The sequence below is a fragment of the Billgrantia bachuensis genome (genome assembly GCF_011742165.1).
Taxonomy (GTDB): domain Bacteria; phylum Pseudomonadota; class Gammaproteobacteria; order Pseudomonadales; family Halomonadaceae; genus Halomonas; species Halomonas bachuensis.
In genome coordinates, this window is the sequence record NZ_JAAQTO010000024.1 from 1 (window position 1) to 56,002 (window position 56,002).

The window sequence follows — 56,002 nt, forward strand, 5'->3', positions numbered from 1 at the left end:
CAGGTACGACCTTTGCCGAAGACGACACCAGGACACCGACAGAAGCACGACATGAGCAGACAGACGATCTACGGCAAGCTGGGGCAGGATTGGTGGCGCGGCGCGGTGATCTACCAGATCTACCCGCGCAGCTTCATGGACAGCAACGGCGACGGTATCGGCGACCTGCCGGGGGTGATCGAAAAGCTCGACTACATCGCCTCGCTGGGGGTCGATGCCATCTGGCTGTCGCCCTTCTTCACCTCGCCGATGAAGGATTTCGGCTACGACGTGGCCGACTATCGCGGCGTCGACCCCATGTTCGGCACACTCGACGACTTCGACCGCCTGGTGGAGGCCGCCCACGCTCGCGGGCTCAAGGTCACCATCGACCAGGTACTCTCCCACACCTCCGACCAGCACCCCTGGTTCGCCGAGAGCCGAGCCAGCCGCGACAACCCCAAAGCCGACTGGTATGTGTGGGCCGACGCCAAGCCCGATGGCTCGCCGCCCACCAACTGGCAGTCGGTATTCGGTGGCAGCTCCTGGCAGTGGGACACTCGCCGCTGCCAGTACTACCTGCACAACTTCCTCGTCAGCCAGCCGGACCTCAACTTCCGCAATCCCGAGGTGGTCGAAGCCATCCTTGGCGAAGTGCGCTTCTGGCTCGAACGCGGTGTCGACGGCTTCCGCCTGGACGCGGTGAATTTCTGCACCCATGGTGAACTCGAGGACAACCCACCGCGAACCCAGGCGGTCGAGAGTTTCCTCGGGGTGCGGCCGGATAACCCCTACGGCTTCCAGCAGCATCTCCATGACAAGACCCAGCCGGAGAACGTGGCCTTCCTGGAGAAATTGCGCGCCCTGCTCGACGAATATCCCGGCACCACCAGCGTCGGCGAAGTGGGCGACGACGACTCGCTCAATGTGATGGCGGCCTATACCCAAGGCGGCAACCGCCTGCACATGGCCTACTCCTTCGATCTGCTGGGTGAGCGCCACGACCCCGAGTTCCTGCACCGGACCATGACCGCCATGGAGGAGCGCATCGGCGACGGCTGGCCATGCTGGGCGCTGGGTAACCACGACGTTCCCCGGGTCGCCACGCGCTGGCACGCCGAAGGCGATCTGGCCAAGCTGCGTCTCTATATGGCCTTTCTGCTGACCCAGCGCGGCAGCATTTGTCTCTACCAGGGCGAAGAGTTGGGTTTACCCGAAGCCGAGCTGACCCTGGAGCAACTGGTCGACCCGGCCGGCCTTACCTTCTGGCCGGCCTACAAGGGTCGCGACGGCTGCCGGACGCCGCATCCATGGTGCGGCGACACGCGCCACGGCGACTTCTCCCACGGCGAACCCTGGCTGCCGGTACCCGACGAGCACCTGGACCTGGCCATGAAACAGCAGGATGGCGCTCCCGATTCGCTGCTCAACGCCTACCGCGCCTTCCTCGCCTTCCGTCGCGAGCACGTGGCACTGGTGAAGGGCGAGATTCGCTACCATCCGGTGCGCGACGGCGTACTCTGCCTGGAGCGCCACCACCCGACCCAGCGGCCCAGCGAGCGGCTGCTGGTGGCTCTCAACTTCAGCGATGCCCACCGCGAACTTTTGGCACCACGCGAAGCGAGCCCACTCGATGACGCTCCCGCCCAGGTCAACGGCACCTGGAGCGCTAGCAAGGTCCAACTGCCGCCCCACGGGATCGCCATCGCCCGCTGCCCGGCGCAGGAGGAGATCACATGGGACGTCTGACGCTTGCCGGAATAGGCAAGGACTACGAGGGGGTCGCCGCCGGGTGCAGCATGCCGCCGGAATGCTGCACCTCGGCGGGAAGCGAAGCGGACGGCAGCGCGGAGATGCCGTCCGACGAGTTCAATCCGGTCTAGTCGGTTTCGTTCTCGTGGCCGTGTCGGGCCAGCCAGTCCTGAAGAAAGGCGATCTCCTCCTCCTGGGTTTCGATGACTTCGCGGGCCAAGTCGCGGACCGCCGGATCCTCGCCATGTTCCAAGACCACGCGGGCCATATCGAGGGCACCCTGGTGATGGGCAACCATGCCCTTGGCGAAATCGACATCTGCATTGCCACTAAACTCGGTGAGCATGTCGCGATGCATGCGCTCGGCGATTTCACGATAGGCCTGCACCGCCGGGTTATCAGCGTGCTCGTCCTCCTGGGGCTCCTCGACATGCTCGTCATGTCCCTCCGGGTCCTCATCAGCGCCCGCTATCTCCCCCTGGGCTTCGTCCCCGTTGGCCTCCTCCTCGGTGCCGTTGGCCTCCACATCCTGCTGTGCTTCAACCTGTTGCTCGCGCTCCTGTGCCTGGGCCTGCTCGATCCGTTCCTGCGCCTGGGCCTCCTCTTCCGCTGCCATGACGGGGGCGGTCAGCAGGGCGCCGCCGGACAGGACGATGGCGAGTGTCGAGAGGGGGCGTATTAGCAGGGTGTGCGACATGGTGCTCTCCTTTACCATGGGGTCGTACGACTACGATAGAACCCAGTGCCACGCAGGTCATCGTACCGGCGCGGGACATAACTCATCACGAGACTACCATGGACTGGAACCCCGCCTTGATCTGGCTGGCCGTTGCCCTGCTGCTGGGCCTGGCCGAACTCTCTTCCGGCGCCCTGGTGCTGCTGGCGTTGGGCATTGCCGCCGCACTCACCTCGGCCCTGGCGGCGCTGGGCCTCACCCTGCCCTGGCAATTGCTCGCCATGGGCGTGTTCTCCGGTATCCTGCTGCCGCTTGCGGTCAAGGTCATCCGCCCCTGGTTCTCGCCCAGCGGGGTCGCCTACGGCACCACGGGCACCGGCGTGGAGCAGGGGCGCAGCTACACCACCCTGAAACGCGACTTCGACGGCGCCAGCGGCATCAAGATCAATGGCGACTTCTATCGCCTGCGTGTGGAAGAAACCGGTGCCACCGAACTGCCGGAAGGCACCCTGGTGACCTTCGAACGCTTCGATGGCACCACCGCCATCGTCAGCCACATCCAGCCGCACTGAACCGAACAAGACCACACTTGGCGCTGCAGCACGGCGCCTAATATCTACGTCACTACATATAAGGGAACGCGAACATGGATCTGCCCATCAACCCGGGGCTACTGCTGGCCCTGATCGTCGTCGTCATCGGCATCCTGATCATCGCCAAGGGATTGGTGATCGTGCGCCAGTCGGAAGTCATGGTGATCGAGCGTCTGGGCTCGTTCAACCGGCTGCTGGAGAGCGGCATCAACATCATCATTCCTTTCATCGAGCAGCCACGCGCCATCACCATGGTGCGTTACCAGAAGCGCGGCGAGGAGTATTTCCCGGTGACGACCAACGAGGCGCGCATCGACCGCCGCGAGACGGTCATGGACTTTCCCGGCCAGCCGGTGGTGACCACCGATAACGTCACTGTGACCATCAACGGGGCGCTCTATTACCAGATCATCGACCCGCGCCGCGCCGTCTACGAGATCGAGAACATGAGCCAGGCGGTGGAAGTGCTGGCCAAGACCACGCTGCGCTCGGTGGTGGGCAAGATGGAGCTCGACAAGCTGTTCGAGTCGCGCGCCGAGGTCAACAACGAGATCCAGGCCGCCATGGAGGAGCCGGCCTCCAAGTGGGGCGTGAAGATCTCGCGGGTGGAGGTTCAGGACATCGCCATGCCCGAGGAAGTGGAGACCGCCATGCGCCTGCAGATGGCCGCCGAGCGCAAGCGTCGCGCCACCGTGACCGAGGCCGAGGGCGAGAAGGCTGCTGCCATCGCCAAGGCCCAGGGTCAGCGCGAATCGGCGATCCTCAATGCCCAGGGCGACAAGGAGTCGGCCATTCTGCGCGCCCAGGGCGAGCAAGAATCGATCAAGCTGGTGCTCAACGCCATCGGCGACAGCGACGAGCACAAGCGCACCGTAGTCGGCTACCTGCTGGGCCAGAGCTACATCAAGGTCCTGCCGAACATGGCCCAGGACGGCGAACGCGTGTTCGTGCCCTACGAATCCTCCGCCCTGCTCGGCTCCATGGGCATGTTCCGCGAGATGGCCGGCTCGCCGGAAGACACCGTGGCGAAGCACCTGCGCGAGAGCGACCGACAGAGCGGTGTGCGCGGCGGCCTCCTCGGCGGTGCGGGCAGCGCCGGCTAGCCACTCGCACCGAATCGTGCCAGCTGCATCTCACGCAGCCGGCTGAGAGTGCGGCGAAAGGCGAACGCCAGGTAGCCATGGGCGTAGAGTTCGTTCATGGCTACCTCGGCTTCCACATACAGCGGTACGCGGCGGTCATAGCATTCATCGACCAGCGCGATGAAGCGGCGCACGCCGTCGTCGCGCCGTGAGAGCGGCGGCAGCTCGCGCTCCCCGGCCTCGATGCGCTCGGCACCGTCCTCGGTACCATGGGCGATGCCTCGCACCGCACTCGCATCGCTCAAGCGCGGCACCTCGCTCAGCAGGATCTGCCCGAAGCCGTCGACCAAGGCAATGAAATCCAATGCCGCCAAGGGCTGCTCGCACAGCTCGGCATAGCGGCACCACACCACGCTTTCGCTTCGTCGTTCCACCGCTATCCGGCGGTGCCCCAGCTCGATGGGCGCTTGGTTTGCCGCCTCACCCTCGCTCAGCCAGTCGAAGACTTCGTCCAGTGCGCTGGGCCGGCCGGGCTCGGCCACCCAATAGCGCTGGCACGCCTGGCCGGGGTGCAGTCGGTGATCGAAGCCGCCGTCGAGTTCCACGACGTCCATGTGGCGCTCAATGGCGTTGATGGCGGGCGCGAAGCGCTCACGGTTGAGACCGTCGGCGTAGAGCTGACGCGGCGCCTGGTTGGAGGTACACACCAGCACCATGCCCTGCTCGAACAGCGACTGCAGCAGGCGGCCGAGCAGCATGGCATCGGCAATGTCGCTGACGAACAGCTCGTCGAGGCACAGCACGCGGACTTCTGTGGCCAGTTCCCGCGCCAGCGCTGTCAGCGGATCGGGGGTACCGCCAAGCTGGAACTGGCGCTGGTGCACCCAGCGCATGAAGTGGTGAAAGTGCAGGCGACGGGAGGGCACGTCGAGATGCCGATGGAAACCATCCATCAGCCAGGTCTTGCCGCGCCCCACCGGGCCCCAGAGATAGACGCCGGGAATGAAGCGGCGCTTGGTCGCGACAGCTTCGTCGTGCAGCGCATGGAAGCATTCATCGAGCCGGGCGGCGGCAACTCGCTGGGCCTCGTCGGGGGCGAAACCATGGCGCTCCACCGCTTCGCGGTAGAAGTCGAGCGGCGCGGCTGCCGTCATTCTGCGAGCCGGCGCTGCATGATGGTGACCTCCTCGCCGCGGTAGCTCAGCTCTTCATGATCGTGCCAGCCTAGCCGGCGATAGAGCGCCTGCTGGTCGGGCGTGAACAGGTAGAACTGGGTCGTGCCGCAAGCGCTGGCCTCCTCCTCGACCCGCCGGATCAGCGTCGAGGCGATGCCTTGGCCACGCCACTCCGGCAGCACGAAGACCGAGGCCAGCCAGGGCGTGAGCTCGTGGCGGGAGTCCATGTCCCGGGCCATCAACGCCGCCGTTCCCACCGGCTGGTCGCCTTCCATCGCCACGAAGACCGACGGCACGCCAGCGATGCCGCACTCGCGGCGAAAGGCCTCGCACCAGGACTCGGCGGTATAGCCGGGATTGAGGTGGCCCCACTCGGCGTAGGTCCAGCTCGCCACGGTAGGGACATGGTCCGAGTCGGGACTCAGTCGAACGATATTGATTGGATCCAGCTTGGACATGCTCTCTCCTTGGTGCCGGCAGATATGGCTGCCGCTTCGCTTTGGCAGATCTCACAGGGATTCTATCCTGAGACGACATGGACCGCAGAACACCAAGCGACTACCGGAACGCAGGCAAGGAGAGCGATATGGCAGTGTCATTGAAGAAACTCGCAGACCAGATCCTGGTCATTACCGGTGCCACCAGCGGTATCGGCCTGGCAACCACGCGTCTGGCCGCCGAGCGCGGTGCCCGCCTGGTCGTCGTCGCTCGCGACGAGAACGCGCTGGAAGCGCTGGTCGATGAGCTCGATCAGCGCGGTGCGGCAGCCGTCGCCGTGGCAGCCGACGTCGGCGATCCCGAGCAAGTTCGTGACGTGGTCGAGACGGCAATTCACCAGTTCGGCGGCTTCGACACCTGGGTCAACAACGCCGGGGTTTCGCTGTTCGGCTATATGACCGACCAACCGCTCGAAGACCAACGCCGCCTGTTCGACACCGACTACTGGGGCGTCGTCCACGGCTCGCTGGAGGCAGCCCGCCACTTGGGCATGCGCACCGAACGGCACGGTGGCGCCATCATCAACCTGGGCTCCGTGGTCTCGGATCGCGCCATCCCGCTGCAGGGCATGTACTCGGCCGCAAAGCACGCGGTCAAGGGCTTCACCGATGCGCTGCGCATGGAGCTCGAGGAGCTGGGAGCACCAGTTTCGGTCACGCTGGTCAAGCCGGCCAGCATCGCCACTCCCTTCCCGCACCACGCGGGCAACCACATGGACGTCGAACCGACCCTGCCACCGCCCCTCTATGAGCCGAACGTCGTGGCCGAAGCCATCCTGCACTGCGCCGAGCACCCACGGCGCGACATTCGCGTCGGCGGCGCCAGCAAGGGCATCGCCATGCTCGGCCACCTGGCGCCGAGGCTGGCCGACCGCATCATGCGGCGCAGCATGATTCCCAAGCAACGATCGGATCAGCCGCCTCAGCATATCGGTGGGCTGCATCGGCCGGCACCGGGTGTCTGGCAGCGGGCCGACTTCGACCAGTCGGTTGCCGGCAGGAGCCGCTATACCCAGGCGTCCCTGCATCCGGCGCTGACGGCCTCGGCCATCGCTGGCGCCGTGCTCGGTATCGCAGCGCTGACCGGCACGGCGCGACGAAAGCGCTATTGAGTCTCTCAGCGACTCCGTGACGCGTCTCTCGTTGTATTTGGGGCTATCGCAAAGGGCTATCGCCAAAGACCTGTCGCAAGGGACTATCCCAACTGGAACGGATAGACCGAGCCGATTTCAAGAAGGCGCGTCAGCTCGTCCAATGCGGTAAGTGTCTCGTCGGCCAGCTGCGGGTCGGCGAGATCGTCCGGTGCCAGCCGGTCGCGGTAGTGGCGCTCGACCCAGGCGGTCAGCTCGTCGTGCAGGGCATCGGTGAGCAGCACCCGGCCGGTCAGCGCGGCGCGCTCCTGGCGTGAGAGCGCCACCCGCAGGCGCAGGCAGGCGGGGCCGCCGCCGTTGCGCATGCTCTGTTTGACGTCCTTGACGACCACCTCATTGATGGGGTTGTGCCCGGCCAGCAGGTGATCCTGAATGCTGCGCCATACCGCTTCGCGCTCCTGGCATTCGCCCGGCACCACCAGCGTCATGCTGCCGTCGGGATTGCTCAGCAGCTGTGAGTTGAACAGATACGAGGCCACGGCATCCTCGAGGCTTACCGCCTCAAGGGGTACGCGAACCGGAATCAGCGGCGAGGTCATTTTGCTGCGCAACTCGTCGAGCGCGGCCTGCTCGTCGCGGAAGGCCATCGCGTGATAGAGCAGCACCGGCCCGTTGCCCACCGCGATCACATCGTTGTGGAACACCCCGGCGTCGATGGCATCGGGATGCTGCTGGGCGAATACCGTCTGGGCCGCCGTGAGACCGTGCTGACGGGCCACTGCCTGGCTCGCTTCCAGCGTCTGGCGTGCGGGAAAGCGCTTGGGCTCATGGGACGGGTCCCCGCCGAAAGCCTGGCGACCGTATACGAACAGATGCACGCCGGCATCGCCGTGTTCGCCGCACAGCCGGGTGTGGTTGGCCGCCCCCTCGTCGGAGAAGGCCGGGGTGGCCGGCAGCACCGGATGGTGGGCGAAGTGCGCCTCGTTGCGGAAGATGGCCGCCAAAACACGGCCGGTGGTTTCCGGCTCCAGGTAACGATGGAAGCTCGACTGCAGATTGGCCGGGGTGAAGTGCACCCGGCCGTCCGGCGCGTCGCGGCTCGGTGTCACCGTGCCGGCATTGGCCGTCCACATGCTCGAAGCCGAGCACACCGCGCGCAGCACCTGGGGCGCTTCGCTGGCCGCCCGTGCCAGTACCTCGCGGTTGCTGCCAGTGAAGCCGAGCGAGCGCAGCGCGCCGAGATCCGGCCGTTGCTGCGGCGGCAGCACGCCTTGGGCGTAGCCGGCATCCAGCAGCGCCTTCATCTTGGTCAGGCCTTGCAGTGCCGCCTCGCGGGGGTTGGAGACCAGCCCGCCGTGGCTCATCGAGGCCACGTTGCCGTGGGCCAGGCCCGAGTAATTGTGGGTCGGGCCCACCAGGCCGTCGAAGTTGACTTCCCGGTAGTCGGCGGCGTTCGTCGTTTCGCTCATAGCACGACTCCAGGCGGCAGGTTGTCGGGCAGCGTGAGGCTCTCGGCCTCCATCGAGGCCACCGGATAGGCGCAGTAGTCCGCCGCGTAATAGGCACTGGGACGATGGTTGCCGCTGATGCCCACGCCGCCGAAGGGGGCGTCACCGGAAGCGCCGGTGGTCTGGCGGTTCCAGTTGACGATGCCGGCGCGGATGCGCAGCAGGAAGTCATCCCAGTCGCCGCGTTCGCCGCCGATCAGGCCGGCGGCGAGGCCGTAGCGAGTATCGTTGGCCAGCTCGAGGGCGTGGTCCCAGTCACGGTAGCGGTGGACCTTGAGCAGTGGGCCGAAGTGCTCCTCGTCGGGCACCGGCAGGCCGCTGACGTCGATCAGCGCCGGCGAGAGCAGGCTGGTGCCCGGCTCCAGGCACTCCATGCGCGCCAGCACCACGCCGCCCAGCGCCTCCAGGTCGTCCTGGGCCTTGAGCAGGCCCTGGGCCGCCTCCGGGCTGACCAGGCCACCGTAGAACGGCGCCGGCTCCGCGAACTGCCCCGCCACCCGCAAGCGGGCGATGGCATCGACCAGTGCATCGAGCAAATGATCGCCGACCTGACCCTCGGGCACGATCAGCCGGCGCGCACAGGTGCAGCGCTGGCCGCCGGAGAGGAATGCCGATTGCAGGATGGTCAGCACCGCGGCGTCCTGGTCGTGCACGTCCTTGATCACCAGCGGGTTGTTGCCGCCCAGCTCCAGCGCCAGGATCTTCTCCATCTGGTCGGCGAACTGACGGTTGAGCAGGCCCCCGACCCGGGCGCTGCCGGTAAACAGCAACCCGTCGATGCCGGGATGCGACGACAGCGCCTGGCCCACCGGGGCGGCGCCCTGCACCAGGTTGATCACGCCCGCGGGCAGGCCCGCCTCGTGCCAGCACTGCAGGGTCAGGTCGGCGCTCAGCGGAGTCTGCTCGCTGGGCTTGAAGACCACGGTATTGCCGGCCAGCAGCGCCGGCACCATGTGGCCGTTGGGCAAGTGGCCGGGGAAGTTGTAGGGGCCGAACACCGCCATTACGCCATGCGGGCGGTGGCGCAGCACGGCGGTGGTGTCGCCGACCTCGCGGCTGCGCTCGCCGGTGCGCTCCTGGTAGGCGCGGACCGAGATGGCTACCTTGCCGATCATAGCGCCTACTTCGGTGCGTGCTTCCCACAGCGGCTTGCCGGTTTCGCTGGCGATGGCACGGGCCAGGTCCTCGCGGTGCGCCTCGAGCTTCTCGCGAAAGCGCTCCACCACGTTCAGGCGCTCGGCGAAGGCGAGCCGGGCCCAGCCCGGGAAGGCACCGCGGGCAGCCTCGACCGCCGCCGCCACCTGGCTGTCACTGGCCGCCGCACCCTGCCACAGGGTCTCGCCGGAGACCGGGTCGCACTTGGTGAATGTCGTTGCCTCGCCCGGCTGCCAGCGGCCGCCGATCATCAGCTGTTGCATCGCTTTCATGGAGTCTCCTCGGTATCCAGTACGCGCAGGGAGTCGCCGGCCACCACGCCCAGGCGCTGCGCCTCCGCTTCGCTCAGGGTGAGGGTGCCCTCCTCGTCGGGGCCGTGGGCCACCCAGGCGGAACGGAAATCGGCCATTACGGTACTCGCCGCCAGCCAGCGTGGGCGAGCGGATGGCGCTTCGCTGCCGCTGCGGATCTCGACCCGGCAACGGCGCGACTTGCGCACCGCGCGCACGTCGTCGATATAGGCTTCCACCGTCGGCCCGCCATCGAAAATGTCGATGAAGCCTTCCCAGCGCAGGCCCTCCTTCTTGAGCATGGCCAGCGCCGGGCGGGTGTGGTGGTGCACCTGGCCGATGCAGGCTCGTGCCTCGTCGGAGAGGAACGGCGTATAGATCGGGAACTTGGGCATCAACTCGCCGATAAAGCTCTTCTGGCCCAGCCCGGTGAGGCGATCGGCCTCGTCGAAATCCAACGGAAAGAAGTGGCTGCCCAGGCACTCCCAGAACGGGCTCTTGCCACGCTCGTCGAAAACGCCGCGCATCTCGGCCAGCACCTTGTCGGGGAACTGGTCGCGGAACTCGGCCATGAACAGCCAGCGCATCATCGACAGCAGCGCGCCGTTGCGCTGGTGCTGACGCTCCTTGCCACGAAAACCGGGGCGCAGGAACAGCGAGGCCACCTCGGCGTCGCCGGTGTGGTCGGAGCTGAGAAACAGCGTGTCGATGGTACGGTGCAGATCGAGCTGCACCGATGAGTGGGCCAGCGTACCCAGCCGGTAGTGGTAGAACGGCACCTCGCGGCCCACCTGGCTCTCGATGGCGCAACAGCCCGCCAGTTCGCCGCTCGCCTCGTCCTCGAGCACGAAGAAGTAGTTGCGCCGGTCGACCGGCGTGCGCTGTTCGAAGGCTGCCACCGCAGCGGCGATCTTGGCCGTGAGGAATTCACGGTTGTCGGGCAGCGAGGTGAAGCCGACCCCGGTTTCGCGAGCGATCTTCTGCAGTTCGTCCAGGTCGCCCTCGGTAATCGGTCGAATACGCATCACAGCTCTCCCTCGTCGAAGCCCAGTTCGTCCTCGCCCGCCGTCGGCAACGCCAGCGGCGCGGCCAGCACCGCGCGGCCCTCCTCCACGCCGAGCAGCTCGGCATGTTCCGGCGAAATCATCAATTGCCCGGTAGGCGACAGCGCATAGCGCGCCACCACGCAGCGGAAATCGGCCAGGCGCTGGTTGGCAATCATCGCCGGCTCGGCGTCCGGCAAGGCGTGTGCCGGGCGCACCCTTACCGGGTGCCAGGCGGCACGCCGGAAGGTCTGCAGGCGGTCGCGCTCGCCCTTGATCACCGGGCCGGCGTCGAACAGGTCGACGTGGCGCGAGCGCATGAAACCCTCGGCCAGCATCTCGGCCATGGCGGTCTCGTGGGCGGGGTGCTCGCGGCCGATGGCGGCGCGCGCCTGGGGCGTGAGCAGCGCCAGGTAGAGCGGGAACTGCGGCATCACCTCGGCGATGAAGCTCTTCGAGCGCACCCCAGCGAGGTAATTGATGTCGTGGTAGTCGCGCACGAAGAAGTGGCGACCCACGCTGTTCCAGAACGGTGATTCCCCTTGTTCGTCGAGGTAGCCCGGGAAGGCCATCGCCAGCACCTCGGCGAAGCGCTCCGGGTACTGGGCGATGAACATCAGCCGCGCGCGGCGCAGCAGGCTCTCGGCGCTGGTGCCGCGATAGCGCGGGTCCAGCGACAGCGCGCACAGCTGGGTGGTCTCGGAGACCTCGTGGGAGAGCGAGAGGGTCTGCACCTCGCGGCGCACGTTGAGCTGCTGCGAGGCGTGGATCAGCGTTTCCTGGCGGTAGGTGTAGTAGGCCTCGCGCGCGCCGGCCTCGGCGCGCAGGGTAGCGGTACCCACCACCTCGTCACGTTCGAGATCCTCGAGCACGAAGGTGTAGTGCTCGTCGCCGGGGAAATCCACCTCGCGGCCGAACGATTGCCGCGAGCGGGCGATGCGCTCCTCGAGGCGGTCGCGATGGGCCGGCAGGTTGGTCAGGCTCGGTGTGGCCAGGCCTGCCAACCGCTCTAGCGCCGGCAGGTCGGCCTGCCTGACGGGGCGTACGACCATCATGGCGGGATCTCCAGGTCGATTGGCGGTGTCCTGCATGGCTCGGCCTGCCTTCACTTGGCCGCCACCAGGCGCGCCACGGCGCGTTCGAGTCGCGCCATGCCTTCGGCGATATCGGCCTCGGGAATCACCAGCGAGGGCGCCATGCGCAGCACGTTGGGACCAGCGATCAGCGCCATCAGGCCCTCTTCGATGGCCAGCGGCAGGATGTCCTTGGCCCGCCCCTCGTACTCGGGAGCCATCTGGGCGCCGATCAGCAGCCCCATGCCGCGGATCTCACTGAACACGCCATGCTTGCGATTGATGGTCTCGAGGTGCTCGCGGAACAGGTCGTGGCGCTGCTTGACGCCGCCTAGCACTTCGCGAGTGTCGATGTGCTCCACTGCGGCCAGGGCCACGGCGCAGGCCAGGGCGTTGCCGCCGTAGGTGGAGCCGTGGGTGCCGATGGCCATGGCCGGGGCGACGCGGTCGGTGGTCAGCATGGCGCCGACGGGGAAGCCGCCGCCCAGCGCCTTGGCGCTGGTGAGAATGTCGGGCTCGATGCCGTAGTCCATGTAGGCGAACAGCGAGCCGGTACGGCCGACGCCGGTCTGCACCTCGTCGAAGATCAGCAGCGCGTCGTGGGTGTCGCACAAATCGCGCAGCCCCTGAAGGAACTCATGGGTGGCCGGCACGATGCCGCCCTCGCCCTGCATCGGCTCGACCATCACCGCGCAGGTGTCGTCGTCGATCAGGTCGCGCACGCTGTCGAGGTTATTGAATTCGCCGTGCACGATGCCGCCAGGCACCGGGCCGAAGCCCTGGGAGTACTTGGGCTGGCCGCCGACGCTGACGGTGAAGAAGGTGCGGCCGTGGAAGGATTGCTGAAAGGAGACGATGCGATGCTTGTGCTCGCCGAAGTTGTCGTGGGCCCAGCGCCGCGCCAGCTTGAGCGCCGCCTCGTTGGCTTCGCCGCCGGAGGAACAGAAGTAGGCCTTGTCGGCGAAGGTACGCTCCACCAGGGATTTCGCCAGCTTCAGCGCCGGCTCGTTGGTATAGACGTTGGACAGATGCCAGAGCTTGCCCGCCTGCTCCGTGAGCGCCTCGACCAGCACCGGATGACAGTGACCGAGGGAGTTCACGGCAATGCCGCCGGCGAAGTCGATGTACTCGCGCCCCTCCTGGTCCCACAGACGGCTGCCCTCGCCGCGTACCGGAATGACCTTCTGGGGAGAGTAGTTCGGTACCATGTACTGGTCGAAGTCGGCGCGGGTCGGGGTATGGCTCATCTCGGTCTCCATTCCTGCAAAGAGGGATCAATAACGCAGTGATGTCATCCGAGTATAAAGAGCCTGGCCGCCGACGGCTTTCAGCTATGGGACCCCGATTTGTATAAAAGGGCTGTAGAAAAAGTTGTCGGAACGGCTAGAGACGCTCCTCGCGAGGGGTCACGCCGAAGTGGTTGCGGTAGGCAGTGGAGAAGTGTGCGGGCGACGAGAAGCCCGTCTTCATGGCGATCTCGCCGACGGGAAGGTCACTGTCGCGCAGCAGGCGTCGGGCCTCCTTCAGGCGCAAGTCGAGGTAGTAGCGCCCCGGCACGGCCTGGAGATACTTCTTGAACAAGCGCTCGAGCTGACGCCGCGAGATGCCGAGGTGTTCGGCCAGCTCGTGGGTGGTCAGCGGCTCCTCGATGTTGGCTTCCATCAGCATCACGGCATCCATCAGCGACGCCGGAGCATGCCCCAGCCGGGCACGCAGCGGCACTTGCTGAGGTTCGTCGGCCATGCGCACCCGCTCCAGCACGAAGTGCTCGGAGACTCGCTCGGCCAGTTCATTGCCGTGGTGAGTGGCGATCAGGGTCATCATCATGTCCATAGCCGCGGTTCCGCCGCCACAGGTGAGGCGGTCGCGGTCGATCTCGAACAGCTGCTGGCTCAGGCGCACGCGGGGAAAGTCGCGGGTGAAGGCAGCGAAGCGTTGCCACGGCAGCGTGGCCCGGTAGCCGTCCAACACGCCGGCACGGGCCAGTAGCTCGGTACCGCCACCGACCCCGACCAGCACCACGCCACTGCGCCCCAGCAGGCGCAACCGGCCCGGCAGTGAACTCTCGTGCATGGTCGGCAGCGGGCTCGGCGCACACACGACCAGCATGTCCAGCTCGGTCGAGGCCAGTTCGAAGGGAGTGCAGCCCGCCTGGCTGATGTCGGCCATGCTGACGATTTCGCCCCCGTCGGGCGCGAAGGCCTGCAGCCGATAGAGTCGCCGGCCAGCCAGCTGGTTGACCACCATCAGCGGCTCCAGCGCACACGCCTGTGCCAACAGCGAGAAGCCCGGCAGCGCCAGCACCCCGACCCAACGGGTCGGGGGCTCACGAGAAGCGATGGGGGATGTATCGGGCATGTCTCAGCGCCATTGCCGAACGAAGCTGAAATGGTACTCGATCGGCGGCGTTGGCCATACCTTGTACTCGGCTCGCCCTGGCGAAGCCTGGACGAGGCGCTGGGATCGAGTCAGCCCACGATCTTAGGGAGCAACACGAAGAGCAGGAAGCCAGCCACCAAAATCGCCACCCCCAGCACCAGCCAGTGCGCCCCCTTGGGCGAACGCTTGGCCTCGGGCTGCTCGGCATCGGGCTCGGGGTGCGAGAAGTCCTCGGGCAGCCGCTCCTCTTTGAGGTGCTGCTTCTTTTCCTCTGGCGTCTTGCTCTCCCTGGTATCCATGGGGCATCTCCTTTGACGCTGGATTCTCCCGCCATGGATGTGACCCTATGGCGGGCCTATATGGTCACGACATCGAAGTCCACGTCCGGGTTCACGTCGGCTTCGTAGTCGACGTCGTCACGCTCGAACCCGAATAGCTTCAGGAAGTCGTGCTTATAGCCAGCATAGTCGGTGATCTGGAACAGGTTCTCGGTGGTCACCTGGGGCCACAGGTCCTTGCATGCCTGCTGCACGTCATCGCGCAACTCCCAGTCGTCCAGGCGCAGGCGGCCGGCTTCGTCGGTCGTCATTTCCCCACCCTGCCCTTGAGATGAATAGAGCCGTTCGCCGAACAGTCGGTTGAGCTGGTCGATGGTACCCTCGTGCAGGCCCTTCTCCTTCATCACCTTGTAGACCATGGCGATATACAGCGGCATGACCGGAATGGCGGCACTGGCCTGGGTCACCACCGACTTGAGCACCGCCACGTTGGCGCCGCCGCCGCTGGCCTTGAGCTTCGCATCGATCTCGCCGGCGGCGCGGTCGAGATCCTCTTTCGCCTTGCCCAGCGCCCCGTGCCAGTAGATCGGCCAGGTGATCTCGGTGCCGATGTAGCTGAACGCCACGCTGCGTGCACCTGGAGCCAGCACGCCGGCCTTGTCCAGCGCATCGATCCACAGCTCCCAGTCCTCGCCGCCCATCACCGCCTTGGTGTCCTCGATCTCCTGCTCGGTAGCGGGCTCGACCTCGGCCTCGATGATGGTGTCCTTGTTGGTGTCGATGGCGGTGGCACGGTAGGTCTCACCGATCGGCTTGAGCGCGGAGCGCTTGAGTTCGCCGCTATCGGGCAGCTTGCGCACCGGCGAGGCCAGCGAATAGACCACCAGGTCGATCTGGCCCATGTCCTGCTTGATCAGCTCGATGGCCTTCTCGCGCGCCTCGTGGGAGAAGGCGTCGCCGTTGATCGATTTGCTGTAGAGTCCCTCGGCCTTGGCGAACTTGTCGAAGGCGGCGGCGTTGTACCAGCCCGCGGTGCCGGGCTTCTTCTCGCTGCCGGGCTTCTCGAAGAACACGCCCAGGGTATCGGCACCGTAGCCGAACGCCGCGGTGATGCGCGCCGCCAGGCCGTAACCGCTGGAGGCACCCACCACCAGCACCTTCTTCGGCCCGTCGGTCTTGTCGAGCTGGCGCGTACGGGTCGCCTCGATCTGCTCGAGCACGTTCTTCTCGCAGCCGACCGGGTGAGTAGTGGTACAGATGAAACCGCGAACCTTGGGTTTGATGATCACGACAGACCTCGTTATTGGTTGTACAGCGCCGCGCAGGACGCCGGATCGATACGAATGGGCAGTGGCGACATTCTAGCGGCCACGCTTGCGTCTGTCCGCACTTGAGCGACGATGGTAGCTGGTGCACGATGCAACCCCGGCAATGCCATGGCAGGAGGTGGGTATGAAAGCGCAGGCGCTAGTGGACGAACGCGGCGAGCTGTGGCTGGCGCTGGCTCCGCTATGGCTGGACCGCGAGCCCAGCGAACGCGACTACGCGCACATGGTGGAAGTGATCCAGCGCCACGACCTGACATTGCATCAGTTGGAGTGGATCTTTCGTCTGGAGCTTGCCCCGGTGTTGGCACGCAACCAAGTGTCGATCGCCGGCAACTGGCGCGATTTCGACGACTACCAGTTGATGCAACAGCTGGTGGCTCACAACCTGCGGCTCAAGGGGTGGAGGCGCAAGACCTGGGCGCTGTTCTCGGGACTGACCACGATGATGACCCGGCATCGCTGGAACGAACTGATGGCCCGGGTGATGATGGCGCGAGGGGAGTCGCCACACGCCTGAACCGGCTGGTTGTCAGGAACGGTACCGGCCGCCGTTCTGCCGGAACCTAGAGCTGGAACTTCTCGTCGAGCGCCTCTTCCAACGCCCGCTCCAATTCCTGTCCGCTGGCGCGCGGCGAGAAGCGCCGAATCACTCTGCCGTCGCGGGCCACCAGGAACTTGGTGAAGTTCCACTTGATCATTCTGGTGCGCATGAGGCCCGGTGCCTCGCGCTTGAGCTCGACGAACAGCGGGTGTGCCCCGGCACCGTTCACCCGAACCTTTTCCATGACCGGGAACGTCACGCCGTACTGGCTCGTGCTGAAGGCACAGAAGTCCAGCGCCGTTTCCGGCGACTGGCGCGCGAACTGATTGCATGGAAAGGCCAGCACGGTAAAACCTCGGTCGCGGTGGCGGCGATAGAGACGTTCCAGCTCACCGAGCTGGGGCGTGAAGCCGCAGCGGCTGGCCACGTTCACGACCAACAGCACTTGCCCCTGCAAGGCCCGCAGGTTGAAGGGCTCACCGCGGAAGGTGCGGCATTCGTGCTCGTGGATGGCCATGTCTCGCCTGCCTCGCTGTCACCTCTCACCACGCCACGTTTCACACGTAGCACCACTCTGCGCACCGAGGCAACCTTTCCTGGGACCAACCCAAGCCAGGCTTTCTTTGCACGCTGACCCCAAGCCTACCGAGAAGCGGCCGCGCCGTCACGCCTGCTGCGCGTTGACCGCCTCCGGGCGACTGGCCATGCTGGAGTGAACAGCCACAAAATGCCGGAGGACAGCTGCCATGCGCGACAACGCTCCCCGCAGCCGCCTGGCCACCCACGAGGTGGTCAACCAGCCCGAGCCACCCGGCGACCGCGACCTCTTCGCCACCGACCTGCCACTGCGCGAAGCGCTGGAGCGTGAAGCCCCGGCCTGGGTTGCGGAACGCCTGGCGCCCCTGGGCCGCGAGACGGGCAGCGCGCGCGTGCAGGAGCTGGGCGAGATAGCCAACCGACACCCACCGGAGCTGCGCCTGTTCGACCGCCACGGCCGGCGGCTGGACGAAGTGCGCTATCACCCTGCCTATCACGAATTGATGGGCCTGGCGCTGGAGGGCGGCTGGCATGCCGTGGCCTGGCAGGAGGAGGGGCGCGGCGGGCACCAGGCGCATGTCGCGGCCCTCTACCTGCTGACCCAGGCCGAGCCGGGATTCTGCTGCCCGGTGACCATGACCCACGCCGCCATGCCGGTGCTGCGCCGCAGTCAGGAGTTGGAGGCCGAATGGGCGCCAGGCCTGCTGGCCAACGCCTACGACCCCCGCGCGCTGCCGCCGGGCGACAAGCGCGGCCTCACCTTCGGCATGGCGATGACCGAGAAGCAGGGCGGCAGCGACGTGCGCCGCAACACCACACGCGCCGAGCGCGACGGCGAAGGCTGGCGCCTCACCGGCCACAAGTGGTTCTGCAGCGCGCCGATGTCGGATGCCTTCCTCACTCTGGCGCAGACCGACGCCGGCCTCTCCTGCTTCCTGGCGCCACGCTTCACCCCCGACGGCGAGCGCAACGCGATCGAGATCCAGCGGCTCAAGGAGAAGTGCGGCAATCGCGCCAACGCCTCGGCGGAGATCGAATACCGCGGCGCCTGGGCGGCACTGGTCGGCGAGCCCGGCCGCGGCGTGGCCACCATCATCGACATGGTCCAGCAGACCCGGCTGGATGCCGCCACCGCCCCGGTAGGCATGATGCGCCAAGCGCTGGTCGAAGCGTGGCGACACGCGCGCCAGCGTCATGCCTTCGGTCGTTTGCTCGCCGAGCAGCCGCTGATGCGGGCAGTGATCGCCGACCTGGCGCTGGAGGTAGAGGCCGGGCTGGCGCTGACCCTGCGCACCGCTCGTGCCTTCGACGGCGACGCCCGCGACGAGACCCACGAAACCGCCCTGGCACGGGTACTGCCCACCCTGGCCAAGTACTGGCACAACAAGCGCGGGCCGGGCTTCATGGCCGAGGCCATGGAGTGCCTGGGGGGCATCGGCTACGTGGAGGAGACGCCGCTGGCACGGCTCTATCGCGAAGCGCCGGTGAACTCGATCTGGGAGGGTTCGGGCAACGTGATCTGCCTCGATCTGCTGCGGGTGCTGTCACGCCACCCCGAGTCGATCGCCGCCCTGCGCGAGGAGCTCGGTGCCGCTCAGGGCGTGCAGCAGGATCTCGACCTGGCACTGGCCGGCCTGGAGCGCGACCTGGCACTTCCCGCCGAGGAGCTCGAGCCGCGCGCACGCTGGCTGGCTCAGCGCCTGGCCCAGAGCCTGCAGGCGGCACTGCTGCTGCGCCATGGCCCGCACGAGGTGGCCGAGACCTTCTGTCGTTCGCGCCTCGGCGTCGAGGCCAGCCCGGCCTACGGTGTGCTGCCGGCAGGTTCGCCGCTGGCGGCGATACTGGCGCGAATCGGCGACTGACCTGAGGCCAGCAGCGGAATCTCGTCGGCCGGCACCGGCCGCGACAGGCCGAAGCCCTGGACATGGGTACAGCCGAAGCGGGCCAGGGTGGGCAGGCAGTCGAGCTCCTCGACACCCTCGGCCACCACCCGGATACCCAGGCGGCGGCCGAGCAGCGCGATGGCCTCGACGATCGCCGCGTCCTGGCTCTCCTGCTGGACATGGCGTACGAAGCTGCGGTCGATCTTGAGTTCGCTGATCGGGAGCATCTGCAGCCGCGAGAGCGACGAGAAGCCGACGCCGAAATCGTCCACCGCCACCTCCATGCCGCTCAGGTGCAGCCGTGCGGCGATCTCGGAGCCCAGCAGCTCGTCGTCCATGGCCGCCGTCTCGGTAATCTCGAGTATCACTAGTGGCGAATCCTCCGGTGCCAACTGACGAGTCAGCGCCGGCAATTGGGATTCCATCAGGTCATCGGCGGTGACATTGACCGATAGCGACAGCAGCACGCCCTGCTCGCGCCAGCGCTGGGAGTCAGCCAGTGCTTGCTCGAGCACATGGCAAGTCAGGCGCCGACTCTGTCCGGCAGTGAGCATGGGCAGGAAACTGGCCGGGCCGATCAGGCCGATCTCGGGATGCGCCCAGCGCACCAGCGCCTCCACACCGCTCAGGCGTCCGCTGGTCAGCTCGAACTGCGGCTGGTAATGCACGGTGAGCTCGCGGCGCTGGAGCGCCGACTCCAGCTCCTCGGCAGAGAAGAAGGGGCTATCCTCGGGCAAGATGGCCGGTTTGCAGCCGGGGCGCAGCCGGTCCAGGCGCTGCCTGAGCTCGGCCAGCCGCATCGGTTTGTCCAGCGAGCCGAGCATCTGCAGCCCCAGGGTTTGGCCGACCCGCTCGGCAATGCGCGAAATCTTGCGTTCGACGCCGCCAAGCAGCAACACCCAGCCGGCGAAGCGTTGTTCCGCCAGTAGCCGCAGCAGCTCGATGCCATCCGGAGCGCCGAACTCGAGTCCCATGATCACCAGCTGCGGCGCGCACTCTCCAAGCTCCGCCAGCAACGCATCGGCGCGCCGATAACAGCGGCTCTCCAGCCCCAGCACATGCAACTGTAGCGACAAGATCGCCACCACATCGGGATCCTCGTCGAGCACCAGGGCCAGGGCTCGCTCATCTTCTTCGAATTCCGTTGAAAGGTTCATCAGGGGATCCCGCTCACGAATTATCCTGAGGCTAACATCATCCCTGACGACCAGCCGGCTCGATTGTCAACGCTTGCCCCTCAGCCGAGGGGGCCGATTACCACCCGCAACGCAAGCGCCAGCAGCATCACGCCGGTAATGCGATGAATCCAGTGTGCGCGAGCCTGCAGCCAGGGCAGGACGCGCGAATGGGTCAATGACACTGCCACCAGCACGTACCAGCCGCCGTCGATGACCATGGCCGTGGCAACGATGACCGCCTTGGCCGCCAGCGACATCTCCGGAGTGACGAACTGGCTGAGCAGCGCGACGAAGAAAAGGATCAACTTGGGGTTGCCCAGCGCCACCAGCATGCCTTCGCGGGCCGCCTGGCGACGGGTGGTAGCCACGCCGGCCGCTTCCAGCGCTGCCGCACTGCCGGCACGCAGCGCCTTGACGCCGAGCCAGGCCAGGTAAGCCGCCCCACCCCAGGTGATGAGCTGGAACAGCGTGGGAAAGCGCACGATCAGTGCCCCCAATCCCAGTACCGTGAGCAGGGCATAGAAACCCACACCCAGGGCATGGGAGAGCGCCGCCACGATACCGGGCGTCCGCCCGCCGCCAAGCGTATGGCGCAGCACCAGGGCCAGGCTCGGTCCCGGCGACATCGCCCCCATGGCGCACACGGCCACCAGCGATATCCAAAGTGAAAGCGGCATTACCTGTTCCTCTTCGATTGCGCGCGATGCGTCAGTTCAACGGTGGAACTGCCCTTCCCTCTCGGGCTGCCATAGGATCGCATCGATACGCAGACGTGTCTCGCCGCCTTCGGGTAACGGCCAGTCGATCTCGTCGCCAATGCGTAGACCGATGAGCCCGGCGCCGATGGGCGCCATTACCGAAATACCATCTTCGGTTGCGGCCAGCGAGTGGGGATAGACCAAGGTCCGTATCATCTGGCGGTTGCGTGTCAGATCGGTGAACTGTACCTGGCTGTTCATGCTGACCACGTCCGCCGGAATCTCTTGCGGGTCGATCACCTCGCCGCGCTCGAGCTCCTCTTCCAGGCAGTCGGCAACGAAGCGATCCTTGTCATCGGCATTGTCGATCAATCGCTGCAGCCGCTCCGCATCCAGGCGGTTGATGAGAATGGTGGGACGGGGTGACATACGACCTCCTTGGCACCGGCAGCGAAGCGTGCTGCCGACCGTGCAACGAAAACAGCCCTTCGCCCCGGCGGGGAGAAGGACTGTGACTCTCACTATCATAAGCCCAAGCCTGGGGAATGTCAGGCCTGCCGACTACCTGCTAGCTGTTCGGTCGACGCCGCGAAGTCACCAATAGCACGCCGGCCAACGCGACCAGCGCAACGCCGACGAAAGCGCCCGGACTTTGCTGCTGCCAGCCGAACAGCGCCAGCACCACACCCAGGACGCCAAGCGCCCAGGCAAACCGCTTCACACCCATATCGCCACCTCTCTAGATTCTGCCACTCAGCATGCAGCGGACGGAGAGGTACATCAAGACAGGCGCAAACGACACAGGCCGCTTTCAGCGCGCCCCTTTGCGCATGGAAGGACGCGGAACGGGCCGACGAGCTACGCTGTCAAAACGACAGGAAAAGTGTTCATAAGGCCAGGCATGAAGACACACGATATCCGGCACAGCGACGGCGAGCAGGTCGTTCTCGAGGGCACTCTCGAGCAGAACGCGGCGCACTACTCGGAAGCGGGCTTCTGGGACAAGGTGGGTGACAGCGCCCGCAAGGCGGGGAAGAAGACCCTCGAGCCCGCGTTGAAGATGTACTACTCGGCCCAGGATCCCAACACGCCGCTGTGGGCGAAAACCACCATCTATGGTGCGCTGGGCTATTTCATCTCGCCCCTCGACGCCATCCCCGATCTCACTCCCTTTCTCGGCTACACCGACGACATGGGCGTGCTGGCCGGCGCACTCGCCATCGTCGCCACCCGCATCAACGACAAGCACCGCGAGCAGGCCAAGGCCACGCTGGCCAGGTGGTTTGGGTAGGATCGCTGCGCCCCCGCACTCATGAAAGGGGCCAGAAACGCAAAACAGCCGCTTAAGCGGCTGTTTTTAAATGACTGCTTTACCAATGGTACCGGCGGTCGGACTCGAACCGACAAGGGCTTGCACCCGGCGGATTTTGAATCACACAACGGTAGCCGACCTCTTTGTTAAACAATGGCTTACCTGGCCATTCCTTGGATTTCTCGTGCCCCACCTAGCACAAGTGTCATACCATGTGTCACGTGAGGTGGGGTTAGAAAATGCTTACAGAAAGCCAAATCAGGACCTTCAAGGACATCGGGAAGGATTACAACCGCTCTGACGATACCCGGCAACGCACCGGGGTGCGTCTGATCCTCACGGTTCGCAAGGGCGGTAGGAAGGAGTGGAGGGTCCGCACGATCCAGGACGGCAAGCGCCGCTTCAAGACCATCGGCACCTGGCCGGAGATGTCACTGGAACAGGCCCGCGAGAGCGTGCACAGGGCGCCCATAGTGGGCTCTGAGGACTCAGGTAATGGCAAGGTACGGCCCTCAGCCCCGAAGCCGTCAGTGGACCCTCCTGAAGCCCCTACGGCACTGTACGGAACCGTGGGCGAGCTTATGCAGGAGTACCAGCAGGACCTGAAGCTGCGCGGGAAGGCATCCCACAACGAGTTCAGGAAGTGCACCGAGGGATACATCATGCGGCCCTTTCCGGACATCTGGCGCATGCAGGCTCGTGACGTTGACGCACAGGTGGTGAAGCGAGTGCTGGCCTTCCACATCTCCCGTGGCGTTACCACGCAGGTGAACCGGCTCCGTGCCTGGATGCACGCCGCCTTCCAGTACGCACTGAAGGCCGAGAACGACCCGCGTAGAGCTTCCAGCACTCGGTGGGGTGTCCTGCTGAACCCGGTCTCCTTGGTCCCGCTACAGCAGGATTGGGAGCGCCAGGGCGAGCATGTGATGACACTTGGGGATGTCCGTGGTGTCTGGACGACACTGCCTGCGATGGTGAAGAGGGATGTACTGACAGTGCCACTCGTTCAGCTATGCGTGGCTACGGCTGGGCAACGGCTCGTCTCCCTCGTGCGCCTCACTGTGCCTGACGTGCACCTGAAGCGCGGACTGCTGGACATGCCCGGTTCTAGCATGAAGGCGGGAAGGCCGCATGTCGTGCCCCTCACTGAGCAGGCGCATGAGATATTGGAGCGCCTGGTGTACCGCTCGAAGGCCAGGGGCACGGAGATGCTATTTCCTCACAGGAACCGGCCAGATCGGCACATGAGCACCACGAGCCCCGCTCAACTGGTAGCCAGGCACAGGGATGCACACAAGACCTCGGGGTGGGCTATCGAAGACATCCGGCGCACCGCCAAGACCGTCCTTGGGGAATTGGGTGTCTCCAAGGACATCCGGGACCGACTGCACGGGCATGCTATGCACGATGTATCCAGCCGTCACTATGACCGCTATGAGTACCTGCGGGAGAAGCGCGAGGCCATGAAAGTCTGGAGCGCCTGGCTGTCTGGCGCGTTACAAGGTGACGACATCCGGGACTCGAACGCTTGGGCATAATGAAACAGACAGAGCACCCGGATAACCGGGGCTCTGCCTTAATCACTACTCAATAACGGACAGCGCGGTGCCCACGGCTGCGGTGTTGACCAGAGGCATGAGCCGTAACGCCCGCTTCTGGATTTGCTCGGCGTCCTCTCCCTCTACGTTCTCCCCCGCCAGAATTGAACGCAAAGCACCCATACTGCCGCGCGTGAGGTGATAGGCATCTCCCACCACGCCCGCAGCCGGTACAGAGTCCAAGCCATAGCCCTTGAATCCCCAACTCTGGCCACCAGACATCCATGAGCCCGGAAGTGAATTCACCGTGGCCAAGCCGTCCATGGGAATGCCGAAGCCACCGTAGATGTTGTTCATGTTCATCACGCCGATGACCTCGGCCATGCCGTCCGTGGCCTGGCGGACGTACTCCTCCGGGTCATCCTTGAGCTTGGATTGCACTGCCACCCGCCCGTTGTAAGCCAGGTATGCCAGCGCGGTGCTCCACATGAGTTTCTGGGCCAGGACTAGCGAGTTGCCGCGCAGGCCGTACATGAGCTGCTTTTCCAGACTGACCAGCGAGAAGGTGCGGAACTGAGTAAGTAACTTGCCGAGTTCCTTGTTCACCCAGATGCTGGACTCGCCGATAAAGTTACGCTGCATCTGGCGGCCCAGGACCGCGCCCATGGCGGCACCGAGCTTGTCCCGGAGTTCCGGGTCCATGCTGTCCGCCGAGAAGACACGGACCTGCTTGCCGTCAACGTCGACGTGCTCGGGTGTCTTGCGGATGTAGTCCAGCACCGCATGGAACTCGTCGTCGTCCAGGCCCGCATCCCGCCACACCTGGAGGTCTTGGTCCTTGAACGGCAGCTTGCCCTCCGCCGCCTGGAGCAACTGGTCCAGCATGGAGCGCTGGGCCAACTCCTCGGAGCCGTTCTGGATGGTGCGGAAGCCGGACAGGAGCATGTTCTTGTCCTGCACGTAGCCCGCTGCGTTGTTGTAGATGCGCTCCAGCTTCGATTGGGCATCCTCGCCCATATTCGCGGCCATGTAGTTCTTGGCGGTGAAGTAGTTCTCCTTGTTCCCGTAGGCGCCCATGATCCGGTGCACAGCCTCCAGCCTTGGGTCCTCGCGGTACTTGCCCACCTGGAACCAGCGGGTGGCCGGGACGTTCTTCAGGGTGCGGCGCAGGCCGAAGGTGACGAGGGAGTTCGAGGCTTCCGCCAGCGATGCGGCACCGTTCCAACCGAGCCGGAGGATGCCGGTCGCTTTGCGCAGCCCCCGAGAGGCACGGATCGCCCCCTGAGTCCAGGAGCTGTAGTTGGTGTCCAGCGTCTCGCCCATCAGCAGGCGCACGGAGTCATGAAGCATCTCGGCATACTGCTGGAGGCGGCCATCGTTCTGGTCGCCCAACATACGAGCCAGTCGCTTTACCTCTGCCTCATCCCCTGCCTTGCGGGCCTCTGTGAGTTGGGTTTGAAACAGGTTCCGGGCGTCCCGCACCGCCTCGTCTATCGCCTCGTCCGCCTGCATACGGGTCTTGAAGCCCTGGCGGGCCAGCGCAGACTCCCCTGCCCCCTCGCGCACGTAGTTCATCACCACATCCTGCGAGGTGTTCAGCAGGTCCACCATGCGCACGCCGTTGTGCTCGTAGGACATGCTCGCGCCCAGGCTGAACTTGGCGCGCTTTGACACGCTCTCGTTTAGCCGGACATCCGCCATGTCGTCCAGGAGCCGGTTCACGGCGTCCTCGTCCATGCCAGCGGCCCTAAGCTCCTTGCCCAACTGCTCGCGGTTCGCCTCGCTGAAGATTTGGCGAATGCCGGTCTGACTGTCCAGCCCCTTGTCCAGCGTGCGGCGCATCTGGGCACGGGCCACCATGCGGGCGGTGTTCTCGGAGAGCTTGATCCTGCCACGCTGGTAGGCGCCCGCCAGGACATCCTCCACCGCCTGCTCGCCATACTGACGATAGGCACTCTGCATCTTGGTGGTGTCCAGGATGAACGGCATGTAGCGCCCGTCATGCTGCACGTTCTCGTAGCCGTGCACGCCTGCGGCCTTGCGGTCCTCCAAGGACTGCTTGAGCATCGCGGCGCGGGCCTCGGCTGCCTTGGCGATTGCGGGGTCCTGGCTCTTGTTCTTGCCACGCATGTGCAGCACTACGAGGTTGTCGAACTCCCGGCGCTCCGGGGCGATGCCCAGCTCCATCTTCCAGCCAGGTATGCCTCGGGACTTGGCGAACTCCAGCGCAGCCTCGCGCTCCAGGCCGCCCTCGGCGTTGACCGCCCGGCGCATGTAGAGGTCCTGATAGTGCGCGGCAGGGATGTGACCCTTGAGGCCCGCCTGCGGATTTGCGTTCAGCTTGATGTTCAGGCCCCGAATCAGGTTCGACGGCGCGGCATCCAAGGTGCTGAAGGCAGATTGCAGGTAGTCCTTGGCCTTCTGGCCGGGGTACAGGTGGTTCTGCCAGTTAGCGGGCATCCGCTCTGCCAGGCGCACGCCGTCATAGATCGCCTCCCATGCGCTCCCGGCCTCATCGACAAGGTGCATCTCATCAGCGAACTGTGCCCCTTGGGCTTGCGCCGCGCCTACTGTGCTGCCTGCGGGCTTGTCGGCGGCCTGCGGGTCTACGACTGTAGACTGCTCGGCGTCTTCCTTGGCGGCCCGCTCTGCCCGTACAGCGGCTGCCTTGGCATGCGCAGCCTCGCGCTCTGCCTTGGCCACCGGCCCCATGCGGGCCTCTTCCAGTGCGTCGAAGCGCTCCTTGAGCCGCGCCGGGATTACGCCGTTCTGAAGGCGGGAGATGTCTTTCCACGCCTCCTGATACTTGGCGTCGTCCGCCTGGCGCTGCCGGAGGTTGTCTATCTCCTCCTGCAACGGGCGCACCCTGGCCTCCATGGCCTCTTTGCGCGCTGCGTTCTCGGCGGCATTGGCCCGTCGCTGGCGGTTCGGCACTCCAGGGTTCGTGGACAGCCGGGTGCTGGCCTCCTCCTCTTGGATGCGCCGGATGCCGTGCTCTAGGTCCACGATCCGGGCCTCGTCCTGCTTCCGGGCGCCTCGGGACAGGCGCTGCTCTGCCTCGGGCATCAGCTCATCCGCGAGGGTTTGCCGGGAGTCTCGGGAGGTGAGTACGCTATTGTCCAGGTGTCGCTGAATCTCGTCGCCTAGGTCTGCCGCTCGGGCAGCTTGGGTCACGTCCAGCAGGTCGCTGTCTACGGCTACGGCGGCCTCCCAGCTCTCCGAGTCCCGCTGCGGTTGAAGGTGCACGCTGCCGTCAGACTTCCTGAACGGGCGCACGGCTACCGGGATCGCCCCAGAGACCAGCCCGCCACCGATACCGGCGAGCACGACATCGTGCCAGTCCTTCGTGGTGTCGTTCTTCATCAGGTAGCGCTCTAGACCGGCAGAGCCGACGGCACCTGAGCCGACGGCACGCAGGGTCTGCCCAAGGAGGGTTGCCCTGGCGGCAGCGGAGCCGCCCCCGGTGACAAACATCAGAGGGAGCGCTGACGGGTCCACGATACCTGCCAGAACCTCCGCGCCGATGCCCTTGAGCCCGGCCCGCTGGATGGTCTCCAGGTTCGCCCGGTTCTTGTCCACGGCCTGGAGCCGCGCCCGGTAGTCCCGTTCGTTCACAGCGCCCGCCACGAACTCCAGCTCGCGCTCGTTGAACTCGCGGGCCAAGGGCTTCAGGTCCTGCTCGGAGACCCGATAGTTGGGGTCAAGCTCTTGGCGGTTGCGCTCGGCCATCTCGTCCAGGGACTTATAGAGGAAGTTCCGTTGCTTCGCGGCGTCCCAGGTCTCGCCCCAGGACGGCGTGTTCGACTGGCGCTCGGCTTCGATGGCCGCTTCCTGATGCCGGTTCTCCCGGATGTTCGGGCTCCGGCCAATGCTGCTCGGTTGCAGCGATGGTATTAGGTCAGTCATGCGAGTCTCCTTAGTTAGCTGGACGTGTCTATTCCTAGACTTGCTTCCGCTCTTCTTTAGTGGGCTATTTGCAAAGGCTACTAACAGAACTGCCTTCCTATTGGTCCCGTTAAACCGTCCGCTTGGAGAACCTGCACCTCCGCTGTAGGATGCAAGAGCACCCCCACAGGCGGAATTGAAATGACATTTGCAAAGCGTTTGCGGCGAGCAAGAGAAGCGGCGGGGTTAAATCAGACAGAGCTATCCAAGCGGCTGAAAGTCACACCACAGTCTGTCCAGTTATGGGAAAGCGAGGGAGAGAAGTCTACGACTCCTAGAACTAACCGTGTTCGACAAATAGCCAAGACCCTAGGGGTTCGTGAAGACTGGCTACTCTTTGGCAGGGGCGAGGGGTTGGCCCACGCGCCCCCTCGCTGGGCTAGAGAGGTCCCACTATTCCGTCTTAGCGAGATAGGCCCGGAGAGCCGCCAGGGATGCCATCCGCCCAAGGTACTCTGCCCCACTCCTTGTTCCCCTTCTGCCTTCGCGGTCCAACTAGACGACAGTTGCTTAATCCCCGACTCTCTGCCGGGAGACACCTTGTTCGTAGACCCGGACGTGTTACCACGCCATGGAGACTTGGTTATCACTCGGCCCGATGGCGACGATGATTCCAAAATAGAAAATCACCCCTCAAGAGACAGAAAACTTGTCGGAACAGTGATTTATTTAGGGCGCCACACAATAAAATAAATCTACAATTAATAGACCAACTCGCCCGCCATTAATAACACTCAAACCCTGGCAACTTTATTCTTGCAATTACAAGCAAAACTTGTAGCATTACCGCTCTAGTTTCGACAGAACTAGAAATACCAGCCTTATTTACCAGCCAAGTCTAAGGACTCCCTTATGCTACTCGATCAGTATTGGACGGCAGAAAAGCTGCACCTTGAGCAAATGGACCTTGAGCGCCAGATGCACGACGCAGGCGTCCAGCGCTTCAAGAAAGCCCAGCAACGCGCCATCGACCAAGGCGAGGCCAGCGGCACCGCCTACAACACCCGGCTGATGCGCGAGCTTGTGCACCCGATGGCCCAAGGCATTCAGGCGTACCTGGAGTACTACCAAGGGCGGCCCGGCAAGAGTACCCAGGCCATCGCCAAGCTCAGGCTGCTGGACCCGCTCACCGCCGCCTTCATTACTGTCAAAGTGCTGTTCGACTCGATCCCCGCCAAGGAAACACTGCAAGGGACCTGCATCAAGCTGGGCCGGAAGATCGAGGACCAAGTGCGCTTTGCGAAGGTGGAGGACACTGCGCCCCGCTACGTGCAGGCGATCAAGGAGTCTCTGAAGAAGGCGCACAGCAAGCACTACCGGCACCGCCGGAACGTCATGGCCAGCACCGAAGCCAAGCTAGCCGATACCGTGCGCGGGGAGTACGTGAACGACCTGGAGCGCTGGGTGGACTGGAGCAAGAAGGACTGCCTAGGGCTGGGCCTGGCGCTGGTGGAGATTGCCCAGAGCAGCCTGGCTTACAACGACGAGCCGGTCTTCCAGCTTGCGCAGGACGGCAAGCGATCCGCCTACCACCTCCAGGTATCCGCTGCCGTGCAGGGCTGGATTCAGGAGTACACGGACTTCATGGCGCAGCTCTCCCCGGACTACACGCCATGCGTGATCCCGCCGCGCGATTGGGTAGCGCCGAAGGTCGGCGGGTACTTCTCTCGGGAAATTTCCCGCACGTTGCCGCTGGTGAAGGTGAACCGCAGGAAGCACCTTAACCGCCTGACCCGTGAGCAGATGCCAGAGGTCTACGCCGCAGTAAATACCCTCCAGCGCGTGCCGTGGCGGGTGAATCAAGCGGTACTGGCAGTGGCCGAGGAAGTGCTGGAGCGGGACTTGTCCCTAGGCATGCCGCAGAAGGAGCCCTACGAGGTCCCGCCCGCCCCGGTGCCGGACGACCTGCGAGACCTGCGAGGGCCGGAGCTACGCGCAGCGATGGGCGAGGCGGACTATGCCAAGTTCACGCACTGGAAGGTCGAGAGCAGCCAGGTGCACCGCAAGGAACGGGTACGCCGCGCGCAGTGCTACGAGGTGGGCAGGGTTGTGTCTCACGCTAGGCGCTTCAGCATCTACCCTGGATTGTACTTCGTCTACACCCTGGACAGCCGAGGCCGCGTGTACTGCCGTAGCTCCCTCCTCGGCCCGCAGGGCGGGGACATCCAGAAAGCCCTGGTGCACTTCGGGGAAGCATTGCCGCTCGGAGAGCGTGGCCGGTACTGGCTCGCCGTGCATGGTGCCGGAGTCTGGGGCAACGACAAGGTGCCGTTCGATGAGCGCGTGAGGTTCATAGAGGAGGACATGCGCGAGACTATCAAGGACATCGTGGCAGACCCCTGCACCTTCCGGGATTGGACCAGCGCCGACAAGCCCTGGCAATTCCTCGCCTGGTGCTTCGAGTGGGCCGCGCTCCTGGAGCACACCGCAGCGGGCGAGCCTAGCTATACCTTCGAGTCCCGTATCCCTGTGGCCATGGACGGCTCATGCTCCGGCATCCAGCACTACAGTGCGATGCTACGCGACAGGCGAGGCGGTGCCGCAGTAAACCTGACGCCCGGCGATACTCCAAGCGACATCTACGGCGAGGTGGCCGAGGTGGTGCGCGGGAAGCTAGCCAGGATCGTCAAAGGTGAGAACGTGGAGGTGATGTCACAGAAGAAACCGCTCAGGGGGAAAACCTTGGCAAAAATCGCACGGGCGTGGCTGGACTTCGGCGTGGATCGCAAGATTTGTAAGAAGCCAGTCATGACCCTTCCGTTGACCGCCTAGCGGAAGTAAAACCCGGTGAACTCAGGGGAACTCCAGTTGGCGCTGGGAAATCCTGAGCCGAGCTGTAGCCACCGTCAGGGCCACGACTGCGCTACCTAGACACTAGCGATTATTAGTCATCTTGAATTGGCGTTCAAGAGGCCGGCAGTGAGCAACAGAGGGTGCAACGACTATCGAAACCCCGCCGTAGCGGAGGGAGTAGAGTACCTGGCAAGTGCCGGGGAAGCGCCGGGCAGGTGGAAGGCACCATAGAGTGTACGGCCTGATGATATAGTCTCACCTGCATGGTGACATGCAGCAGCCCTCCCCAGCCTGTAACTGGCGGTGCTCAGGATGAGCGCCGAGGGCGGGGTGCGTCTAACGAACGCGCCTGAAGATCGTGATGGCAGCACAATGATTACTTGCCGTGAGGCAATCGAGGACCACGTAGCAGACATACAGGCTGCCGAGGAGGCCCGTGCAAGGGCCGCAGGCACCAAGCCTATGGCAGTACACCCCTTCGGCGATCCCGCCTCTGAGCTGCCGATGGTGGACGCTGTAGCGGTGCTCACCAGGGTGATCTGGGACAGTATCGGGGAGGTGGTAGTGGCGGCGCGCGACGGCATGGCCATGATTCAAGGTATCGCAAGGATAGCGGCGGCCAAGAACAAGCCGCTCACCTGGACCACACCTACCGGCTTCATTGTGGAGCAGGTGATCTATCGGGACGAGGCTTACCGTGTTCGCACGCAACTATTCGGGGGCATGGCCCTACAGCTACGGGAGCCGACCGAACGCCTGGACGTGCGCAGGATGAAAAGCAGTGCTGCGCCTAACTACGTGCACAGCATGGATGCCTCGCACCTCATCAAATCCGTGAATGGTTTTCACACCGCAGGTATCGACAGCATCGCAGTCATCCACGATTCCTTTGGCACGCATGCCGGGAATACGGATGCACTCCGCGCTGTGCTGAGTCGGGAGTTCGTGGAGCTGTACATGGAGAACCGCCTGGAGGAGTTCAAGGAGGAGGTGGAGGAGTCGCTGTGGGAGGAGATTGACCTGGAGGTGCCGATGGTTGGCACGTTGGACCTGCTGGAAATTATCGAAAGCAATTACTGCTTCGCCTAAGCGCAGCAACTGAGCCCGGCAACCTTCCTGCCGGGCTCTGCATTAAAGCATCCTAGCTAACATACCCCCATGTAATTCCCTTGACGCAGCTAGTAATTGCAGACCGAGAAACACCGTACTCTCTTGCCAGAGCATTAGGCCCATTGACTTTGCACCCCCACACAAATCTTGCACGTATAGCTCGCACCTTTTCCACAGTTAGCCCCGGCTTCGCCTCAGACATACCAGGAGGAAGTGACCACCCTTTACAGCTACGAGACCGGCCGCACACCAGGCTACTAATGGTCCCTTGGCTCAGCCCCGTGGCTATAGTTGCAGCCTTCTGCCCGATGAAATCATGCAGCAACCCATCTGGCCCAAGCAATGTGAATTTCTTACCACTATAATTACCCCTATATCTCCCGCGCTCTATCGCATCTCGGATATTGTCGCTATGATCGCCCACCTCAAGATGCGCCGGGTTAACGCAACTCTTGTTATCGCACTTATGCCGAACTACCAGCCCATCAATGCTGGCAAGCTGTAGCCCATTTGCCTTACAGTAAGCAACGCGATGCGCCCCGATTGTTCGGCCTTCCATATACCCCCGGCCATACCCGTCCCTGCCCAATCTCCCCTGATGCTCTATGCATTTGTCCACTTAGCTCTCCCTGTAATCTGATTAATGAGGCCGCAGCGGCAAATAAACCACTGCGCCGGGCCATCTCACAGCGCCCTTGTCTTCTTTAGTGGGCTCTTTGCTAGTGGCGGGTTAGAGTGGGAGAAAACAAGGAGGCAGCATGCAGGCTTTCATCGACTGGATCGCAGGATGGCCGGGGCGGGTTTACTCAGACATCGTGAGCACTGACGCGGGGACGTGGCTCGTATTGGCAGGCTTCGCCTGGCTGGTCTGGATGCTCGCCTATGGCGACCGTAAGGCGAGGGAGGCGCGGCGCGAATCCGAGGATCGAGAGGCAGCACAGCGCCCAAGGCGGGAGCTATCGCCACGTGACGCAGCGCTAAGGAAGGAATGCTTACGCAGGGAGCGCGAGGCTATGCGCAGGAGGTCAGAGGGGCCTTGATCCTGCGCCCGGATAACTCCATTAAGGCAGGCCATGCAGGAGCAAAGAACAGACAGATGGCTAGGCCTGACCAGACTACTGCGAATAGACCAGTCTACACTTGTAGACCTGAACCCGGCCGGTTGAGTCCGGTTCGGCTGGTCTAGCAGTGTTTATGTTGGTTGGTTCAAGCAAGCGAGAGCACCCAGAGAGGCCGCCAGAGTCGCGCTAGCGCCCTACCCGCTACCTACACCTTGCCTCGCCTTAGCATTTCGCAGCGACACAAGGATGTGCTCCAGCGTCCTTGCTACCTGTCCGGCCCGTTCCGATTTGGTAGCCCGCCACACCGCTCCTCAACGTCCAACATTCTTTGCAGCAGGTAAGCGGGTGACCCCGGCGCTCCAAGCGCTTCCGCTATTTTGACGATCCGGTAACGGATGCCGGTCTATGGTTTCACCTACATAAGAGGCGCACATATCAGCCTATCAAGCCCCGAGCCCGCGAAGCGATTCGAGAGGGGGTGTTGCGCTCGCGTCTGATGCTTCGGATAGTGACGAGGGTCAATAGCGCAACAGGAGGGGACCATGGCAGACCTGATGGGGGTGGTACCGGGGCTCAAAGCCGCTTATGAGATTGCACGTGCCGCCAAGGACGTGAACGACCAGACAAGGCTCAACACGGCGATCAGCGAGATTCTAGAACAGCTCACTTCGGCTCAGTTCGGGCTGCTTGAGATGCAGCAACAGCATCAGCAGCTTCTCGATGAGAACCGCCAGCTGCGCGAGAAGGTTGAGAAAGAGGAAAGGTTCGAATGTTATCGGCTGGAGCGGACCCGATTGGGTGGCTACATCATGCCGCTCAAGGAGGAGTACGTGAGCCCTGACCAGCCTGCACATGCTATCTGCGTTCATTGCCGTGAAGATGGAAAGCGCTCCGTTCTTGCTCACTACGAGTACAACTATTACTGCAACAGCTGCAAAACGAGCGTGCATCACACCGAGATCCCTTCGAACCCACCATCAAGCACAGGGGACTCATGGTGCACTTGGTGAGAGCAATTCGGTCATTGTTGGATGTCGTTTAACGTGTCGCATCCCATCCTGCACCATGTCGCAAGCTACGCCGCACTACGCGGGCAGAGAATGTACCCATATGAGTATACCTGGACAGGCACAGCTCTGAATGCGCCAAATATGTACCTATAAACCGCCCTTTACAACCCAAACGGTTACAGCTATATTGAGCACACCCTAACGGTTACACCAGTATTCGGAAGCGCAGCCATGACAAACCAGACATTCATCAGGGCATACCTCAGGGCGTCCAGTGAGGATCAGAACGCCAACCGCGCCAAGACGGCCCTCACGAGCTTCGCTAACGAGCGCGGGCGGAAGGTGGCAGCGTGGTACGTGGAGAACGCCAGCGGGGCTAGAGCACATCGCTCTGAGCTGATGCGGCTGATTGATGACGCCGAGCCGGGCGATGTGCTGCTGATCGAGCAAGTTGACCGCCTGACCCGCTTGAACAAGGGCGATTGGGAACACCTCAAGGGTGCGATACAGACCGCTGGCATACGCATAGTGTCCCTAGACTTGCCCACCAGCCATGCAGCCATGACCGTCAGCGCCAGTGATGATTTCACAGGCCGTATGCTGGACGCGGTAAACGCGATGCTTATGGACATGCTGGCCGCAGTAGCCCGCAAAGATTACGACGACAGGCGCAGGAGGCAGGCGGAGGGTATCCAGCAGGCCAAGGAACGAGGCCAATACAAGGGACGCCCATCAGACCAGAAGCTGCACCAGCGCATCAGAGAGCTTCGGGGCCAGGGCCTCAGCGTTCGCAAAACGGCAGACATCTTGGGTTGCAGCCCTAGCACCGTACAGCGGGCCATCAAGGCAGCTCAGTAAATCTGATACCGCCCCACAAGCCCCGCTACGGCCTGCACCGCCATAGCGCTACCTTGGGTAGCCCCACGCCGCCTGAAGCCTCTGAGGGACGCTCTTGGGCTCAATGACAGCCACCCAAGCGGCCCGCCTCTCCCAGCTCCATCAACGCTACTGCTGGGTGGCATGACAGCCCTGAAGCATAAGGCATGTATCCCTTATATCCTGCAAACCCCCTGGCTGCCTTGGATTGCTTGGGATGTCCTGGACTGCCTGGACTGCCTGGATTGCTTGGGATGTCCTGGACTGCCTGGACTGCCTGGATTGCTTGGGATGTCCTGGACTGCCTGGACTGCCTGGATTGCTTGGGATGTCCTGGACTGCCTGGACGCGATAGCTACCCGTTTCTTTCTTTACTCTCTCCTAACGGAGCTTCCTGGACTGCTGGACTTCCTATGCTGCTATTCTCCTATAGTGGGCTATTTGTATAACTTATTGATTCCTCGTCAACTCCCGCCTGCGGCGGTTGCGGGCCAGAGGCCCGCCAAGGTGAGGAATAAGTAGTATTGGTGGGCTAGCCGCCCTTGCCCTCGCACCTCGCCTAATGGCCTGGCTCGCTGCCGCGACAGCATCACGGCGGTGCTCGGCAAGCACCAGCACTCCCTCCCCCCATCTCAAGTAACAGCGACTCCGGGCGATAAGTAAGTTGATGCCTTATACCGGAGATACCAAAGTGAAAAACGGCCTGTCATCCCTCAAATCAACCCTCGAAGCGTCCCTAGGCGGAATGTTCCTCACGCTCATGTTCTTTCAGCTACCGCTGTCGGTGCTGGGCTTCATGTATCTGTTCGATATGGTGTGGTGGCAGGCTGGCATAGCTGCCCTGATCATGTCTGGCGTACCGCTGATAAACATCATAGGCGGGGTAGCTATGAGCATTCTGGGTGTGGTCTCGCTCATCTCTATGCTCTTCTAACTAACCGGCACAGTCGGGCGCAGCGGGTGCACCCTACTAGCGCTGGACATGCTTGGCGATTGGCTGGGCTCCTGGCTGGCAAATCGGCCTAGCGGATCGCCGGAGGTTGAGGAAACCGAAGGGGGCCATGGGGGCGAGGGCGGCGCGGAACGCGACAGATACCCCCACAGAACTGCTCACAATATTTTGTATTAGGGATATGCCCTAGGGAGCACCTGGAAGCGCGAGGAAGCCTGCACCGCTACGTAGGCTTAGGGTATGCTGAGAAAACGGCGGGAAGGCCGCGAGGGGCGCGAGAATCCCAATGCAACGATGCCGCCTAGGCTTGAGGCAGGCAAAGACACTTATCAGGCACAAGTGTCACGCTAAGTGTCACTAGAGCGAGGATCGCAGCGAGGTCGTGAGGATAGGCCATCAAGGGAAATGCCCATAAAAACAAAGAGCTATTAGTGGTACCGGCGGTCGGACTCGAACCGACAAGGGCTTGCACCCGGCGGATTTTGAATCCGCTGCGTCTACCAATTCCGCCACGCCGGCAGCGCCGAGCATTATACGTGGCCGGCGCCGCAGGTCAATCGCTAGGCCTGACGTGCAGCGCGATTTTCGGTATCCTTGCCGGCTGTTTGCGGCTGCTCGGCAGCCGCCCGTTTCGATCTCATCGCGGACACGACCTGCATGCAGCGCGCCGACTTCCATTACGAGCTCCCCGAAGAGCTGATCGCCCGCTATCCGTCCGAACGGCGCAGCGACTGCCGGCTGCTATGCGTGAGCGGCGAGACCGGCGAGCGCACCCATCGCCGCTTCACCGACCTGGTGGAGCTGCTCGAACCCGGCGACCTGCTGGTGTTCAACGACACCCGGGTGATCCCGGCACGCCTCCACGGCCATAAGGCCAGCGGCGGCAAGGTGGAGATGCTGCTGGAGCGCCCGCTTGATGCCCATCGCGGCCTGGCCCACCTCCGTTCCAGCAAGTCGCCCAAGCCGGGCACCGAGCTGATCTTCGAAGGCGACGTACGCGCCGTGGTCGAGGGTCGTCGCGAGGCGCTGTTCGAACTGCGCTTCCTCGGCGAGACGCCGCTGATCGAGCTGCTGGAACGCCACGGCCACATGCCGCTGCCGCCCTATATCGACCGCGCCGATGAGCTCGCCGACCGCGACCGCTACCAGACCGTCTACGCCCGTCGCGACGGCGCCGTAGCCGCCCCCACCGCGGGACTTCATTTCGACCAGCCGCTGCTGGAACGCCTGGCGGCGAAAGGCATCGAAAGCGCCTTCGTCACCCTGCACGTGGGCGCCGGCACCTTTCAGCCGGTGCGCGCCGACGATATCCGCAAGCACCAGATGCACAGCGAATGGATCGAGGTGAACGAGACGGCTTGCGACAAGGTGCGCAGCGCCCGGGCCGCGGGGCGCCGCGTGATCGCGGTGGGCACTACCAGCGTGCGCTGCCTGGAGAGCGCCTGCATGAAGAGTACGAACGGCGAGATCGCCCCGTTCAGCGGCGAGACGGACATCTTCATCTATCCCGGCTACGAGTGGCGCTGCGTGGATGCGTTGATCACCAACTTCCACCTGCCCGAGTCGACCCTGCTGATGCTGGTGTCCTCCTTCGCCGGGTATGAGACCACCATGGCGGCCTATCGCGATGCCGTAGCAGAGCGCTATGCATTCTTCAGCTATGGCGACGCGATGTTCCTGACCCGCAAGCGTTCCTGAACCCCAAGACTTCCTGACCCGCAAGGCGTCCTTCGTTCCGACGCCTTGCAGTAAAGACGAGATATCCATGCGAAACGAATGCTTCATGTCCTTCGAGCGACTGGCCAGCGACGGTCGGGCCCGTCGCGGTCGCCTCACCTTTCCTCGCGGCACGGTGGAGACCCCGGCCTTCATGCCGGTGGGTACCTACGGCACGGTAAAGGGCATGACGCCCGCTTCAGTGGAGGAGATCGGCGCCGAGATCATTCTCGGCAACACCTTCCACCTGTGGCTACGCCCCGGCACCGAGGTGATCGAGGCCCACGGCGACCTTCACGACTTCTCCCAGTGGCACAAGCCAATCCTCACCGACTCCGGCGGCTTCCAGGTCTTCTCGCTGGGCGAGATGCGCAAGATCACCGAACAAGGCGTGCATTTCCGCTCGCCGGTGGACGGCGCCAAGGTATTCATGGGCCCCGAAGAGTCGATGGCGGTGCAGCGCTCGCTGGGGTCCGACGTGGTGATGATCTTCGACGAGTGCACGCCCTACCCGGCCACCGAGAAAGAGGCCGAACTCTCCATGGAGCGCTCGCTGCGCTGGGCGCAGCGCTCCCGCGATGCTCACGGTGACTCACCCTCGGCTCTGTTCGGCATCATCCAGGGGGGTATGTACCCCGAGCTGCGCCGCCGCTCGCTGGCGGGCCTGCTCGAGATCGGCTTCGACGGCCTGGCCATCGGCGGCCTCTCGGTGGGCGAACCCAAGGAGGAAATGATCCGTGTGCTCGACTATTTGCCGCAGTGGATGCCCGAGGAGACCCCACGCTACTTGATGGGCGTGGGCAAGCCGGAGGATCTGGTTGAGGGCGTACGCCGTGGCGTCGACATGTTCGACTGCGTCATGCCCACCCGCAACGCCCGCAACGGCCATCTCTTCACCGCCGAAGGCACGATCAAGATTCGTAACGCCAAGCACCGCCACGATACCCGCCCGCTGGAGGAGGATTGCGACTGCTACACCTGCCGGCACTTCTCGCGGGGGTACCTTCACCATCTGGACCGATGCGGCGAAATGCTCGGCTCGATGCTCAATACGATCCACAACTTGCGCTATTATCAGCGCCTGATGGCCGGTTTGCGCGGTGCCATCGAAGCGGGTACATTGGCTGACTTCGTGGAAGGCTACTATGCGCAGCGGGGGCTGCCGGTACCTGACGCACCAGATTGACAGCCGGCCGATGGCGCCAGACCAGGCGCCACCGGCCGTCATCAGTTGCTTACTCATTCGCGACCCAACTTACCTTCTCAGGAGATACGCTTCTCATGCTGGACTTCTTCATCTCCCCGGCCATGGCCCAGGACGCCGGTGCCGCAGGCGGCGGCATCGCCCAGATCGTCATGCTGGTCGGCTTCGTGCTGATCTTCTACTTCCTGCTGTGGCGCCCCCAGTCCAAGCGTGCCAAGCAGCACCGCGAGCTGGTCGGCGGCCTGTCCAAAGGCGACGAGGTGGTGATCGGCGGCGGCCTGGTGGGCCGCATCACCAAGGTGGGCGACGAGTTCCTCACCCTGGAGATTGCCGACAACACCGAGGTCAATGTACAGAAGAGCGCCGTGGCCAACGTGCTGCCCAAGGGCACCATCAAGTCCATCTGACGTCTATGCTCCTTGCCCTTGCCGATGGCTCCCCCCGAGCCGGGTGACGGCGAGGGCCGCATGGCGGCCGGGTGCCCTCCTCACTCACGGGTCGGGTGCTCGGCCGCGCTGCCGTCCAGTAGCCTTATTTACGCAACCTAGGCAGGGCTCCCATGCTCAACCGTTACCCCTTGTGGAAGTATCTGCTGATACTCATCGTGCTGCTCGTCGGCCTGGTCTACTCGCTGCCCAACCTCTACCCCGAAGATCCGGCGGTTCAGATCAGCAGCGCCCAGGGCGACTCCACTCTCGATGAGACACAGCTCGAGCGCGTCCAGCAGTCCCTTCGTGAAGCCGGTATCGAGATCAAGGCCATCGAGCGCGACGAGACCAGCGTGCTGATTCGCCTCGATGACCCCGACAAACAGCTGCGCACCCGCGACCTGGTCGCTGAGCAGCTCGGCGACGACTTCGTGGTCGCGCTCAACCTCGCCGAATCCACCCCCGACTGGCTCCAAGGCCTGGCCGCCTCGCCGATGACCCTGGGCCTGGATCTGCGCGGCGGGGTGCATTTCCTGCTCGAGGTCGACATGGACGCGGCGGTGACCCAGCGCCTGGAGGTCAACGCCAGCGCCATGCGCGAGCAGTTGCGCAGCGAGCGTATCCGCTATCGTGGCACCGATATCGACGGACGTACCCTGACCATCACCTTCGCCAGCGAAGAGGATCGCGATAGTGCACGCCGGCTGATCAGCCGCGAGTTCCGCGATTTCGACTACGCCAGCGAGCAGGAGGGTCGTGCCTCGCTGCTGATGATGACGCTGACCGAACAGGCAGTGGCCGAGATCCAGGACTACGCCATCAACCAGAACCTCACTACCCTGCGCAATCGCGTGGACGAACTGGGCGTGGCGGAGCCATTGGTGCAACGCCAGGGCCCGGATCGCATCGTGGTCGAGCTGCCCGGGGTGCAGGACACCGTGGCCGCCAAGCGCGTGGTGGGGGCCACCGCCAACCTGGAGTTCCGCCTCGAGGCGCGCCCGGACACGCCGGACGCCGAGACCGAGACCTTCGCTTTCCGCAACAATCCCAGTCGCACCGCCGACCTGATGCGCGACGTGATCATCACCGGCGACAGCGTCTCCAGCGCCAACCACAGCTTCGACGAGAACGGCCGGCCTCAGGTCAATATCAACCTGGACGGCACCGGCGGCACGCTGATGAACCGCGCGACGCGTACCAACATCGGGCGCAACATGGCGGTGCTGTTCATCGAGCACAAGTCTCGCGACCGGGTAGTGATGGAAGATGGCGAGGAGGTTACGGTTCGCGAGCCCTACACCGAGCGCGGCCTGATCAGTCTGGCCACCATCCAGAGCGCGCTGGGCAACAGCTTCCGCATCACCGGGCTCGACTCGCCCACCGAGGCGTCGGAACTGGCCTTGCTGCTGCGTTCCGGCTCGCTGGCAGCGCCGATCTACTTCGTCCAGGAGCGCACCATCGGCCCGAGCCTTGGGGCCGAGAACATCGAGCGCGGCATCCTGTCGGTACAGGTCGGCCTGCTGCTCGTGGTGCTGTTCATGCTGATCCGCTACAAGGTGTTCGGTATCTTCGCCAACCTGGCGCTGGCCCTGAACCTGACCCTGCTGGTGGCGGCGATGTCGCTGCTCGGCGCCACCCTGACGCTGCCCGGCATCGCCGGCATCGTGCTGACGCTGGGCATGGCAGTGGACGCCAACGTGCTGATCTTCGAGCGAATACGCGAGGAGTTGCGCGGAGGCCTGTCGATTCAGCAGGCGATCCATGCCGGCTACGAGCGCGCCTTCAGCTCCATCGTCGATGCCAATATCACCACCCTGCTGGTGGCGGTCATCCTGTTCTCGATCGGCACCGGCCCGGTCAAGGGCTTCGCCGTGACCCTGTCGCTGGGGATCCTCACCTCGTTGTTCACCGCACTGATGGTGACCCGCGCGATGGTGAACCTCACCTACGGCGGCAAACCGGTCAAGAAGCTCTGGATCTAAGGCTCACCAACTTGAGGTGGTTATGAAGACCCTCGTCAACCGTCAGTTCGACTTCATGGGCAAGCGCCGGATCGCCTTCGTGCTCTCCGGCCTGCTGATCCTGATGTCGATTGCCTCGCTACTGTTCCAGCAGCTCAACCTGGGGCTGGATTTCACCGGCGGCACGCTGGTCGAGGTGCGCTACGCTGTAGCCCCCTCGCTGGATGCAGTGCGCCAGATTCTGGAAGGCGCTGGCTTCCGCGATGTTTCCGTGCAGACCTTCGGCGCCTCCAACGAAGTGCTCATTCGCCTGCAACAGGCCTTCGATCCCGACGTCGGCGAGCGGGTGGTCAGCCTGCTACGCGCCGAAGGCAGTACAGTCGAACTGGTGCGTGCCGAGTTCGTCGGCGCCCAGGTCGGTGAGCAGCTGCGCGACCAGAGTGGCCTGGGCCTGCTGGTGGCGCTGGGCGTGGTGATGCTCTATGTCGCCTTCCGCTTCCAGTACAAGTTCGCCATCGGCGCCCTGTTGGCTCTGATTCACGACGTGATCGTCGTGGTTGGCGTCTTCTCGCTGTTCCAGCTGGAGTTCGACCTCACCGTGCTGGCCGCGCTGCTGGCGGTAATCGGCTATTCACTCAACGACACCATCGTCGTCTACGATCGCATTCGCGAAAGCATCCGTACCTCGCGAATCGACGATATGCCGGCGATCTTCAACGAAGCCATCAACCTCACCCTGTCGCGCACGCTGGCGACGTCCGGCACCACCTTGCTGGTATTGCTGGCGCTGCTGGTCCTGGGAGGCGAGATGCTGGAAGGCTTCTCCATCGCCCTTATCGTCGGCATCGGGGTGGGTACCTTCTCCTCCGTCTACGTGGCGTCAGCACTGCTGCTCTCCGTGCACCTGGAGCGCAAGGATCTGATTCCGCCGAAGAAGGAAGTGGATGAGGAAGAGGAGCAATTGCCCTAGGAAAGGCACCATGATCTTGCTGCGCTCGATATCTTGGGCGCAGCGGTGCTCTGAAACGCAAACCGCCCCCGCAGTGCTGCTGCGGGGGCGGTTTGCGTTGAGGGTGTGCGAGTCTAGAAATGCGGTTTGAGCTGCTGCACCAGGGCCTTGTACAGGCGCGGACCGGCGGCCATCATTTGGCCTTCAGCCTCTATGCCGGGCTGACCGTCGGGCGTGCCCATCAGGGCACCGGCTTCCTTGAGCAACAAACTGCCGACCAGGCGATCCTGCTCCTCCAGTCCCAGCACAAAGGCGATATCGACACGACCCGCGGCAAGTTCGGCCATGTCCAGCAGACCGCTGCCGGTGGCCACTTGGGCCTCGACTTGAGGGCCAAGCTGTTGGGTCAGGGTCAGGTAGGCGGGCAGGTGGCGCGAACGCTGCCAGCTTTCGGGCAGGCTCATGGCCATCCGGGCCCCGAGAATGGCGTTGGTCTTGGGTACACGAATACGCTTGCCGTTATGCTGCGCACCGCGGCCACGGCTGGTCAAGTATTCGTCGTCGCTGAAGGGGCAGATCACCACCGCATGCTCCGGGCGTCCCTTAACCAGGCACACTACCGACAGGGCAAAGCCATTGCCGGCCACGCCCAGGCTGGAGTAGCCGTGAAAGGGCTCGATGCGCCATTCGGTGTCCCGGCCTTCACCTTCACCGGCGCGATGCGGCGTGAAGCGGCCGCTGACCCCGTGCTGGGGATAACCGCGGTTGAGCTGGCGCACGATCAACGTTTCGGCATTGCGTGCGGTGTCCTCGAGCAGGCGCTCGAGGTTGTGTTCCTCATGAGCGTTCTCGATGCGCTCACGAATGCGCAGGAACTGTTCGGCGGCGCTGCGCGTGGCGCGCAGGACGAATTGGACCATCGGATGCATGATCGGGCCTTGGAGCGTCGGTGATGTTAAAGAACAGGCTAGTTCGAACGCGTAGGTCGAGTCGGACGCGGCGTACGCGGTCGAACGCGTGGCGCGCATCCTAGCAGAATCGTTCCACATCCGCCATTGCCCTTGGCGAGCATGGTAGACTTGCCCCCTTCCCTGGGTTAACCGTGCTTACCACGTCAACGGCAGAGGCAGTCCCGCATGCTCGACCGTATTCGCATCGTGCTGATCGGCACCAGCCATCCCGGCAACATCGGCGCCGTTGCCCGCGCCATGCACAACATGGGGCTCGCCGACCTGGCCCTGGTCGCACCGCGCTGCGAGCCGCTGACCAGCGAGAGCATCTCGCGAGCCTCGGGGGCCGATCATATCGTTCACGCCGCGCGCCGTGTCGAGACACTCGAAGAAGCCGTCGCCGACTGCACCCTGGCCGTGGGCGCCAGTGCCCGTTCACGCACCCTGCCGTGGCCGATGATCACGCCGCGCGTGCTGGGCGAGCGTCTGCCGCAAGAGCTTAGCGCGCCCGAGGCGCGGGTGGCGCTGGTGTTCGGCCGCGAGGACAGCGGACTTTCCAACGCCGAACTGCAGCGCTGCCATGCCCACGTGCACATCCCCACCAACCCGGACTTCAGCTCGCTCAACCTGGCCGCCGCGGTACAGGTGCTGGCTTACGAGTGTCGCCTGGCTTGGCTCGCAGCCGACGGCGGTGCGGGCGAGCAGGAAGAGGAGACGCACCAGCCGCTGGCAAGCCACGCGGAGCTCGAGAACTACTTCTCTCATCTCGAGCGCACCCTGATCGCCATCGGCTTCCATGACCCGGCCATGCCGCGCCAGTTGATGGCTCGGCTGCGGCGCTTCACCCTGCGTGCGCGCCCCGAGCGCATGGAGCTCAACATCCTGCGCGGCATTCTGTCCGCCACCGAGAAGTGCGCCCCGGGAAAGAGCGACGAAAGCTGAATGAGTGCCGCAACAAAGGCGTGTAAAGTCGACGAAACGAGCGCAGACACAGCACTTTCGGGCTTCGCGCGGCAGGTGTCTTGAACGCGACCCGCTGCGCCCCCATATGATGGGACTGTTACATACCGCTTTTTCGCTGCCCAGGCCGCCTCACCGCCACCAAGGACCGCTGCATGTTTCAACGACTGCGCGAGGACATCAATAGCGTATTCGCCCGTGACCCGGCGGCGCGCAACTTCCTGGAAGTACTCACTAACTATCCAGGCCTGCACGCACTGCTGCTCCACCGCCTCGCCCATTGGCTGTGGCGGAAGCGGCTCAAGTGGCTGGCGCGCACCCTGTCGACCTTCTCGCGCTGGCTCACCGGCATCGAGATCCATCCCGGAGCGAAAATCGGCCGGCGCTTCTTCATCGACCACGGCATGGGCGTGGTGATCGGCGAAACCGCCGAGGTGGGCGACGACGTCACCCTCTACCAGGGCGTGACACTGGGCGGCACCAGCTGGCACAAGGGCAAGCGTCACCCGACCCTGGGGGACGGCGTCATCGTCGGCGCCGGCGCCAAGATTCTCGGCCCCTTCATCGTCGGCGCCGGGGCCAAGGTCGGCTCCAATGCGGTGGTGACCAAGGAAGTGCCTGCCGGTGCCACGGTAGTCGGCATCCCCGGCAAGATCGTCAAGCGTACCGAGCCGGATATTGCCGAGGCGCTGGAGGTCGACCCCGCGCGCCGCGAGGCGATGCGGCGCAAGTTCGGCTTCGATGCCTACGGCGTGAGCGAGGACATGCCCGACCCAGTGGCACGCTCGATCCAGGCCATGCTCGATCACATGCATGCCGTGGACGAACGCGTCGAGCGCATGTGCGGCACCCTGCGCAAGCTCGACGCCAGCTATCGCGAGGGCAAGCTGCCGGCGCTGCGCGACGAGGACTTCGCCGATATCCTCTCCGATGTCGATTCCTGCTGCGGCCCCACCGTCGATTCCGGCGACGGACATGACGTAGATCAAGGCGGACAGGACCCCTCGCGGGGGAATGGTTGACCTTCGCACTCAGGCTTTACCATAATGGCGTATTGATTCACGGCTCGCCGCCAGCGGCGAGCGCTCGCTGACCTTACGGTCCAGTCCACGGGCCGAGGTACGCTTTCCGATGCGCCTGAAGAGCCCGCTATGCGTTTGACTACCAAGGGACGCTACGCCGTCACCGCCATGCTCGACCTGGCCCTGAACGCAGACAAGGGACCCATTTGCCTGGCCGACATCTCGCGCCGCCAGGAAATCTCCCTGCCCTATCTGGAGCAGCTCTTCGCCCGCCTGCGTCGCGCCGGACTGGTCAACAGCGTACGCGGCCCCGGGGGCGGCTACCTGCTGGCGATACCTGCGGCCGAGATATCGGTATCGCGGGTCATCGACGCCGTCGATGAATCGGTCGACGCCACGCGCTGCCAGGGCCTGTCGGATTGCCAGCAGGGCGATACCTGCCTGACCCACCACCTGTGGTGCGACCTCTCCGAGCAGATCCGTGGCTTCCTCGACGGCATCACGCTCGGCCAATTGGTCGAGCACGGCGACGTGCGCCGCATTGCTGCCCGCCAGCGCAGTCGTCACGACGACAACACCATCCTGACCTCCTCGCCCTGATCGCCCGGCCGAGGAACAGACTGGAGATTTCCGCGAGACCATGAGCGCCCTCGTCTATCTCGACTACGCCGCCACCACTCCGGTCGACCCCCGTGTCGCCGAGGTGATGCAGCGCTATCTCACTCTCGACGGCACTTTCGCCAACCCCGCCTCGCGCAGCCACATGCTCGGCTGGCAGGCGGAACAGGCAGTGGAGAGCGCGCGTCGCCAAGTCGCCGACCTGATCGCGGCCGACCCGCGCGAGATCGTCTGGACCAGCGGCGCCACCGAGGCCGACAACCTGGCACTGATCGGCTTCATGCGTGCCAATCGTGAGCGCGGCCGCCATTTGGTGACCTCGGTCATCGAGCACAAGGCGGTGGTGGATACCGCCACCGCACTGGAGAACGAGGGCTTCGACGTCACTTGGCTGACGCCGGGGCGAGACGGCCGTGTCACGCCCGAACAGCTGTCCGAGGCCATGCGCCCCGACACCATTCTGGTGTCGCTGATGGCCGTGAACAACGAGCTGGGCAGCATCCATGACCTGGCAGCCCTCGCCGAGGTGGTCCATGCCGGGGGCGCCGCCTTCCATGTCGACGCCGCCCAGGGCGTGGGCCGCCTCGATCTCGACGTGAGCCGCCTTGGCATCGACCTGCTGTCACTCTCGGGCCACAAGGCCTATGGCCCCAAGGGCATCGGCGCGCTCTATGTGCGGCGCAGCCCGGACCTGCGCATCGAGCCATTGATCCACGGCGGCGGCCACGAGCGCGGCATGCGCTCCGGCACCCTGGCCACCCATCAGATCGCCGGCATGGGCGAAGCCTTCAGCCTGGCCGTCGCCGAGGGCGAGGCCGACCAGGCGCGCATCCTGGCACTACGGAACCGCCTACTCGATGGGCTGTCCGACCTGGACGGCATTCATTGCAACACCGTGCTCGAAGTGGCGGTACCCAATATTCTCAACCTGGCCTTCGAGGGGGTCGACGGGGAGTCGCTGCTGATGGCGCTGCGCAGCATTGCCCTGTCGACCGGGTCGGCATGCAATTCTGCCAGCGTCGAGCCATCCTATGTACTGAAGGGTATCGGCGTGCCCCGATCGCTGGCCCTGGCTTCGCTGCGTTTCAGCTTCGGTCGCTTCACCACTGAGGCCGATATCGACGCGGCTCTCGAGGCCCTTCGCCATGCCCTTCCGGGCCTGCGACGCTAGTCGTCGCCCACCCATTTTCGCTGCAGGAGAATGAACATGGCGCACCTATCGATCACCACCAACGCCGCCGAACAGATCCAGCGGGTGCTCGAAGAGCGCGGACAGGGCCTGGGCTTGCGTGTCTCGGTCAAGCCCAGCGGCTGTTCCGGCTATAGCTACGTGCTCGATTTCGCCGACGAGGCCGCCAATGACGACGCGGTATTCGAAGAGCACGGCGTCACCGTCTTCGTCGCTCCCGAGGCGCTGGAGATGCTCGACGGCAGCGAAGTCGACTATGTCTCGGAGGGGCTCAATCGCTTCTTCCGTTTCAACAACCCCAACGTCAAGGATCAGTGTGGGTGCGGCGAGAGCTTCACCGTCTGAAGAAACACTGCACAAGTGTCTGCGCGGGCAAATCGCTGCGTTGCGCGCTGCTGGTGCGCCAGCCCGGTCGACATCCTCACCTAGTACCGCATAGGCTCCGGTGTCTGCGCTGCGTGCGCCTTACGCTTCACTCAGCTCGCCGACTTGTGCAGCGTTTCTTTCCGCAGGAGTGGCGATTGTTCAACGCCCGCTGGCAGCGGTATACTCTGCGCCCAAAGTTTTCTCGCGCTGACTCGCCACGTGCAGCACTCTCGGCACGCGGAGACGAACGCATCCAGAATCCGTAGCGCCGCGCCATGCCGCCCCATCCGGGTTGGTACGGCGCGGCGCTATCCCCATTCGAACCTCAGTGGAGACAGGCCCATCATGGCAACCGAACGCACCCTTTCCATCATCAAGCCCGACGCCGTCGCCAAGAATGCCATCGGCGAGATCATCTCCCGCTTTGAAAAGGCCGGCCTCAAGGTCGTCGCCGCCAAGATGCTGCATCTCTCCGAAGAGCAGGCCGGCGGTTTCTACGCCGAGCACAAGGAACGTCCCTTCTTCAAGGATCTGGTGGGCTTCATGACCTCCGGCCCGGTGGTCGTCCAGGTGCTGGAAGGCGATGACGCCATTGCCAAGAACCGCGACCTGATGGGTGCCACCAACCCCAAGGAAGCCGCTCCGGGTACCATTCGCGCCGACTTCGCCGAGACCATCGACGCCAACGCCGTGCACGGCTCCGACTCGCCGGCTTCCGCCGAGCGTGAAGTGGCCTATTTCTTCAATGCCGACGAGATTCATTCACGCTGAGGCTTCGGCCGATCGTGCAATCCGCGGGGGCGCTCCAGCCCTCGCTCTCGTCCCGCCCCGACCTACGTGATGCCATGACCGCTACCACCGCCCAACGTACCAACCTGCTCGGCATGACTCGCGAGGAGATGGAAGCCTTCTTCCTCTCCATCGGCGAGAAGAAGTTCCGGGCCGCCCAGGTGATGAAGTGGATCCATCACGAGGGCTGCGACGACTTCGAGTCCATGACCAATCTCTCCAAGGCGCTGCGTCAGCGGCTCGCCGAGGTGGCCGAGATTCGCGGGCCCGGCGTAGTCTACGAAGGTACCTCCAGCGACGGCACCCGCAAATGGGTACTGGAAGTGGAGGATGGCAGCTACGTGGAAACGGTGCTGATCCCTGCCGACAACGGCAAGCGCCGCACCCTGTGCGTGTCGTCCCAGGTGGGTTGTTCGCTCGATTGCAGCTTCTGCTCTACCGGCAAGCAGGGCTTTCAGCGTAACCTCACCGCCGCCGAGATCATCGGCCAGGTGTGGGTCGCCCAGCGTAGCGTGGGCCCGCGCAAGGATACCGCCAATCGTCCGGTCACCAATGTCGTGATGATGGGCATGGGTGAACCGTTGATGAACTACGACAACGTCGTGCCGGCGATGAAGCTGATGCTCGACGATAACGGCTACGGACTCTCCAAGCGGCGTGTCACCCTGTCCACCTCCGGGGTGGTACCGATGCTCGACAAGCTCGGCGACGAGCTCGACGTGAGCCTGGCCATTTCGCTGCATGCCGCCACCGACGAGCTGCGCAGCGAGCTGGTGCCGCTCAACCGCAAGTACAACATCCGCACCCTGCTGGACGCTTGTCACCGCTACCTGGCCAAATGCGACGACACGCGCATGGTCACCATCGAGTACACGGTGATCAAGGACGTCAACGATCAGCAGGAGCACGCTACGCAGCTGGCCGAGCTGTTGCACGAGTTACCGTGCAAGATCAACCTGATCCCGTTCAACCCGTTCCCCCATTCGGGTTACGAGAAGCCGTCGCGCAACCAGGTGATGCGCTTCCAACAGTGGCTCTATGAGCTGGGCTACACGGCGCCGATCCGCAGTACCCGCGGCGACGACATCGATGCCGCCTGCGGCCAACTGGTAGGACGCGTCAAGGATCGTACACGCCGCCACGAGCGCTATATCCGCTCGATCCAGATCGACGCCGACTGAAGCGGGATGGCTGCCTTGACTTCAACACGTCACGGCGCTTTGATGGACAGGCTTTTTTTCATCCTGGCCAGCGCCATTCGGGCGCCAGGCATGCTAGACATCGACAGCCCGACAGGCCCGACCATGAGGATGCCATGACGCGTTCCCCCTATCTGCCAAGCCGACGCATGCTGCTGGTAGCGATGGTGGTCGTTTCGTTGTGGCTCTCCGGCTGCGCCAGCCTGGCCGAGCAGGAGGCCGAGACTGGCCCGACCGAGGCTTTTACCGAACTGGGCATGGCGTACCTTGAGCGAGGCAACCTGCCGCGCGCCATGGCGGCACTCAATCGAGCCCTCGAGCGCGACCCCGACGACCCCGAGGCGCTGCAGGCCATGGCCATCGTCTACCAGCGCCAGGGCGAGCGAGAGCAGGCCGACGAGATGTTCCAGCGGGCTCTCGCTGCCGACCCGGGCAACAGCCGCGCGCGCAACAATTACGCCGCTTTTCTCTATGAGCACGGCCAGGTTCGGCGCGCCTGCGAGCAACTCGAGCTGGCTTCACGTGATACCCGCTATGCCAACCGGGCCCAGTTGTTCGCCAACCTGGGACAATGCCAGTGGGATATCGGTGAGATAGGGGAGGCGAGACATAGCCTGGAGCGCGCCCGAAGCCTCGACCCGCGCAACCCGAGAAGCTATTTCACTCTGGCTGCGCTGGAACTGGCCCAGGGCAACCCCGACCGCGCCCAGCAGCAGCTGGAAATTTTCGTAGGGCTTGCCGGCATGACGCCGGATGCCCGGACACTGGCGCAGCAGATCAATGCCGCCAACGCACAGAACATGACCGTCACCCCCGGCACCGATACCCAGCGTGACGCACCTTGATCAACGACTCCAAGACGAAGGATGCTCAGCCATGAGCGACAACCAAGATATCGATGCCGTCGGCTTCACGTCCCCGGCCTCCCCCGGAGAGTTGCTTCGCCGTGAGCGTGAGAACCAGGGTCTGTCCCGCGAGGAAGTTGCCACGGCATTGAACCTGCGCCCTGCCGTCGTCACCGGCATGGAGGAGGACAGCTACGACCAGGTGCCGGTCGCCACCTATCGCCGCGGCTACCTGCGCGCCTACGCCCGGCTGCTGGGCATGGACGACAGGCCCGTGCTGCAGGCCTATGCGGACCGCTTCGGCAGCCAGGAGAGCGAGCAGCGCGTCGCCCCGGTTCAGGTCACGAAGCCACCGTCACGCATCGGCGCCTGGCTGTTCAAGCTGGTGACCCTGCTGGTCATTGCCGGCCTGATTGGCCTGACCCTGGTGTGGTGGCAAAGCCGCGACGGCAACGAGCCGCCCGCCGTCGATACCAGCGGCCCGGTCTCGGTCGAAACGCTGGACGGCACCACCACCATCGAGGAGGAACCGCAGCCCGAGGTCGAAGAGGCCCTGCCGCCGCTGCCCGAGGAAGGCATCGACCCCCTCGCTGAGGAAACCGTGACGCCGCCCGGTGAAGTCGACCCCACCGGCGCCCAGTCGCTGGTGGCGCAGCCCGACGCGGACGAAGCCACCGCCGCCGACGAAGCTCCCGCCGCCAACGAAGATCCCGCCACCGACGAGACCGTCGCCGAGGCAGCTCCGGCACAGGACCTCGTCGCCGAGGAGGAGCCCGAGCCTGCCGAGACGCCGTCCTCCCCCGGCGACAGAACTGTGCTGCAGTTGACCTTCAACGAACAGTCCTGGACCGAGATCTTCGACGCCAACGGTCGTCGCGTTTTCGTCGGTCTTCAGGAACCCGGCACCACGGCCACCGTCGAAGGAGAGCCCCCGTTTCGCATGACCATCGGCAACGCAACCGGCGTCGAGTTGAGCTGGGCCGGGGAGCGTGTCGACCTGGGCGCCCGCGCCGGGGCCAACAATGTCGCCCGATTCACCCTGGGAGAGTGATGCCTATGCATTCCCCATCGCCCATCGTTCGCCGCAAGTCGCGCCAGATCCACGTCGGCAAGGTGCCGGTCGGCGGCGATGCCCCGATCTCGGTGCAGAGCATGACCAACACCGACACCTTGGACGTAGCCGCCACCGTCGCTCAGATCGAGCGCCTGGAGGCCGCCGGCGCCGATATCGTGCGCGTCTCGGTACCCACCATGGACGCCGCCGAGGCCTTCGGCCGCATCAAGCAGCGGGTCAACGTGCCGCTGGTGGCCGACATCCATTTCGATCACAAGATTGCCCTGCGCGTCGCCGAGCTCGGTGTCGACTGCCTGCGCATCAACCCAGGCAACATCGGCAAGGAGGAGCGCGTACGCGCCGTGGTCGGCGCCGCCCGCGACAATGGCATCCCGATCCGCATCGGGGTCAATGCCGGGTCGCTGGAGAAGGAGCTGCAGCGCAAGTACGGCGAACCCACGCCGGAAGCGCTGGTGGAATCGGCCATGCGCCATATCGACCACCTCGACCGCCTCGATTTTCAGGAGTACAAGGTCAGCGTCAAGGCCAGCGACGTGTTCATGGCCGTGGCCGCCTACCGTCAGTTGGCCAAGCTGATCGAGCAGCCGCTGCACCTCGGCATCACCGAGGCCGGCGGGCTGCGCTCGGGCACCGTGAAATCCTCCATCGGCCTGGGCATGCTGTTGATGGACGGCATCGGCGACACCATTCGCGTCTCGCTTGCCGCCGACCCGGTGGAGGAGATCAAGGTCGGTTACGACATGCTCAAGAGCCTGCGCCTGCGCAGCAAGGGAATCAACTTCATCGCTTGCCCCAGCTGCTCACGCCAGAACTTCGATGTAATCGGCACCATGAACGCCCTCGAGGAGCGCCTCGAGGACGTCATGACGCCTCTCGACGTCTCGGTGATCGGCTGTATCGTCAACGGCCCCGGCGAGGCCAAGGAGAGCGACATCGGCCTTACCGGCGGCAGCCCAGCCAATCTCGTCTACGTCGACGGCAAGCCCGCGTCCAAGCTGCGCAATGAACATCTGGTCGACGATCTCGAAGCCTTGATCCGCGAGAAGGTGCGCGAAAAGGAACAGGCCGAACAGAACGTGATCGCCCGCGAGGCCTGAGCGGCCTTCGACCATCAAGGAGCCACCGTTGAGCAAGTCCCAATCGAGTACGAGCGCGTCCAGCCAGAAGAAGATCCAGGCCATTCGTGGCATGAACGATCTGCTGCCGGACCAGTCCGCCCTTTGGCAGTACTTCGAAGGCACCGTCCAGGCGCTGATGCAGCGCTATGGCTACGCCGAGATTCGAACGCCCATCGTCGAGCAGACGGCCCTGTTCGCGCGCTCCATCGGCGAGGTCACCGACATCGTCGAGAAGGAGATGTATACCTTCGAGGACCGCAATGGTGACAGCCTGACCCTGCGTCCCGAGGGTACGGCGAGCTGCGTTCGCGCCGCCATGGAGCACGGCCTGCTGCATAACCAGACCCAGCGGCTGTGGTACCAGGGCCCGATGTTCCGTCACGAGCGCCCACAGAAAGGCCGTTACCGGCAGTTCCATCAGGTCGGCCTGGAGGCCTTCGGCCTGGAGGGACCGGACATCGATGCCGAGGTGATCCTGCTTACCGCCCGCCTGTGGCAGGAACTCGGCTTATACGATCACGTCACCCTCGAACTCAACTCGCTGGGTTCCAACGAGGCTCGTGCCGCCTATCGCGACAAGCTGGTGGCCTACTTCGAGCAACATCGCGACCAGCTCGATGAGGACTCCCTGCGCCGCCTGTCCAGCAACCCGCTGCGCATCCTCGACTCCAAGAATCCGGACATGGCGCCGATGCTGGCCGATGCGCCCAGGCTGATGGACCATCTCGACGCTGCCTCGCGCGAGCACTTCGAAGGTCTCACCGCCCTGCTCGAGGCCGCCGGCATCGACTACGTGATCAATCCGCGTCTGGTACGCGGCCTCGACTACTACTGCCGCACCGTATTCGAGTGGACCACCACGGCACTGGGCAGCCAGGGTACGGTGTGCGCCGGCGGCCGCTACGACGGCCTGGTCGAGCAACTCGGCGGCAAGCCGATCCCGGCGGTGGGCTTCGCCATGGGTATCGAGCGTCTGATCCTGCTGCTCGAAACCCTGGAGCTGGTACCCGAGGCCGCCTTGGGCGAATTGGACCTCTACGTGCTGCCCATGGACGATGACGCCACCGCCCGGGCCATGCTGCTTGCCGAGCGGCTCCGCAGCGAACTGCCCGAGCTGCGCGTGCAGTTGCACTGTGGCGGCGGCAGCTTCAAGAGCCGTATCAAGAAGGCCGACCGCAGCGGTGCCCGGCTGGCTCTGCTGCTGGGCGAGGACGAACTGGCCCAAGGCCGCGCCACGCTGAAATTCCTGCGCGAGGAGCGCGAGCAACTGAGCCTGGACCAGGACGCCCTGGCCGAGACCCTCGCCACGCTGGTGAGCGGCGAGCACGCCTGACCGAACCGTATTTTGCTGTGTAAAGGAGACCGCCCGTGGCGGAGCTGAGAACCGAAGAAGAGCAGCTTGAAGCCATCAAGCGCTGGTGGAAGGAAAACGGCACCTCGCTGATCGCCGGCGTAGCAATCGCGATCGCCGGCGTGGTGGGCTGGAATGCCTGGCAGAGCTATCAAGACAACCAGGCGCAAGCGGCCTCGATGCGCTACCAACAGGTGGTCAACCTGGCCGGCAGCGAAGAGACCGATGAGGCCCGCAGCCTCATCGACGAGATTACCGGTGACCACGGAGGCACGCTGTATGCCGACCTGGCGCGCCTGATCGACGCCCGCCTCGCCGTGGACGAGGGCGAGCTGGACAAGGCACGGGATATTCTCGATGGCGTGATCGCCTCCAGCAAGCGCGAGTATATCCAGGGGCTGGCAAGGCTACGACTGGCTCGGCTACAGGTCGCTACCGATGACGCCGAAGCCGCGCTCGATACCCTGGCACGTGACGTCCCGGCCGCCCTGACCGCGCAGCAGGCAGACGTGCGTGGCGATGCCCTGCATGCGCTTGGCCGTGACGACGAAGCCCGCCAGGCCTGGCAGGAAGCCCTGGCGGTCGCCGAACAACGAAACCAGCCGATCTATGGCGTCCAGCTGAAGCTCGACGACCTGGGTGCCGAAGAGGCCATGCTATGAAGACGACATTCACTCGCCAGTCATTCCTGGTTCGCAAGTCATCACTGGTCCTGGCGGCCACCCTCGCCCTAGGGCTGCTGGCCGGCTGTGCCAACAAGGCCGAGCCGCGCTACAGCCCCAAGGAGCTGCAGCGCTTCGAGGCCAGCGCCGAGCTCGACACCGATTGGCGCGAGCAGGTCGGCAAGGGGCTCGGCCGGGCCACCTACCCCATCGCGCCGTCGCTCGACAATGGCGTGATCTATAGCGCCGACGAACGCGGTCGGGTCATGGCCATGGATGCCCAGAGCGGTGAGCGCCGCTGGCAGACCGACCTCGAGGTCGGCGTTTCCAGCGGCCTGACCGCCGTGGCCGGACAGGTCTATCTCGGCACTCGCAACGGCGAGGTACTGGCGCTGAGCCAATCCAGTGGCGATGTGAGCTGGCGCGCACGTGTCTCCAGCGAGGTACTCGCTCCGCCGCAGCCCAACAACGAACTGCTCATCGTGCAGAGCGTCGACGGCACCGTCACGGCGCTGGACCGGCTCACCGGCCGTGAGCGCTGGGTGCATACCACCACCGAACCCGCCCTCACCCTGCGCGGCACCGGCACGCCCACGGTGATCGATCCGGTGACCTTCGCCGGTTTCGCCAACGGTCGCCTGGTCACGCTGGACAACCGCAGCGGTCAACCGCTGTGGGAGCGGCGCATCGCCGTGCCTCGCGGGCGCAGCGAGATCGATCGCATGGTCGACCTGGGTGGCCAGCCGGTGCTGACGCCTGACGGCCGGCTGTTCGTGACCAGCTACAACGGCCGCCTGGTAGCCCTGGAAGCGCCCAGTGGCGAAGTCCTGTGGGAGCGCGAACACTCCAGCTTCCAGACCCCGGTGCTGGTGGGCGACCGCCTGTTCACCGTCAACGAAGCCAGCCATGTGATCGCCTTCGATGCGCGCAGCGGCGAGGAGCTGTGGCGCAATCGCGATCTCGAGGGTCGCTGGCTGACCTCGCCCGCCTTCGCCGACGGCAACGTCGTAGTGGGCGATTTCGAGGGCTATCTGCACCTGCTCGACATACAGGACGGCAGCTTCACCGCGCGGAAGAAAGTCGACGGTTCCGGTATCAGCCTTCGCCCGATCACCGATTCCCGCCGCATCTACGTGCTGGCCAACGACGGCCGTCTCGAGGCCCTGGAAATCAATCGATGACACCCGTGATTGCCCTGGTCGGCCGCCCCAACGTGGGCAAGTCGACCCTCTTCAACCGTCTGACCCGCTCGCGCGACGCTCTGGTGGCGGACTTCCCCGGGCTCACCCGCGACCGCAAGTACGGTAACGGCATGCTCGGCGACAAAGCCTACACGGTGATCGACACCGGCGGCATCAGCGGCGACGAGGAGGGTATCGATGCCGCCATGGCCGAGCAGTCGCTGGCGGCCATCGACGAGGCCGACATCGTGCTGTTCATGGTCGACGCCAGGGCCGGCCTGCAGGTGGCCGACGAGGCCATCGCCAACCACCTGCGGGTCAACCAGAAGAAGACCTGGCTGGTGGTCAACAAGACCGATGGCCTGGAAGAGCACTCGGCCATGGCCGACTTCTGGAAACTGGGGCTGGGCGACCCCCGGCCCATCGCCGCCGCCCATGGACGCAACGTCACTGCGCTGATCGAGGAAGTGCTCGAGCCCTTCCCCGAACGCGACCTGAGCATCCCGGCGGATACCGGCACCAAGGGCATCCGCATCGGCGTCATCGGCCGCCCCAACGTGGGCAAGTCGACGCTGGTCAATCGCCTGCTCGGTGAGGAGCGGGTGGTGGTCTTCGACGAAGCCGGCACCACCCGCGACGCCATCGAGATACCCTTCGAGCGGCGCGGCAAGCCCTACGTGCTGATCGACACCGCCGGCGTGCGGCGACGCAAGAACGTCAGCGAGATCGCCGAGAAGTTTTCGATCATCAAGACGCTGGAAGCGATCAAGGAGTGCCATGTCGCGGTCATGGTGCTCGATGCGCGCTCGGGGCTGGTCGAGCAGGACCTGCACCTGCTCGATTACGTGCTGACCACCGGCCGGGCCCTGGTGCTGGCGGTGAACAAGTGGGACGGCCTGGAGCAGGACGCCAAGGAGAAGATGCGCGCCGAGATCAAGCGCCGCCTGGGCTTTGCCGACTACGCCGAGCTGCACTTCATCTCGGCGCTGCACGGCACCGCCGTGGGCGATCTCTACCCCTCCATCGAGCGCGCCTTCGCCTCGGCCAACAGCCACTGGTCGACCAACCGCCTCACCACTTTGCTGC

General features: G+C 64.5%; 53 protein-coding genes and 2 tRNA genes (1 of these 55 cut by a window edge). 34 read left to right on the forward strand and 21 right to left on the reverse strand.

From position 1 onward, the window contains the following. Positions 1–51 precede the first annotated feature (51 nt). Positions 52–1,728 (forward strand): alpha-glucosidase, encoded by a 1,677-nt coding sequence (locus HBJ55_RS09865; RefSeq protein WP_167113605.1) that lies wholly within the window; start codon positions 52–54, stop codon positions 1,726–1,728. Next, positions 1,716–1,862, forward strand: coding sequence for a hypothetical protein (locus HBJ55_RS09870; RefSeq protein WP_167113608.1), 147 nt, complete (start codon positions 1,716–1,718; stop codon positions 1,860–1,862). The genes HBJ55_RS09865 and HBJ55_RS09870 overlap by 13 nt, the downstream gene beginning before the upstream one ends. Here HBJ55_RS09870 and copM read toward each other — a convergent pair. Next, positions 1,859–2,428, reverse strand: a complete 570-nt coding sequence (gene copM, locus HBJ55_RS09875) for a CopM family metallochaperone (protein WP_240936065.1) — start codon at positions 2,426–2,428, stop codon at positions 1,859–1,861. The genes HBJ55_RS09870 and copM overlap by 4 nt on opposite strands. Before the next feature lie 98 nt (positions 2,429–2,526). Between copM and HBJ55_RS09880 the strand changes: the two genes are divergently transcribed. Together HBJ55_RS09880 and HBJ55_RS09885 are read left to right on the forward strand one after the other, a co-directional pair. After that, the gene (locus HBJ55_RS09880; protein WP_167113611.1) at positions 2,527–2,979 is read left to right on the forward strand and encodes an NfeD family protein; all 453 of its coding nucleotides are present in this window, start codon (positions 2,527–2,529) and stop codon (positions 2,977–2,979) included. Positions 2,980–3,053: 74 nt separating this feature from the next. Further along, positions 3,054–4,103 carry an SPFH domain-containing protein gene (locus tag HBJ55_RS09885; protein WP_167113614.1) on the forward strand — a complete coding sequence of 350 codons (1,050 nt, stop codon included), beginning with the start codon at positions 3,054–3,056 and terminating at the stop codon, positions 4,101–4,103. Here HBJ55_RS09885 and zapE read toward each other — a convergent pair. Next, positions 4,100–5,236, reverse strand: coding sequence for a cell division protein ZapE (gene zapE / locus HBJ55_RS09890; protein ID WP_167113617.1), 1,137 nt, complete (start codon positions 5,234–5,236; stop codon positions 4,100–4,102). The genes HBJ55_RS09885 and zapE overlap by 4 nt on opposite strands. Then, positions 5,233–5,715 (reverse strand): GNAT family N-acetyltransferase, encoded by a 483-nt coding sequence (locus HBJ55_RS09895; protein WP_167113620.1) that lies wholly within the window; start codon positions 5,713–5,715, stop codon positions 5,233–5,235. The genes zapE and HBJ55_RS09895 overlap by 4 nt, the downstream gene beginning before the upstream one ends. 128 nt (positions 5,716–5,843) lie before the next feature. Between HBJ55_RS09895 and HBJ55_RS09900 the strand changes: the two genes are divergently transcribed. Next, positions 5,844–6,866: an SDR family oxidoreductase gene (locus tag HBJ55_RS09900; protein WP_167113623.1), complete on the forward strand. Its 1,023-nt coding sequence runs from the start codon at positions 5,844–5,846 to the stop codon at positions 6,864–6,866. A gap of 83 nt (positions 6,867–6,949) precedes the next feature. Here the strand turns inward: HBJ55_RS09900 and astB are convergent, their stop codons facing one another. The 8 genes from astB to fabV all read right to left on the reverse strand — a co-directional run bounded on the left by astB (position 6,950) and on the right by fabV (position 15,860). Next, positions 6,950–8,314 (reverse strand): N-succinylarginine dihydrolase, encoded by a 1,365-nt coding sequence (gene astB / locus HBJ55_RS09905; protein WP_167113626.1) that lies wholly within the window; start codon positions 8,312–8,314, stop codon positions 6,950–6,952. Then, on the reverse strand, positions 8,311–9,780 hold the full coding sequence (gene astD / locus HBJ55_RS09910; RefSeq protein ID WP_167113629.1) for a succinylglutamate-semialdehyde dehydrogenase: 1,470 nt from the start codon (positions 9,778–9,780) through the stop codon (positions 8,311–8,313). Before astD ends, astB begins: the two co-directional genes overlap by 4 nt. Then, positions 9,777–10,823 carry an arginine N-succinyltransferase gene (gene astA, locus HBJ55_RS09915; protein WP_167113632.1) on the reverse strand — a complete coding sequence of 349 codons (1,047 nt, stop codon included), beginning with the start codon at positions 10,821–10,823 and terminating at the stop codon, positions 9,777–9,779. Before astA ends, astD begins: the two co-directional genes overlap by 4 nt. Then, positions 10,823–11,896, reverse strand: coding sequence for an arginine N-succinyltransferase (locus HBJ55_RS09920; protein ID WP_167113635.1), 1,074 nt, complete (start codon positions 11,894–11,896; stop codon positions 10,823–10,825). The genes astA and HBJ55_RS09920 overlap by 1 nt, the downstream gene beginning before the upstream one ends. Before the next feature lie 50 nt (positions 11,897–11,946). Continuing rightward, positions 11,947–13,161, reverse strand: coding sequence for an aspartate aminotransferase family protein (locus tag HBJ55_RS09925; RefSeq protein ID WP_167113638.1), 1,215 nt, complete (start codon positions 13,159–13,161; stop codon positions 11,947–11,949). Positions 13,162–13,297: 136 nt separating this feature from the next. Further along, positions 13,298–14,272, reverse strand: coding sequence for a GlxA family transcriptional regulator (locus HBJ55_RS09930; protein WP_206022474.1), 975 nt, complete (start codon positions 14,270–14,272; stop codon positions 13,298–13,300). 110 nt (positions 14,273–14,382) lie between these two features. Further along, positions 14,383–14,592, reverse strand: a complete 210-nt coding sequence (locus HBJ55_RS09935) for a hypothetical protein (RefSeq protein WP_167113641.1) — start codon at positions 14,590–14,592, stop codon at positions 14,383–14,385. 56 nt (positions 14,593–14,648) lie between these two features. Beyond that, positions 14,649–15,860, reverse strand: coding sequence for an enoyl-ACP reductase FabV (gene fabV / locus HBJ55_RS09940; RefSeq protein WP_167113643.1), 1,212 nt, complete (start codon positions 15,858–15,860; stop codon positions 14,649–14,651). A gap of 163 nt (positions 15,861–16,023) precedes the next feature. Here fabV and HBJ55_RS09945 point away from each other — a divergent pair, with 163 nt between their 5' ends. Then, positions 16,024–16,416, forward strand: coding sequence for a DUF7079 family protein (locus tag HBJ55_RS09945; protein ID WP_167113646.1), 393 nt, complete (start codon positions 16,024–16,026; stop codon positions 16,414–16,416). 46 nt (positions 16,417–16,462) lie between these two features. Here HBJ55_RS09945 and HBJ55_RS09950 read toward each other — a convergent pair whose 3' ends face one another. Beyond that, on the reverse strand, positions 16,463–16,957 hold the full coding sequence (locus HBJ55_RS09950; RefSeq protein ID WP_167113649.1) for a glutathione peroxidase: 495 nt from the start codon (positions 16,955–16,957) through the stop codon (positions 16,463–16,465). A 229-nt stretch (positions 16,958–17,186) separates the two neighbouring features. On the opposite strand from HBJ55_RS09950, the gene HBJ55_RS09955 reads away from it, so the two are divergent. Next, positions 17,187–18,839 carry an isovaleryl-CoA dehydrogenase gene (locus tag HBJ55_RS09955; protein ID WP_167113652.1) on the forward strand — a complete coding sequence of 551 codons (1,653 nt, stop codon included), beginning with the start codon at positions 17,187–17,189 and terminating at the stop codon, positions 18,837–18,839. Here the strand turns inward: HBJ55_RS09955 and HBJ55_RS09960 are convergent. From HBJ55_RS09960 to HBJ55_RS09975, 4 genes are all read right to left on the reverse strand, one after another. Then, positions 18,779–20,017, reverse strand: a complete 1,239-nt coding sequence (locus HBJ55_RS09960; protein ID WP_167113655.1) for an EAL domain-containing response regulator — start codon at positions 20,015–20,017, stop codon at positions 18,779–18,781. The two genes, HBJ55_RS09955 and HBJ55_RS09960, sit on opposite strands and share 61 nt — an antisense overlap. A gap of 80 nt (positions 20,018–20,097) precedes the next feature. Further along, on the reverse strand, positions 20,098–20,715 hold the full coding sequence (locus HBJ55_RS09965) for a LysE family translocator (RefSeq protein ID WP_167113658.1): 618 nt from the start codon (positions 20,713–20,715) through the stop codon (positions 20,098–20,100). Positions 20,716–20,751: 36 nt separating this feature from the next. Then, positions 20,752–21,165, reverse strand: a complete 414-nt coding sequence (gene rnk, locus HBJ55_RS09970) for a nucleoside diphosphate kinase regulator (RefSeq protein ID WP_167113661.1) — start codon at positions 21,163–21,165, stop codon at positions 20,752–20,754. 139 nt (positions 21,166–21,304) lie between these two features. Then, positions 21,305–21,463, reverse strand: a complete 159-nt coding sequence (locus HBJ55_RS09975; protein WP_167113664.1) for a DUF4175 domain-containing protein — start codon at positions 21,461–21,463, stop codon at positions 21,305–21,307. 174 nt (positions 21,464–21,637) lie between these two features. On the opposite strand from HBJ55_RS09975, the gene HBJ55_RS09980 reads away from it, so the two are divergent. Beyond that, complete coding sequence (locus tag HBJ55_RS09980; protein WP_167113667.1) at positions 21,638–22,027, forward strand: YkvA family protein; 390 nt, start codon at positions 21,638–21,640, stop codon at positions 22,025–22,027. An 86-nt stretch (positions 22,028–22,113) separates the two neighbouring features. Here HBJ55_RS09980 and HBJ55_RS09985 read toward each other — a convergent pair. Further along, a tRNA-Leu gene (locus HBJ55_RS09985) sits at positions 22,114–22,215 on the reverse strand. A 72-nt stretch (positions 22,216–22,287) separates the two neighbouring features. On the opposite strand from HBJ55_RS09985, the gene HBJ55_RS09990 reads away from it, so the two are divergent. Then, on the forward strand, positions 22,288–23,586 hold the full coding sequence (locus tag HBJ55_RS09990) for a tyrosine-type recombinase/integrase (RefSeq protein ID WP_167113670.1): 1,299 nt from the start codon (positions 22,288–22,290) through the stop codon (positions 23,584–23,586). 45 nt (positions 23,587–23,631) lie between these two features. Here HBJ55_RS09990 and HBJ55_RS09995 read toward each other — a convergent pair whose 3' ends face one another. Further along, positions 23,632–27,492, reverse strand: a complete 3,861-nt coding sequence (locus HBJ55_RS09995; protein WP_167113673.1) for a hypothetical protein — start codon at positions 27,490–27,492, stop codon at positions 23,632–23,634. Between the two features lie 180 nt (positions 27,493–27,672). Here HBJ55_RS09995 and HBJ55_RS22700 point away from each other — a divergent pair, with 180 nt between their 5' ends. The 3 genes from HBJ55_RS22700 to HBJ55_RS10010 all read left to right on the forward strand — a co-directional run bounded on the left by HBJ55_RS22700 (position 27,673) and on the right by HBJ55_RS10010 (position 31,413). Further along, complete coding sequence (locus HBJ55_RS22700; RefSeq protein WP_167113677.1) at positions 27,673–28,224, forward strand: helix-turn-helix domain-containing protein; 552 nt, start codon at positions 27,673–27,675, stop codon at positions 28,222–28,224. Positions 28,225–28,383: 159 nt separating this feature from the next. Next, positions 28,384–30,303: a DNA-directed RNA polymerase gene (locus HBJ55_RS10005; protein WP_167113680.1), complete on the forward strand. Its 1,920-nt coding sequence runs from the start codon at positions 28,384–28,386 to the stop codon at positions 30,301–30,303. Between the two features lie 333 nt (positions 30,304–30,636). Then, positions 30,637–31,413 (forward strand): DNA-directed RNA polymerase, encoded by a 777-nt coding sequence (locus tag HBJ55_RS10010; protein WP_167113683.1) that lies wholly within the window; start codon positions 30,637–30,639, stop codon positions 31,411–31,413. A gap of 52 nt (positions 31,414–31,465) precedes the next feature. Here HBJ55_RS10010 and HBJ55_RS22705 read toward each other — a convergent pair whose 3' ends face one another. Continuing rightward, on the reverse strand, positions 31,466–31,993 hold the full coding sequence (locus HBJ55_RS22705; RefSeq protein WP_167113686.1) for an HNH endonuclease: 528 nt from the start codon (positions 31,991–31,993) through the stop codon (positions 31,466–31,468). A 1,044-nt stretch (positions 31,994–33,037) separates the two neighbouring features. Here HBJ55_RS22705 and HBJ55_RS10020 point away from each other — a divergent pair. The 3 genes from HBJ55_RS10020 (at position 33,038) to HBJ55_RS10030 (ending at position 35,315) form a co-directional block, all read left to right on the forward strand. Then, positions 33,038–33,505: a coiled-coil domain-containing protein gene (locus HBJ55_RS10020; RefSeq protein ID WP_167113689.1), complete on the forward strand. Its 468-nt coding sequence runs from the start codon at positions 33,038–33,040 to the stop codon at positions 33,503–33,505. A 231-nt stretch (positions 33,506–33,736) separates the two neighbouring features. After that, complete coding sequence (locus HBJ55_RS10025) at positions 33,737–34,363, forward strand: recombinase family protein (protein WP_167113692.1); 627 nt, start codon at positions 33,737–33,739, stop codon at positions 34,361–34,363. Positions 34,364–35,072: 709 nt separating this feature from the next. Further along, positions 35,073–35,315, forward strand: a complete 243-nt coding sequence (locus tag HBJ55_RS10030; RefSeq protein WP_167113695.1) for a hypothetical protein — start codon at positions 35,073–35,075, stop codon at positions 35,313–35,315. A 450-nt stretch (positions 35,316–35,765) separates the two neighbouring features. On the opposite strand, the gene HBJ55_RS10035 is transcribed toward HBJ55_RS10030, so the two are convergent. Next, positions 35,766–35,852, reverse strand: a tRNA-Leu gene (locus HBJ55_RS10035). Positions 35,853–35,990: 138 nt separating this feature from the next. On the opposite strand from HBJ55_RS10035, the gene queA reads away from it, so the two are divergent. The 5 genes from queA (at position 35,991) to secF (ending at position 41,612) form a co-directional block, all read left to right on the forward strand. After that, the gene (gene queA / locus HBJ55_RS10040) at positions 35,991–37,031 is read left to right on the forward strand and encodes a tRNA preQ1(34) S-adenosylmethionine ribosyltransferase-isomerase QueA (protein ID WP_167113700.1); all 1,041 of its coding nucleotides are present in this window, start codon (positions 35,991–35,993) and stop codon (positions 37,029–37,031) included. 85 nt (positions 37,032–37,116) lie between these two features. Continuing rightward, positions 37,117–38,235, forward strand: coding sequence for a tRNA guanosine(34) transglycosylase Tgt (gene tgt, locus HBJ55_RS10045; RefSeq protein WP_206022482.1), 1,119 nt, complete (start codon positions 37,117–37,119; stop codon positions 38,233–38,235). Between the two features lie 95 nt (positions 38,236–38,330). Continuing rightward, positions 38,331–38,660: a preprotein translocase subunit YajC gene (gene yajC / locus HBJ55_RS10050; RefSeq protein WP_167113705.1), complete on the forward strand. Its 330-nt coding sequence runs from the start codon at positions 38,331–38,333 to the stop codon at positions 38,658–38,660. Between the two features lie 152 nt (positions 38,661–38,812). After that, positions 38,813–40,663: a protein translocase subunit SecD gene (secD, locus tag HBJ55_RS10055; RefSeq protein WP_167113708.1), complete on the forward strand. Its 1,851-nt coding sequence runs from the start codon at positions 38,813–38,815 to the stop codon at positions 40,661–40,663. A gap of 22 nt (positions 40,664–40,685) precedes the next feature. Continuing rightward, positions 40,686–41,612 carry a protein translocase subunit SecF gene (gene secF / locus HBJ55_RS10060; RefSeq protein WP_167113711.1) on the forward strand — a complete coding sequence of 309 codons (927 nt, stop codon included), beginning with the start codon at positions 40,686–40,688 and terminating at the stop codon, positions 41,610–41,612. Positions 41,613–41,725: 113 nt separating this feature from the next. Here the strand turns inward: secF and HBJ55_RS10065 are convergent, their stop codons facing one another. After that, complete coding sequence (locus tag HBJ55_RS10065) at positions 41,726–42,520, reverse strand: inositol monophosphatase family protein (protein WP_167113714.1); 795 nt, start codon at positions 42,518–42,520, stop codon at positions 41,726–41,728. A gap of 207 nt (positions 42,521–42,727) precedes the next feature. Here HBJ55_RS10065 and trmJ point away from each other — a divergent pair, with 207 nt between their 5' ends. The 14 genes from trmJ to der form a co-directional block, all read left to right on the forward strand. Further along, a complete protein-coding gene (trmJ, locus tag HBJ55_RS10070; RefSeq protein ID WP_167113717.1) occupies positions 42,728–43,483 on the forward strand; it encodes a tRNA (cytosine(32)/uridine(32)-2'-O)-methyltransferase TrmJ in 756 nt (251 codons plus the stop codon). A 173-nt stretch (positions 43,484–43,656) separates the two neighbouring features. Next, positions 43,657–44,523 carry a serine O-acetyltransferase gene (cysE, locus tag HBJ55_RS10075; RefSeq protein WP_167113721.1) on the forward strand — a complete coding sequence of 289 codons (867 nt, stop codon included), beginning with the start codon at positions 43,657–43,659 and terminating at the stop codon, positions 44,521–44,523. A gap of 129 nt (positions 44,524–44,652) precedes the next feature. After that, positions 44,653–45,123 carry a Fe-S cluster assembly transcriptional regulator IscR gene (gene iscR / locus HBJ55_RS10080; protein WP_167113724.1) on the forward strand — a complete coding sequence of 157 codons (471 nt, stop codon included), beginning with the start codon at positions 44,653–44,655 and terminating at the stop codon, positions 45,121–45,123. Between the two features lie 40 nt (positions 45,124–45,163). Next, positions 45,164–46,312, forward strand: coding sequence for an aminotransferase class V-fold PLP-dependent enzyme (locus tag HBJ55_RS10085; RefSeq protein WP_167113727.1), 1,149 nt, complete (start codon positions 45,164–45,166; stop codon positions 46,310–46,312). A 36-nt stretch (positions 46,313–46,348) separates the two neighbouring features. Beyond that, a complete protein-coding gene (locus HBJ55_RS10090) occupies positions 46,349–46,675 on the forward strand; it encodes a HesB/IscA family protein (RefSeq protein WP_167113730.1) in 327 nt (108 codons plus the stop codon). Positions 46,676–47,041: 366 nt separating this feature from the next. Then, on the forward strand, positions 47,042–47,467 hold the full coding sequence (ndk, locus tag HBJ55_RS10095; RefSeq protein ID WP_167113734.1) for a nucleoside-diphosphate kinase: 426 nt from the start codon (positions 47,042–47,044) through the stop codon (positions 47,465–47,467). A 74-nt stretch (positions 47,468–47,541) separates the two neighbouring features. After that, the gene (gene rlmN / locus HBJ55_RS10100) at positions 47,542–48,666 is read left to right on the forward strand and encodes a dual-specificity RNA methyltransferase RlmN (RefSeq protein WP_167113737.1); all 1,125 of its coding nucleotides are present in this window, start codon (positions 47,542–47,544) and stop codon (positions 48,664–48,666) included. A gap of 134 nt (positions 48,667–48,800) precedes the next feature. Further along, positions 48,801–49,529, forward strand: coding sequence for a type IV pilus biogenesis/stability protein PilW (gene pilW / locus HBJ55_RS10105; protein WP_167113740.1), 729 nt, complete (start codon positions 48,801–48,803; stop codon positions 49,527–49,529). Between the two features lie 31 nt (positions 49,530–49,560). Then, on the forward strand, positions 49,561–50,580 hold the full coding sequence (locus tag HBJ55_RS10110; RefSeq protein WP_167113743.1) for a RodZ domain-containing protein: 1,020 nt from the start codon (positions 49,561–49,563) through the stop codon (positions 50,578–50,580). A 5-nt stretch (positions 50,581–50,585) separates the two neighbouring features. Beyond that, complete coding sequence (gene ispG, locus HBJ55_RS10115) at positions 50,586–51,701, forward strand: flavodoxin-dependent (E)-4-hydroxy-3-methylbut-2-enyl-diphosphate synthase (protein WP_167113746.1); 1,116 nt, start codon at positions 50,586–50,588, stop codon at positions 51,699–51,701. A 28-nt stretch (positions 51,702–51,729) separates the two neighbouring features. Next, positions 51,730–53,055: a histidine--tRNA ligase gene (gene hisS, locus HBJ55_RS10120; protein WP_277345635.1), complete on the forward strand. Its 1,326-nt coding sequence runs from the start codon at positions 51,730–51,732 to the stop codon at positions 53,053–53,055. Positions 53,056–53,090: 35 nt separating this feature from the next. Next, the gene (locus tag HBJ55_RS10125; protein ID WP_167113784.1) at positions 53,091–53,735 is read left to right on the forward strand and encodes a tetratricopeptide repeat protein; all 645 of its coding nucleotides are present in this window, start codon (positions 53,091–53,093) and stop codon (positions 53,733–53,735) included. Beyond that, a complete protein-coding gene (gene bamB / locus HBJ55_RS10130; protein WP_167113787.1) occupies positions 53,732–54,916 on the forward strand; it encodes an outer membrane protein assembly factor BamB in 1,185 nt (394 codons plus the stop codon). Before HBJ55_RS10125 ends, bamB begins: the two co-directional genes overlap by 4 nt. Next, on the forward strand, positions 54,913–56,002 hold the 5' portion of the coding sequence (gene der / locus HBJ55_RS10135; protein WP_167113790.1) for a ribosome biogenesis GTPase Der. 314 nt of this gene lie beyond the right edge of the window; the window shows 1,090 of its 1,404 coding nt (coding positions 1–1,090); the start codon lies at positions 54,913–54,915; its stop codon lies off the right edge, out of view. Before bamB ends, der begins: the two co-directional genes overlap by 4 nt.

Bases quoted from the DNA above. Each gene is read 5' to 3' on its own strand.
- ispG (WP_167113746.1), top strand. From the start codon at position 50,586: ATGCATTCCCCATCGCCCATCGTTCGCCGCAAGTCGCGCCAGATCCAC.
- astB (WP_167113626.1), bottom strand. From the start codon at position 8,314: ATGAGCGAAACGACGAACGCCGCCGACTACCGGGAAGTCAACTTCGAC.
- HBJ55_RS09980 (WP_167113667.1), top strand. From the start codon at position 21,638: ATGAAGACACACGATATCCGGCACAGCGACGGCGAGCAGGTCGTTCTC.
- HBJ55_RS09895 (WP_167113620.1), bottom strand. From the start codon at position 5,715: ATGTCCAAGCTGGATCCAATCAATATCGTTCGACTGAGTCCCGACTCG.
- astD (WP_167113629.1), bottom strand. From the start codon at position 9,780: ATGAAAGCGATGCAACAGCTGATGATCGGCGGCCGCTGGCAGCCGGGC.
- HBJ55_RS10065 (WP_167113714.1), bottom strand. From the start codon at position 42,520: ATGCATCCGATGGTCCAATTCGTCCTGCGCGCCACGCGCAGCGCCGCC.
- HBJ55_RS10025 (WP_167113692.1), top strand. From the start codon at position 33,737: ATGACAAACCAGACATTCATCAGGGCATACCTCAGGGCGTCCAGTGAG.
- secD (WP_167113708.1), top strand. From the start codon at position 38,813: ATGCTCAACCGTTACCCCTTGTGGAAGTATCTGCTGATACTCATCGTG.
- HBJ55_RS10005 (WP_167113680.1), top strand. From the start codon at position 28,384: ATGCTACTCGATCAGTATTGGACGGCAGAAAAGCTGCACCTTGAGCAA.
- HBJ55_RS10085 (WP_167113727.1), top strand. From the start codon at position 45,164: ATGAGCGCCCTCGTCTATCTCGACTACGCCGCCACCACTCCGGTCGAC.
- copM (WP_240936065.1), bottom strand. From the start codon at position 2,428: ATGTCGCACACCCTGCTAATACGCCCCCTCTCGACACTCGCCATCGTC.
- HBJ55_RS09955 (WP_167113652.1), top strand. From the start codon at position 17,187: ATGCGCGACAACGCTCCCCGCAGCCGCCTGGCCACCCACGAGGTGGTC.
- HBJ55_RS09920 (WP_167113635.1), bottom strand. From the start codon at position 11,896: ATGATGGTCGTACGCCCCGTCAGGCAGGCCGACCTGCCGGCGCTAGAG.
- HBJ55_RS09870 (WP_167113608.1), top strand. From the start codon at position 1,716: ATGGGACGTCTGACGCTTGCCGGAATAGGCAAGGACTACGAGGGGGTC.
- HBJ55_RS10090 (WP_167113730.1), top strand. From the start codon at position 46,349: ATGGCGCACCTATCGATCACCACCAACGCCGCCGAACAGATCCAGCGG.
- trmJ (WP_167113717.1), top strand. From the start codon at position 42,728: ATGCTCGACCGTATTCGCATCGTGCTGATCGGCACCAGCCATCCCGGC.
- HBJ55_RS09945 (WP_167113646.1), top strand. From the start codon at position 16,024: ATGAAAGCGCAGGCGCTAGTGGACGAACGCGGCGAGCTGTGGCTGGCG.
- HBJ55_RS09865 (WP_167113605.1), top strand. From the start codon at position 52: ATGAGCAGACAGACGATCTACGGCAAGCTGGGGCAGGATTGGTGGCGC.
- HBJ55_RS10020 (WP_167113689.1), top strand. From the start codon at position 33,038: ATGGCAGACCTGATGGGGGTGGTACCGGGGCTCAAAGCCGCTTATGAG.
- astA (WP_167113632.1), bottom strand. From the start codon at position 10,823: ATGCGTATTCGACCGATTACCGAGGGCGACCTGGACGAACTGCAGAAG.
- cysE (WP_167113721.1), top strand. From the start codon at position 43,657: ATGTTTCAACGACTGCGCGAGGACATCAATAGCGTATTCGCCCGTGAC.
- HBJ55_RS09960 (WP_167113655.1), bottom strand. From the start codon at position 20,017: ATGAACCTTTCAACGGAATTCGAAGAAGATGAGCGAGCCCTGGCCCTG.
- HBJ55_RS09990 (WP_167113670.1), top strand. From the start codon at position 22,288: ATGCTTACAGAAAGCCAAATCAGGACCTTCAAGGACATCGGGAAGGAT.
- rnk (WP_167113661.1), bottom strand. From the start codon at position 21,165: ATGTCACCCCGTCCCACCATTCTCATCAACCGCCTGGATGCGGAGCGG.
- iscR (WP_167113724.1), top strand. From the start codon at position 44,653: ATGCGTTTGACTACCAAGGGACGCTACGCCGTCACCGCCATGCTCGAC.
- HBJ55_RS09950 (WP_167113649.1), bottom strand. From the start codon at position 16,957: ATGGCCATCCACGAGCACGAATGCCGCACCTTCCGCGGTGAGCCCTTC.
- ndk (WP_167113734.1), top strand. From the start codon at position 47,042: ATGGCAACCGAACGCACCCTTTCCATCATCAAGCCCGACGCCGTCGCC.
- HBJ55_RS09995 (WP_167113673.1), bottom strand. From the start codon at position 27,492: ATGACTGACCTAATACCATCGCTGCAACCGAGCAGCATTGGCCGGAGC.
- HBJ55_RS09925 (WP_167113638.1), bottom strand. From the start codon at position 13,161: ATGAGCCATACCCCGACCCGCGCCGACTTCGACCAGTACATGGTACCG.
- bamB (WP_167113787.1), top strand. From the start codon at position 53,732: ATGAAGACGACATTCACTCGCCAGTCATTCCTGGTTCGCAAGTCATCA.
- HBJ55_RS09900 (WP_167113623.1), top strand. From the start codon at position 5,844: ATGGCAGTGTCATTGAAGAAACTCGCAGACCAGATCCTGGTCATTACC.
- zapE (WP_167113617.1), bottom strand. From the start codon at position 5,236: ATGACGGCAGCCGCGCCGCTCGACTTCTACCGCGAAGCGGTGGAGCGC.
- tgt (WP_206022482.1), top strand. From the start codon at position 37,117: ATGTCCTTCGAGCGACTGGCCAGCGACGGTCGGGCCCGTCGCGGTCGC.
- rlmN (WP_167113737.1), top strand. From the start codon at position 47,542: ATGACCGCTACCACCGCCCAACGTACCAACCTGCTCGGCATGACTCGC.
- yajC (WP_167113705.1), top strand. From the start codon at position 38,331: ATGCTGGACTTCTTCATCTCCCCGGCCATGGCCCAGGACGCCGGTGCC.
- HBJ55_RS09930 (WP_206022474.1), bottom strand. From the start codon at position 14,272: ATGCCCGATACATCCCCCATCGCTTCTCGTGAGCCCCCGACCCGTTGG.
- HBJ55_RS09965 (WP_167113658.1), bottom strand. From the start codon at position 20,715: ATGCCGCTTTCACTTTGGATATCGCTGGTGGCCGTGTGCGCCATGGGG.
- HBJ55_RS22700 (WP_167113677.1), top strand. From the start codon at position 27,673: ATGACATTTGCAAAGCGTTTGCGGCGAGCAAGAGAAGCGGCGGGGTTA.
- HBJ55_RS10010 (WP_167113683.1), top strand. From the start codon at position 30,637: ATGAGCGCCGAGGGCGGGGTGCGTCTAACGAACGCGCCTGAAGATCGT.
- secF (WP_167113711.1), top strand. From the start codon at position 40,686: ATGAAGACCCTCGTCAACCGTCAGTTCGACTTCATGGGCAAGCGCCGG.
- pilW (WP_167113740.1), top strand. From the start codon at position 48,801: ATGACGCGTTCCCCCTATCTGCCAAGCCGACGCATGCTGCTGGTAGCG.
- HBJ55_RS09885 (WP_167113614.1), top strand. From the start codon at position 3,054: ATGGATCTGCCCATCAACCCGGGGCTACTGCTGGCCCTGATCGTCGTC.
- HBJ55_RS09880 (WP_167113611.1), top strand. From the start codon at position 2,527: ATGGACTGGAACCCCGCCTTGATCTGGCTGGCCGTTGCCCTGCTGCTG.
- HBJ55_RS10110 (WP_167113743.1), top strand. From the start codon at position 49,561: ATGAGCGACAACCAAGATATCGATGCCGTCGGCTTCACGTCCCCGGCC.
- HBJ55_RS09935 (WP_167113641.1), bottom strand. From the start codon at position 14,592: ATGGATACCAGGGAGAGCAAGACGCCAGAGGAAAAGAAGCAGCACCTC.
- HBJ55_RS09975 (WP_167113664.1), bottom strand. From the start codon at position 21,463: ATGGGTGTGAAGCGGTTTGCCTGGGCGCTTGGCGTCCTGGGTGTGGTG.
- queA (WP_167113700.1), top strand. From the start codon at position 35,991: ATGCAGCGCGCCGACTTCCATTACGAGCTCCCCGAAGAGCTGATCGCC.
- HBJ55_RS22705 (WP_167113686.1), bottom strand. From the start codon at position 31,993: ATGGAAGGCCGAACAATCGGGGCGCATCGCGTTGCTTACTGTAAGGCA.